At 68.2% G+C, this 47,103-nt stretch carries 35 protein-coding genes; 11 read left to right on the forward strand and 24 right to left on the reverse strand.

Features of this window, described 5'->3' with window-relative positions; translation table 11 throughout:
- Positions 1–86: 86 nt before the first annotated feature.
- The 3 genes from kynU (at position 87) to FHS97_RS16640 (ending at position 4,833) form a co-directional block, all read left to right on the forward strand.
- Complete coding sequence (kynU, locus tag FHS97_RS16630; RefSeq protein WP_343053482.1) at positions 87–1,331, forward strand: kynureninase; 1,245 nt, start codon at positions 87–89, stop codon at positions 1,329–1,331.
- On the forward strand, positions 1,328–2,143 hold the full coding sequence (gene kynA, locus FHS97_RS16635) for a tryptophan 2,3-dioxygenase (protein ID WP_184040736.1): 816 nt from the start codon (positions 1,328–1,330) through the stop codon (positions 2,141–2,143). Before kynU ends, kynA begins: the two co-directional genes overlap by 4 nt.
- Before the next feature lie 62 nt (positions 2,144–2,205).
- Complete coding sequence (locus tag FHS97_RS16640) at positions 2,206–4,833, forward strand: M1 family metallopeptidase (RefSeq protein ID WP_184040739.1); 2,628 nt, start codon at positions 2,206–2,208, stop codon at positions 4,831–4,833.
- A 223-nt stretch (positions 4,834–5,056) separates the two neighbouring features.
- On the opposite strand, the gene FHS97_RS16645 is transcribed toward FHS97_RS16640, so the two are convergent.
- From FHS97_RS16645 to FHS97_RS16660, 4 genes are all read right to left on the reverse strand, one after another.
- Positions 5,057–6,499: a sugar porter family MFS transporter gene (locus FHS97_RS16645; protein WP_425506320.1), complete on the reverse strand. Its 1,443-nt coding sequence runs from the start codon at positions 6,497–6,499 to the stop codon at positions 5,057–5,059.
- A gap of 58 nt (positions 6,500–6,557) precedes the next feature.
- Positions 6,558–7,310 carry a D-xylose 1-dehydrogenase gene (gene xylB / locus FHS97_RS16650; RefSeq protein ID WP_184040742.1) on the reverse strand — a complete coding sequence of 251 codons (753 nt, stop codon included), beginning with the start codon at positions 7,308–7,310 and terminating at the stop codon, positions 6,558–6,560.
- Entirely contained in the window at positions 7,307–8,440 is a 1,134-nt protein-coding gene (locus FHS97_RS16655; protein ID WP_184040745.1) for a fumarylacetoacetate hydrolase family protein, read from the reverse strand. Before FHS97_RS16655 ends, xylB begins: the two co-directional genes overlap by 4 nt.
- Before the next feature lie 168 nt (positions 8,441–8,608).
- Positions 8,609–10,729 (reverse strand): EAL domain-containing protein, encoded by a 2,121-nt coding sequence (locus FHS97_RS16660; protein ID WP_184040748.1) that lies wholly within the window; start codon positions 10,727–10,729, stop codon positions 8,609–8,611.
- 223 nt (positions 10,730–10,952) lie between these two features.
- On the opposite strand from FHS97_RS16660, the gene FHS97_RS16665 reads away from it, so the two are divergent.
- Together FHS97_RS16665 and FHS97_RS16670 are read left to right on the forward strand one after the other, a co-directional pair.
- Positions 10,953–11,429 (forward strand): GAF domain-containing protein, encoded by a 477-nt coding sequence (locus FHS97_RS16665; RefSeq protein ID WP_246346737.1) that lies wholly within the window; start codon positions 10,953–10,955, stop codon positions 11,427–11,429.
- Positions 11,430–11,549: 120 nt separating this feature from the next.
- Positions 11,550–11,900 (forward strand): response regulator transcription factor, encoded by a 351-nt coding sequence (locus tag FHS97_RS16670; protein WP_184040754.1) that lies wholly within the window; start codon positions 11,550–11,552, stop codon positions 11,898–11,900.
- 2 nt (positions 11,901–11,902) lie between these two features.
- On the opposite strand, the gene FHS97_RS16675 is transcribed toward FHS97_RS16670, so the two are convergent.
- A complete protein-coding gene (locus FHS97_RS16675; RefSeq protein WP_246346738.1) occupies positions 11,903–12,712 on the reverse strand; it encodes a D-alanyl-D-alanine carboxypeptidase family protein in 810 nt (269 codons plus the stop codon).
- A gap of 96 nt (positions 12,713–12,808) precedes the next feature.
- Here FHS97_RS16675 and FHS97_RS16680 point away from each other — a divergent pair, with 96 nt between their 5' ends.
- Positions 12,809–13,366, forward strand: a complete 558-nt coding sequence (locus FHS97_RS16680) for a DNA-3-methyladenine glycosylase (RefSeq protein WP_184040760.1) — start codon at positions 12,809–12,811, stop codon at positions 13,364–13,366.
- Between the two features lie 99 nt (positions 13,367–13,465).
- Here the strand turns inward: FHS97_RS16680 and FHS97_RS16685 are convergent, their stop codons facing one another.
- From FHS97_RS16685 to FHS97_RS16705, 5 genes are all read right to left on the reverse strand, one after another.
- The gene (locus FHS97_RS16685; RefSeq protein WP_184040763.1) at positions 13,466–14,242 is read right to left on the reverse strand and encodes a 3-keto-disaccharide hydrolase; all 777 of its coding nucleotides are present in this window, start codon (positions 14,240–14,242) and stop codon (positions 13,466–13,468) included.
- Positions 14,239–15,609, reverse strand: coding sequence for a Gfo/Idh/MocA family protein (locus FHS97_RS16690; protein ID WP_184040765.1), 1,371 nt, complete (start codon positions 15,607–15,609; stop codon positions 14,239–14,241). The genes FHS97_RS16685 and FHS97_RS16690 overlap by 4 nt, the downstream gene beginning before the upstream one ends.
- Positions 15,610–15,701: 92 nt before the next feature.
- Complete coding sequence (locus FHS97_RS16695) at positions 15,702–17,471, reverse strand: DUF885 domain-containing protein (RefSeq protein ID WP_184040768.1); 1,770 nt, start codon at positions 17,469–17,471, stop codon at positions 15,702–15,704.
- Entirely contained in the window at positions 17,468–18,493 is a 1,026-nt protein-coding gene (locus FHS97_RS16700) for an Ldh family oxidoreductase (protein WP_184040770.1), read from the reverse strand. Before FHS97_RS16700 ends, FHS97_RS16695 begins: the two co-directional genes overlap by 4 nt.
- Entirely contained in the window at positions 18,490–20,856 is a 2,367-nt protein-coding gene (locus tag FHS97_RS16705) for a glycoside hydrolase family 127 protein (RefSeq protein WP_221233371.1), read from the reverse strand. The genes FHS97_RS16700 and FHS97_RS16705 overlap by 4 nt, the downstream gene beginning before the upstream one ends.
- A 79-nt stretch (positions 20,857–20,935) precedes the next feature.
- Between FHS97_RS16705 and FHS97_RS16710 the strand changes: the two genes are divergently transcribed.
- A complete protein-coding gene (locus FHS97_RS16710) occupies positions 20,936–23,605 on the forward strand; it encodes a DUF5695 domain-containing protein (RefSeq protein ID WP_184040774.1) in 2,670 nt (889 codons plus the stop codon).
- Positions 23,606–23,806: 201 nt separating this feature from the next.
- On the opposite strand, the gene FHS97_RS16715 is transcribed toward FHS97_RS16710, so the two are convergent.
- The 13 genes from FHS97_RS16715 to fabG all read right to left on the reverse strand — a co-directional run bounded on the left by FHS97_RS16715 (position 23,807) and on the right by fabG (position 42,977).
- Positions 23,807–26,056, reverse strand: coding sequence for a S9 family peptidase (locus FHS97_RS16715; protein WP_184040776.1), 2,250 nt, complete (start codon positions 26,054–26,056; stop codon positions 23,807–23,809).
- The gene (locus FHS97_RS16720; protein WP_184040778.1) at positions 26,053–29,160 is read right to left on the reverse strand and encodes a glycoside hydrolase family 2 TIM barrel-domain containing protein; all 3,108 of its coding nucleotides are present in this window, start codon (positions 29,158–29,160) and stop codon (positions 26,053–26,055) included. The genes FHS97_RS16715 and FHS97_RS16720 overlap by 4 nt, the downstream gene beginning before the upstream one ends.
- Before the next feature lie 65 nt (positions 29,161–29,225).
- On the reverse strand, positions 29,226–32,159 hold the full coding sequence (locus tag FHS97_RS16725; protein WP_184040780.1) for a TonB-dependent receptor domain-containing protein: 2,934 nt from the start codon (positions 32,157–32,159) through the stop codon (positions 29,226–29,228).
- 175 nt (positions 32,160–32,334) lie between these two features.
- Complete coding sequence (locus FHS97_RS16730) at positions 32,335–33,006, reverse strand: GntR family transcriptional regulator (RefSeq protein ID WP_184040782.1); 672 nt, start codon at positions 33,004–33,006, stop codon at positions 32,335–32,337.
- Positions 33,007–33,151: 145 nt separating this feature from the next.
- A complete protein-coding gene (locus tag FHS97_RS16735) occupies positions 33,152–34,384 on the reverse strand; it encodes an NAD(P)/FAD-dependent oxidoreductase (protein ID WP_184040784.1) in 1,233 nt (410 codons plus the stop codon).
- Complete coding sequence (locus FHS97_RS16740; RefSeq protein ID WP_184040787.1) at positions 34,381–35,796, reverse strand: amino acid permease; 1,416 nt, start codon at positions 35,794–35,796, stop codon at positions 34,381–34,383. The genes FHS97_RS16735 and FHS97_RS16740 overlap by 4 nt, the downstream gene beginning before the upstream one ends.
- 118 nt (positions 35,797–35,914) lie before the next feature.
- Positions 35,915–36,910: a 4-hydroxyproline epimerase gene (locus tag FHS97_RS16745; protein ID WP_184040790.1), complete on the reverse strand. Its 996-nt coding sequence runs from the start codon at positions 36,908–36,910 to the stop codon at positions 35,915–35,917.
- Entirely contained in the window at positions 36,910–37,815 is a 906-nt protein-coding gene (locus FHS97_RS16750) for a dihydrodipicolinate synthase family protein (protein ID WP_184040822.1), read from the reverse strand. The genes FHS97_RS16745 and FHS97_RS16750 overlap by 1 nt, the downstream gene beginning before the upstream one ends.
- 72 nt (positions 37,816–37,887) lie before the next feature.
- A complete protein-coding gene (locus FHS97_RS16755; RefSeq protein ID WP_184040793.1) occupies positions 37,888–39,213 on the reverse strand; it encodes a chloride channel protein in 1,326 nt (441 codons plus the stop codon).
- A gap of 273 nt (positions 39,214–39,486) precedes the next feature.
- Positions 39,487–40,455: an endolytic transglycosylase MltG gene (mltG, locus tag FHS97_RS16760; protein ID WP_184040796.1), complete on the reverse strand. Its 969-nt coding sequence runs from the start codon at positions 40,453–40,455 to the stop codon at positions 39,487–39,489.
- A 10-nt stretch (positions 40,456–40,465) separates the two neighbouring features.
- On the reverse strand, positions 40,466–41,722 hold the full coding sequence (gene fabF, locus FHS97_RS16765) for a beta-ketoacyl-ACP synthase II (protein WP_184040798.1): 1,257 nt from the start codon (positions 41,720–41,722) through the stop codon (positions 40,466–40,468).
- Positions 41,723–41,887: 165 nt separating this feature from the next.
- Complete coding sequence (locus FHS97_RS16770; RefSeq protein WP_028056834.1) at positions 41,888–42,124, reverse strand: acyl carrier protein; 237 nt, start codon at positions 42,122–42,124, stop codon at positions 41,888–41,890.
- Positions 42,125–42,233: 109 nt separating this feature from the next.
- The gene (gene fabG, locus FHS97_RS16775; RefSeq protein WP_184040801.1) at positions 42,234–42,977 is read right to left on the reverse strand and encodes a 3-oxoacyl-[acyl-carrier-protein] reductase; all 744 of its coding nucleotides are present in this window, start codon (positions 42,975–42,977) and stop codon (positions 42,234–42,236) included.
- A gap of 160 nt (positions 42,978–43,137) precedes the next feature.
- On the opposite strand from fabG, the gene FHS97_RS16780 reads away from it, so the two are divergent.
- Positions 43,138–44,205: an acyltransferase family protein gene (locus FHS97_RS16780; RefSeq protein ID WP_184040804.1), complete on the forward strand. Its 1,068-nt coding sequence runs from the start codon at positions 43,138–43,140 to the stop codon at positions 44,203–44,205.
- 144 nt (positions 44,206–44,349) lie between these two features.
- On the opposite strand, the gene fabD is transcribed toward FHS97_RS16780, so the two are convergent.
- Positions 44,350–45,309 carry an ACP S-malonyltransferase gene (gene fabD, locus FHS97_RS16785; protein WP_184040807.1) on the reverse strand — a complete coding sequence of 320 codons (960 nt, stop codon included), beginning with the start codon at positions 45,307–45,309 and terminating at the stop codon, positions 44,350–44,352.
- A 311-nt stretch (positions 45,310–45,620) separates the two neighbouring features.
- Between fabD and rpsF the strand changes: the two genes are divergently transcribed.
- Genes rpsF through rplI form a run of 3 tightly spaced genes read left to right on the forward strand, consistent with a single transcriptional unit; the run spans position 45,621 to position 46,888 of the window.
- Positions 45,621–46,058: a 30S ribosomal protein S6 gene (rpsF, locus tag FHS97_RS16790; RefSeq protein ID WP_184040810.1), complete on the forward strand. Its 438-nt coding sequence runs from the start codon at positions 45,621–45,623 to the stop codon at positions 46,056–46,058.
- A complete protein-coding gene (gene rpsR, locus FHS97_RS16795; protein WP_007403456.1) occupies positions 46,058–46,282 on the forward strand; it encodes a 30S ribosomal protein S18 in 225 nt (74 codons plus the stop codon). Before rpsF ends, rpsR begins: the two co-directional genes overlap by 1 nt.
- Positions 46,283–46,294: 12 nt before the next feature.
- Positions 46,295–46,888 (forward strand): 50S ribosomal protein L9, encoded by a 594-nt coding sequence (gene rplI / locus FHS97_RS16800; protein WP_184040813.1) that lies wholly within the window; start codon positions 46,295–46,297, stop codon positions 46,886–46,888.
- The last annotated feature ends 215 nt before the right edge of the window (positions 46,889–47,103 follow it).

Consider the following 47,103-nt stretch of genomic DNA (forward strand, 5'->3'; position numbering starts at 1 on the left):
AGAAAATGCCTCGGCTTCCAAACCCCCGCTGAGGCCTTCTTCCCGTTGCACTTCGAATGTGAATCCACACCCGGATCAAGTCCGGGATGACGGAACTGGGGCTTCCGTATCGCCTGCAACGATCCTACCCTGCCAACATGACCGATTTCGCCGCGACCCGTGCGCTCTTCCATTTGCCCGAAGGTGTCATCTACCTCGACGGCAACTCGCTCGGCCCGCTGCCCGTCGCCGCCGAGGCCCGCGCCGCGCAGGTCCTCCGCAAAGAATGGGGCGACCGCCTGATCCGCGCGTGGAACGACGCCGACTGGACCACCCTGCCCGCGCGCGTCGGCGACCGGATCGCGCGGCTGATCGGCGCGCCCGCCGGCAGCGTCACCACCGGCGACACGTTGTCGATCAAGGTCTTTCAGGCGCTCGCCGCTGCGCTCGCGCTCCGCCCGGAACGACGCATCGTACTGTCCGACACCGGCAATTTCCCGACCGACCTCTATATCGCCGACGCGCTGACGCAGGCATTGAACCGCAACCTCGAGGTCAAGGTCGTCGCCCCCGAGCAGGTCGCCAACGCGATCGACGACAGCGTCGCAGTGGTGATGCTCACGCAGGTCGACTACCGCACCGGCCGCCTCCACGACATGGCCGCGCTCACCGCCCGCGCGCACGCCGCCGGCGCGCTGACCGTCTGGGACCTCGCGCATTCCGCGGGCGCGCTACCGATCGACGTCACCGCCGCGCGCGCCGATTTCGCGGTCGGCTGCACCTATAAGTATCTTAACGGCGGTCCGGGCGCGCCGGCCTTCATCCATGTCGCCCCCGAGCATGCCGATGTCGCGCAGCCGATCCTCGCCGGCTGGTTCGGGCATGACGCGCCGTTTGCGTTCGAGCGCGGCTATCGCCCCGCGCCCGGTGTCGAGCGGATGCGCGTCGGCACCCCGCCGATCGTCGCGCTGTCGATCCTCGACGCCGCGCTCGACGCGTGGGACCATGTCGACATGGCCGACCTGCGCGCCGCCTCGATACGCCTGTCGGAACGCTTCATCCGCGAGGTCGAGGCGCACTGCCCGCAGGTCACGCTCGCCTCGCCGCGCGATCCGCACGCGCGCGGCAGTCAGGTCAGCTTCACGCACCCGCACGCTTATGCGGTGATGCAGGCGCTGATCGCGCGCGGCGTGATCGGCGACGTCCGTGCCCCCGACGTGCTGCGCTTCGGCTTTACGCCCTTGTACCTGACCGAGGACGAGGTCGCGCAGGCCGCGGCGATCCTCGCCGACATCCTCGCCACCGGCGAATGGGACCAACCGCACTTCCACCAGCGCGCGAACGTGACATGACCGACACCCATCACGACGCCGAACTCAACTTCGCCGACCGCATGGGATACGGCGATTACCTCGCGCTCGATCGCGTGCTCGACGCCCAGCACCCACGCAGCGACGCGCACGACGAACTCCTGTTCATCATCCAGCACCAGACCAGCGAATTGTGGATGAAGCTGGCGGTCCACGAACTGGAAAGCGCGCGCGACGCGATCCTGTCCGGCGCGCTGCCGCAGGCGTTCAAGCTGCTGGCGCGCGTGTCGCGGATCCTCGAACAGCTCAACGGCGCATGGGACGTGCTGCGCACGATGACGCCCAGCGATTACACCACCTTCCGCGACGCGCTCGGCCAGTCGTCGGGCTTCCAGTCGTGGCAATATCGCGCGATCGAATATCTGTGCGGCAACCGCACCGCCGCCACGCTCGGCCCGCACCGCCACCGCCCGGCGACGCTCGCGCGGCTGGAGGCGATCCTCGCCGCGCCGAGCATCTACGACGCCGCGCTGACCCGTCTCCACGCCGCCGGCCTCCTCGCCGACCCGCTGCGCGACTGGCGCACGCCGCACGCGCCCGATGACGCGATCACCGCCGCCTGGGCGACCGTCTACCGCGACCCGCAGGCGCACTGGCCGCTCTACGAGCTTGCGGAAAAGCTGGTCGATCTCGAGGATTACTTCCGCCGCTGGCGCTTCAACCACGTCACCACCGTCGAGCGCGTGATCGGGCTCAAGCGCGGCACCGGCGGCACCGCGGGTGTCTCCTATCTCCGCCGGATGCTGGAGGTCGAACTCTTCCCCGAATTGTGGGCGGTCCGCACGCACCTGTAGCATCCCGCTACCCTCCGGTCGTCGCGGCTGTTACGATCGCGCCCGAGAAGGGGATTGATCCGATGAAGACCTTGCTGCTCGCCTCCGCGGCGCTGCTGTTCACCGTGCCCGCCGCCGCCCAGACGCCGGAGGTGCCGCTCGGCCGCCTGACCGACGCCGCGCGCCCGACCGCCTATCGCCTCGCGCTGACCATCGACCCGACGCAGCCGCGCTTCACCGGGCATACCGAGATCGACACGCAGGTCGCGCGCGCCACCCGCTCGCTGTACCTGCACGGCAACGACCTCAACGTCGCCCGTGTCATCGCCACCGCCGGCCAGCGCACGCTGACCGCGCGCTACACGCAGGTCGATGCCTCGGGCGTCGCGCGGCTCGACTTCGACGGCGCGCTGCCCGCCGGCCGCGTCACGCTCACCTTCGACTATGACGCCCCGTTCATGACCGGCAGCGAGGGGCTGTACCGCGCCAAGGTCGGCGACGACTGGTACGCCTGGACGCAGTTCGAACCGATCGACGCGCGCCGCATGTTCCCGTCGTTCGACGAGCCGGGCTTCAAGACTCCGTTCACGCTGACGATCACCGCGCCGACCGCGCAGAAAGTCTTCGCCAACACCCCCGAGATCGCGCACGGCACTGCCGGCGGCGGGCTGACCGTCCACAAATTCGCCGCGTCGAAGCCGCTGCCGACCTATCTGGTCGCGCTCGCGGTCGGCGCGTTCGACGTCGTCCCCGGCAACGCCCCCGCCAATGCCGTACGCAAGACCGCGCTCCCCTATAGCGCGATCGCCACCAAGGGGCAGGCCGCGCGGCTGCAACTCGCCGCCAGCGAGGGCCCGAAGATCCTCGCGCTCCACGAGGATTATTTCGGCATCCCCTATCCGTTCGAGAAGCTCGACCAGATCGCCTCGCCGGTGATGAGCGGCGCGATGGAGAATGCCGGGCTCGTCACCTACAATGACACGTTGCTGCTGTTGTCACCCGACGCGCCCGCGCGGCAGCGCAGCGACTTCGGCATGGTGGTCGCGCACGAGCTGGCGCACCAATGGTTCGGCGATCTCGTCACGCCGACCTGGTGGACCGACATCTGGCTCAACGAGAGCTTCGCCGAATGGGCCGGCAACCGCGTGGGTGAGTTGTGGCAACCGGGCCTGGGCACCGAGGTCGGTCAGCTCGCCGAGGCGCTCGCCGCGATGGATACCGACAGCCAGTCGGTCGGCCGCCCGATCCGCCAGGAGATCAAGCGCAGCGACGAGGTCTCCAGCGCCTTCGACTCGATCACTTACCAGAAGGGCGGGCAGGTGCTGACGATGGTCGAGCGCTATCTCGGCCCCGACCGCTTCCGCCGCGGCGTGCAATATCACCTCAACCGCTTCCGCTACGGCAATGCCGACGCCAACGACTTCTTCGCCTCGATGGCCAAGGGCTCGGGCGACGCCGGGATCGTGCCCGTCTTCCGCAGCTTCGTCGAACAGACCGGCGTGCCCGTCATCAGCATCCGTCAGGACGGCACCGGCTGGCGCGTCACGCAGGCACGCTACCGCCCGATCGGCGTCGCCGCGGTCGCGCCGCAGACGTGGAACGTGCCGATCTGCGCGCGGCAGGGCGAGGTGCGCAGTTGCACCCTCCTGACCGGCGCGACCGGCACGCTCGCGCTCAAGGGTAGCGGGCTGGCGGTCCCCAATGCCGATGGCGCCGGCTATTGGCGCTACAGCCTCGACGATGCCGGATGGCAGACGCTGATGGCCGGCGCCGCCGCGCTCCCGGCGCGTGAGGCAATGGCGGCGGCCGACAGCCTGTGGTCGGACTTCACCGCCGGCAACGCCAGCTTCGCGCGCGTGGTGTCGAGCGCGCGGATCCTCGCCGACCATCGCGAACGCTCCGCGACCCTGCTGCTGCCCTCGGCGATCGACGGCGTCGAACGCTTCGGGCTCACCCCCGCCGCCGACGCCGGGCTGCGCCGCCTCGCTGCCGATCTCTCGCTGCCACGGCTGCGCAGCCTCGGCGCGCTCAAGCTCACCACCGGTGCTTATGCCGGCGAGGAGACCGGGCAAAGCCAGTTGCGCCAGTCGCTCGTTTCCTATGCCGCCTTCGTCGCCAAGGATGCGGAGGTGCGCCGCCAACTCACCACCGCCGCACAGGCATCGTTGGCCGGCAACGCACAGGCGCTCGACCCCAGCTACCGCGCGGTCGCGTTCGTCGCGGCGGTGCAGGATCTCGGCGTGCCGTTCATGGACCAGCTCCGCACCGCGCTGCTCGCCAGCACCGATCCGCTGTTCCGCCAGCAGGCGGTGCGCGCGCTCGGCGCGGCCGATACCCCGGCAGCGGTGACGCGCGCGCTCGCATTGACCGAGGATCAGGCGCTGCAATCGAGCGAGCGGGTGTCGATGCTGCGCACCTTGCCCACCCGCCCGATCGGGCGCGACGCGGTGTTCGCACGGCTACAGCAGAATTTCGAAGCGATCGCCGGGACCATCCCGGCCTTCAGCCGCCCGCGGCTGCCATTGTCCTTTGCGGGCTATTGCAGCGCCGACAAGGCCGCGGCGGTCGAGGCGCTGTTCCGCCCCAAGCTGGCGATCCTCGGCGGCGGCGCACTGGAACTCGGCCAGACGCTCGACGCGATCAACCAGTGCGTCGCGCTCAAGGCCGCCAAGGGCGCCGAGATCGAGGCGGTGCTGACCAAGGCGCAGTGACCTACCGCGCGTCGCCCCGGACTTGATCCGGGGCCCCGCTTCTTCTTGGCAGCGGCGAGTGTTACCCTTCTTCCGTCATTGCGAGCGTAGCGAAGCAGTCCAGGGCGTCCTGGTCCGGCTCTGGATTGCTTCGCTGCGCTCGCGATGACGGCGTGCCCTCCACCAAAAAAAAGAGGGCGGCCACCGCAGCGACCGCCCCCTTCTCACCGCAGGAAGCGCAACCTCACCCCTGCATGTCTTCCAGTTCGCGCCCGCGCGTCTCGTGCACCATCTTGCGCACGAAGAAGAACGAGATCGCCGCGAACACCGCATAGCCGGTGTAGGTCACCGCCAGCCCCGGCGACACCGCCAGCGCCGGGAAGCTCACCGAGATCGCCGCATTGGCGATCCACTGTGCGAAGCCCGCGACCGCCAGCCCCGATCCGCGGATCTGGTTCGGGAACATCTCGCCCAGCATCACCCACATCACCGGGCCCCAGCTGGCGTTGAAGAAGATCACGTACAGGTTCGCCGCGACCAGCGCGATCACGCCGTTGTTGCCCGGCAGGCTCACCGCACCCGCGGCATCGGTCACCGCTGTCGAGAACGCCCAGGCGACCACCGCCAGCGTCACCGCCATGCCCGCCGATCCGATCAGCAGCAGCGGCTTGCGCCCGATCCGGTCGACGGTGAAGATCGTGAACACGCACGCCGCGATCGACAGCACACCCGACAGGATGTTGGTCTGCAACGCATAATCCTCGGAGAAGCCGACCGCCTCCCACAAGGTCGCGCCATAATAGAAGACGACGTTGATCCCGACGAGCTGTTGGAACACCGCCAGCCCGATCCCGGCCCAGACGATTGGGCGGATCTTGCCGCTGGTGCGATCCTTCAGGTCCGACAGCTTCGGACGGTGATGATCGGCGGCGAGGCTGCCGCGGATCTCGCCGACCTTGCGATCGGCCTCGGCGGTGCCGAACAGCCGCGTCAGCACCTTGTGCGCCTCGTCGTCACGCCCGCGCGCGACCAGATAGCGCGGGCTTTCCGGGATCACGAGCAGCGCGAGCAGATAGACCAGCGCCGGGATCGCCTGGAGCCAGAACATCCACCGCCACGCGGTGAAGCCGAACCAGAAGCTCGCGGTCGAGCCGCCGGCATAGCGCGCCAGCGCGAAATTCGCGACGAACGCGCCGGTCAGCCCGGTGATGATCATCACCTGCTGCAGGCTGGACAGACGTCCGCGGATCGCCGCCGGGGTCACCTCGGAGATATACACCGGCGAGATGACGCTCGCCGCGCCGACGCCCAGCCCGCCGACGATGCGCGCGAGGATGAAGATGAACGACGACGAGGCCGCCCCCGCGACCAGCGCGCTGACGAGGAACAGGAACGCCGAGCCCATCATCACGCCGCGCCGCCCGATCCGGTCGGCGAGCCGCCCGGCCCCGAACGCACCGATCGACGAGCCGATCAGGATCGCGCCGACGTTGACGCCGATCCCCAGCTTGCCGAGGTCGAAGGCGCTTTCCAGCCCCTTCTGCGTCCCGTTGATGACGCCCGAATCATAGCCGAACATGAAGCCGCCGATCGTCGCCACCGCGACGATCGCGGCGATGAAGCCCATGTTCACCTGCCCCATCGCGGCGTCGCGATCCGCCGGTCCGCCCGGCTCCATCATCACCATCGCCATCCCAGTCCCGCTCCCATCCGTGTTTTGTTTCTTGTCCGTGCCGCCGGTCGGTTCAGCGCCAGCCCGCATCGACGAAATATTCGTGGCCCGTGCACATCCGCGCGTCGTCGGAGGCGAGGAACAGCGCCAGCGCCGCGACATCGGCGGGCTGGATGCGCCCGTCGAGGCATTGCGCCGCGACGATCTCCGCCTCGCCTTCGGGCGTGTACCATTTCTCCTGCCGCGGGGTCTGGACGTTGCCGGGCACGATCGTGGTGACGCGGATATTGTCGCGGCCCAGATCGCGCGCCATGCTGCGCGTCATCCCCTCGATCGCGGCCTTGGCGGTCTGGTAGAGTACCAGCTCGGGCAGCCCGAGGTGCCAGCTGATCGACCCGAAATTGACGATCGCGCCGCCCCCCGCCGCCTTCAGGTGCGGCACCGCCGCCTGCGCGGCGAAGAACAGATGGCGCAGGTTGACCGCCATCCGGTCGTCCCAATAGGCCGGCGTCACCTCGGCGATCGTGTGGCGATCGTCGTTGGCGGCATTGTTGACGAGCACGTCGAGCCCGCCGAGCTTCTCGACCAGTGCCCCGATCGTGTCCGGCAAGGCCGCGACATCGGTCAGGTCGCAACGCCGGAAATGCGTCTGCTCGCCCAGCTTTTCGGCAAGCGCCCGCCCGGCCTCTTCCGCGACATCGACGAACGCGACGTGCGAGCCCTGCGCGGCGAACGCCTCGACCAGCCCCGCCCCGATCCCGGTCGCGCCGCCGGTGATCAGGACCCGCTTGCCCGCCAGCGACGGATAGCTTGCGCCAGCGCTCACTTGCCCGCCTCTAGCAGGCCGCGTTGCGCGAGGTTGCGGAACAGCGCGCCGATCCCGTCGGTCCACGGCGCGGCGTCCTTCGACGTCACGACGCGATTGGTGAGCCGGCCGAGCTTCGCGCTTTCGATCGTGACAACGTCGCCGACCTTGTGCGTGAAGCCGCGCCCCGGCTCGTCGCGATCCTGCACCGGCGCGAACAACGTGCCCAGGAACAGCACGAAGCCGTCCGGATACTGGTGTTCCGAAAGAGTCTGGCGCACCAGATCGAGCGGATCGCGGCTAATCTCGGCCATGTTGCTGACCCCGTCGAGATCGTAGCCGTCCTCGCCGTGAATGTTCAGCCGCACTTCGGCGTGCCGCACGTCGTCGATGGTGTAATTTTCGTCGAACAACCGCACCAGCGGCCCGAGCGAGCAGGATGCGTTGTTATCCTTGGCCTTTCCGAGCAGCAGCGCCGAGCGCCCCTCGAAATCGCGCAGGTTCACGTCGTTGCCCAGCGTCGCGCCGACCGCCTCGCCGCGGCTGTTGACCAGCAGCGCGACCTCGGGCTCGGGATTGTTCCAGCTCGAATCGGACCGGATCCCGATCTCCGCCCCCGCCCCGACCGTCGCCAGCACCGGTGCCTTGGTGAAGACCTCGGCATCGGGTCCGATCGCAACCTCAAGATATTGCGACCAAAGTCCGTCCTCGATCAGCGCACGCTTCAGCTCGGCGGCTTCCGGCGTGCCGGGCACGACCGAGCGGATCGACCCGCCCATCCGCGTTTCCAGCCGTCCTCGGATCGCCGCCGCCGCCGACCAGTCGCCGCGCGCGCGCTCCTCGATGACCCGCTCGAGCGCCGATACCGCGAACGTCACGCCGCACGCCTTGACGCATTGCAGGTCGATCGGGCTGAGCAGTTCGAGCCCGGCCTCGTCGAGCGCGCCGAGCGACCGTCCGCCCGCTCCCGACAGATCGCCGGCCTCGACCAGCATCGACACCGTCGGCGCGACCGTCGACATATCAAATGCCTCACCGCCAATGACGAGCAGCGGGATCGGACCGGCCGGCGTCGCGGCACGCCCCACAAACCGTCCCGAACGCCAGTCCTGCGGCAAGCCCGACGCGATCGCGTCGTGAAGCTGCGCCATCATCCCCTCCACCTTCTTGACCTGATAGCGCTAACAACACCGCTGCCGAGCAAGTGTCAAGCGACGGCCGCCAGAACGCGACGCGCGGATGATCGGTAGCGTCCCGCCGAAGCTCGGGTCAACCGGCACGATCGCGCCGCGCGGGCCTGCCGGCAACCGCGAGGCTGGTCAGGAACGCGCGACCCACTGCGGCGCGACCGGACGCGCGCTCAGCGTGGCGGCCGGATCGGCGCAGTGGATCGCCTCGCGCGACGGGCGGCCGATCAGAAAGCCCTGCACCTGCGGGATGTCCCATTCCCGCAACCGCGCCAGCTGCGCGACCTCCTCGACGCCCTCGGCGACGATCGGGATGCCGAGGCTCGCGCCCAGCGCCGCGATGCTGCGCACGATCGAGCCGGATGGCGCATGGTCGAGCATCGTCGCGACGAAGCTGCGGTCGACCTTCAGCTTGTCGAAGCGAAACTCGCGCAGGTTGCCGAGCGAGGAATAGCCGGTGCCGAAATCGTCCATGACGATCGCCGCGCCGTGATGCTGCAAGGTGCGCAGCACCGTCAGCACCGGCTGCCGCCGCTTGTCGAGCAGGGTCGCGCTCTCGGTGACCTCGAATTCCAGTCGCGTCGGCGCGACGCGGTGCCGCCGCGCCAGCGCCAGCAATTCATGCGCCAGCGTCGGCTGGCGGAACTGGATCGCCGACAGGTTCAGCGCCAGCGTCATGTGATCGGGCCAGCGGCTCGCCGCGGCCAGCGCCTGGTCCGCCATCCACAGCCCGATCGAATCGATGCGCCCGCTCGCCTCGGCCAGCGGGATGAAGCGATCGGGACGAATATCACCCAGCTCGGGATGCGCCCAGCGCAACAGCGCCTCCTGCCCGATCACCTCCAGCGTGTCGGCATCGGCGATCGGCTGGAAAGCGAGGTACAATTCGCCGCGCTCCGCCGCGCCCTCCAGATCGCGCGACAGCCGCCAGCGCAGCCGCACCTCCTCCTTGAACTGGTCGTCGAAGAACCGCGCGGTGTGCCGCCCTTCCGCCTTGGCGCGGTACATCGCCATGTCGGCGAGATTGTATAGCTCCTCGCCGGCCTGCTCGACGCCCGACAGCGCGACGCCGATGCTCATCTGCACCGGCACCGTGTCGCCGGCGGTCGCCTCGCACGCGCGCAGGATGCGCTGTACGAGCATCTCGGCGGTGGCGGGCTGATCGGCGCTCACCTGCACGATCGCGAACTCGTCGCCGCCCAGACGCGCGACCATGTCGCTGGCGCGGACGCACGCGCTCAGCAATTGCGCCGCGGCGCGCAGCGCCTCGTCGCCGCCGGCATGGCCGAACCGGTCGTTGATCGACTTGAACTCGTCGAGGTCGATCGCGAATACCGCCACGCGTTCGCCGGTACGCGGCGCGCGCAGCAGCTCCTGCGCCAGCCGCTCCTCGAACAACAGCCGGTTGGGCAGGCCGGTGAGCATGTCATGGTGCGCAAGGAACTCGACGCGGCGTTCGGCACGCCGCCGCTCCTCGACCGCGCCGCGATATTCGGCGATTCCGCGTGCGAGATCGCCCACCTCGTCGCGCCGCGCAGCGCCCGGCACGTCGAGCGCGGTCTCGTCACCGCCGCTCAGTTGCCGCACGCGCTCGGCGATGGCGACGATCGGGCGAATCACCCGCCGCCGCAGCCACGCCATGCACCCCAGCAACATGAGCAGCACGACCCCCGCGCCGGCCAGCCGGAAGTGGAGGTTGCTGACCAGCGCGTGCGCATTGCGCGTCAGCCCGGCGTCGACCCGCTCGACCAGCGCGCCGCGCAGCCCCGATCGCGACCGTTCGAGCGTCCGCAACTCCGCGAGGAACGCAGGCATCCGGCGGGCGATCCGGTCGGGCGTGCGATGGGCGTCGTGCAGCAGGTCGAGGCTGACCGAGGCGAAGCGCGCCTCCGCCGCCCGGCTCGTCGCGACCGGCGCGCGAAGATCGTCGGGGACCGGCAGGCGCGGCAGCACATGCGCACTGCCGCGATGGAAATCGCCCAGCGCCGCGCCGACCGCCGCCCAGCGCGCGGGCGAGATCTCGCGCCGCTGCTCTGCCAGCCGCGTCACCTCACCGACGCGCAGCCGCAGGCGACGCTGCAACTGATCCTGTCGCTCCTCCGCCCGCAACAACACGGTCAGCTGCCGCAACGTCGCATTCTCGGCGATGATCGTACGACCAAGCATCAGCCCGCCGACGAGCGACGCCAGCAGCAGGACGAGGACGGCGCCGAACGCAACGGCGACTCGGGTCGATATGGATGTCGGTAGCACACAACCTCCGGGGCTGCCTGACGTACACGAGAGAGTCTTACTGCTTTATGAGCGATATCAATCCGCGACCCGGTAACCTGGATTAGCGCGAAACGCTGTCTTAACGTTCAATGTACGGGTAATTGGCAGCCACCGGGGCCGCCATTGCTTGACTCACGCGCCACCGATCAGGGAAAACGATGTGGAAACAACGGGATGCTTGTGAATGTTCATGGCAGGCTCAATGATCGGCACCGATGAGACCGCGCGGCAGGCTGCGGTGGACCGGCTCGATCTGCCGTCCAAACGTTGGGACGAGCGCTTGCAGCGGATCGCCGAACGCGCAGCCGACATCGCCGGCACTCCGATTGGCGCGATCTCGGTCGTCGACCGCGCCCGGCAATGGATGATCGCCAAGCGCGGTGCGGTCGCGGACGAGGTGCCGCGCGCGCTGTCGTTCTGCGCGCTGGCGATACACCGCCCGGGCGAGGCGATGATCGTGCCCGACGCCGCGCAGGACCCGCGCTTCGCGACCAATCCGTTCGTCACCGGCTCGCCCGCCGTCCGCTTCTATGTCGGCATCCCGCTGGTCGATCGCGCCGGCTATCCGCTCGGCGCCCTGTGCGTGATCGATCACGCGCCGCGCAACCAGATGCCCGATCTTTACGAGCTCGGCGCGCTGGCGCGCGAGGCGGAACGGATCGTCGAGCGGCCGAATTGACGCCGCCGCGCTTTCCGGCTTGCGATGTCGGGCGGGGGCGGGCAGCTAAGCGCCCGTAATGGCGCGCGCCGCATTGGCGCGTGACGGTCGGGGGAATGGGTGCAGCAACGAAAACGCATCATGCTGGTCGAGGATACGGCCAGCCACCGCAAACTCTATTCCTCATGGTTACGGATCGGCGGCTATGATCCGCACGTCCTCGACGATGAACGCACCGTACAGAAGGCCGCCGAGGAAGTACGCCCCGCCGCGATCATCGTCGACATCCGCCTGCCCAACGTCAGCGGGCTAGACGTGATCGAAGCGCTCAAGACCGACACGCGCACCCGCGCGATCCCGGTAATGGCGCTGACCGTGCTCGACAGCGCCAGCGATCGCCGCGCCTGCCTCGACGCCGGCGCCGATGTCTTCGTGACCAAGCCCGATCGGATCGCGACCTTCCTCGACCGGATCGCCGCGCTGCTCGACTGAGCTCATCGCCGCGGCCGGCGCAGCCGCGGCTCGGTGAAGCCGGCCTCCATCAGGTTGGCGACCAGCAGGTCGCGCTCGGCGCTGGTCGGCGCGCCCATCACCACCACGATCATCCGCTTGCTCCCGCGCCGCGCCGAGGCTGCGAGATTGAACCCGGCCTCCACGGTGTAGCCGGTCTTGAGCCCGTCCAGCCCCTCGACCTTGCCGAGCAACTTGTTGTGGTTGGGGCGCACGCGCCGCTCCCAGGTGATCGAGCGCGTCTTGAACAGCCCGTAATGCTTCGCTTCGGCGCGGATCAGGTGCCGCGCCAGCGTCGCCATGTCGCGCGCGGTGCTGCGCCCGGCGCTCGGCGAAAGCCCGGTGGCATTGCCGAACCGGGTGCGCGTCATGCCGATCTCGGCCGCGCGCGCGTTCATCCGCGTCACGAACGCGCGCTCGCTCCCGGCCAGCCGTTCGCCGACGGCGACGGCGATGTCGTTGGCGGAGATCACCGCCACCGCGCGCAGCGCCGCATCGACGCGGATCGTCCGCCCGGGTCGCAGCCCCAGCTTGGACGGCTGCTGCCGCGCGGCCGCCGCGCTCATCGTCACCAGCGTGCCCGGCTTCAGCGTACCGGCGTCGAGCGCCTCGAACGCGAGCAGCAGCGTCATCATCTTGGCGAGCGACGCGGGCGGCCGCTCGCGATCGGCATTGTCCTCTTCCAGCACCTGCCCAGTGCCCGCATCGATGACGATCTCGGAGACCGGAGCGCGGGGGGCGGCGGCCATCGGTGTGGCGGCGAACAGCGCCAGCCCCGATATCGCGATACGCAACACATTCGACATGGCCCTGACACCTAACCGCTCGGCGCGCCCACGACAACGCCGCGCGGCGGTTCACACGCCGTCGCGAGCCACCATATCGACCAAATGAACCGCGCCTTCTTCGCCCGCGACGTCGTGACCGTGGCACGCGCGCTGATCGGCGTGACGATGACGGTCGACGGGGTCGGCGGCACGATCGTCGAGACCGAAGCCTATGACGCCAATGATCCCGCCTCGCACAGCTTTTCCGGCCCCGGCGTGCGCAACGCGGCGATGTTCGGTCCCGCCGCCGCTGCCTATGTCTATCGCATCTACGGGCTGCACCATTGCCTCAACGTCACCTGCGGAAACGGAGCGGCGGTGCTGATCCGCGCGCTGGTGCCGACCGATGGCGTCGAGATGATGCGGATGCGCCGCACGACGACACAGGCCGAGGCGCTGCTCTGCGCCGGTCCCGGGCGGCTGTGCAAGGCGCTCGGCGTCGATCTGTCGCTGAACAACGCTCCGCTGGACCGCGCGCCGTTCGCATGGCGTGATCGCACTGCCGAACCACCGATCGCCACCGGCCCGAGGATCGGCATCACGCGTGCGAGCGAGGTGCCATGGCGCTTCGTCCTCGCCGGCTCGCCTTCCCTCAGCCGCCCGGCACCCAAGGTGCGATGACCACGCACCGTCATCCCGGACTTGATCCGGAATTTCGCTTCTTTCCCCTGTCGACGGGAGGGAGCGTCGCCTCGGATCGGGTCCGGGACGACGGCTTGCTCAATCCTTCAGACCGCGGATCCAGATATTGCGATAGCTGATCGGCTGGCTTGGATCGCCGTGATCCTGCAGCTTGATCGGCGCGCGCCCGTGCGCGACGTACTTCGGCTTCCCGATATACACCGTCCCGCCGCGCACTTCGGTATGGTTCTGCGTCAGCACGCCGTTGATATAGGCGGTGACAAAGGCCGGACGCGTCACCGCGCCATCGGCACCGAACTGCGGCGCGGACCAGGTGACGTCGACCGTCTGCCACTCGCCGGGCTTGCGCGCCGGATTGGCGAGCGGCGGTGTCTGCTTGTAGATCGCGCCCAGCTGCCCGTTGACGTAGGTCGGGTTATTGTAGCTGTCCATGATCTGCATCTCATACCCGTCGTCGCCCTTGCCGGTCGACGCCAGGAACAGCCCGCTGTTGCCGCGCGCCTGCCCCTCGCCCGTAATGTTCGCCGGGATGCGATATTCGAGGTGCAACTGGTAGCTGCCGAAGGACTGCTTGGTCTGGATGTTGCCGGTGCCCTTCTTGACCGTGAACACGCCGTCCGCGACCTTCCAGCCCGCCGCGCCGCCGGTGTTGACCGCCGACCATTGGTCGAGGTTCTTGCCGTCGAACAGCACCACTGCGTCGGCCGGTGCGTTCCAGCCGGCGAACGTACCGGGCGTTACCACCGGCACCGCGGGCGACCATTGCTCGGTCGCCTTCGGATCGCCCTGCGGCGTCTGCGCGACTCCGGCGGAAGCCGCGAGCAACAGCCCGCCGCCCAGCACGATACCCTTCATAGCTCCCATCCCTTTCGATACTCCCGATCCAGATAGCGGTTCGCATCCGCGACGTTGGTAACGCGGGATGCAGCGCCGTCATAGTCGATTGGCTGCCCGGCCTTAAGCGCGACGACGCCCAGCAGCATCGTCTCGGTCAGCGGCACCGCGGTGGCGAACGGGCTGGAGATCGCCTCCTGCCCGCGGATCGCGCGAATCCAGTTCATCTCATGGCCGCCCATGCCGCCCTGGATGCGCGGCAAGGTCTGCGCCACCGCCTGCGCGCGCTCGGCGACGCCGTCGCCGATCAGCGTCGGCTTCTCGCCATAGGTCTCGTGCATCAACATGCCCTGATCGCCGATGTAGAGCACGCCCCCGCCGGGATCCATTCGCGCGCCCGCCGGCATCCCAAGCGGCGTCGGCGGCATCAGCCCGCCATCGTACCAGGTCATGCGGATCGGACCGCCCTTGGCATTGCCGAAGTCGAAATAGGTGACGGTCGCCAGCGGATAGCTGCCGTCGCCGGGGTTCTTGGGGCTGCCCCACACGCTGTGCCGCGTCTCGACGCGGGTCGGCAGCCCGAGTTCAAGCGCCCAGACCGGAAAGTCGACCAGATGCGCGCCCATGTCGCCCAGCGCACCGGTGCCGAACGGCGCCCAGCCGCGCCAGTTGAAATGCGCGTACATCGGGTTGTAGCCCCAGTCGACCGGCGCCGGGCCGCGCCACGCCTCCCAGTCGAGCGAGGCCGGCGCGGCCACCGCATCGGGTCGCGCGACGCCCTGCGACCAGATTGGGCGGTTGGTCCACACCTGCACCTCGCGCACGCGCCCGATCGCGCCCCCGCGCAGGATCTCGACCGCGCGCCGCCCATCGTCGCCCGAATGGCCTTGATTGCCCATCTGCGTGACCAGTTTGGCATTGTCGCGCGCCAGCCCGGCGAGCACGCGCCCTTCGCGCACCGTATAGGTCAGCGGCTTCTGCACATAGACGTGCAGCCCGCGCTGCATCGCCCATTTCGCCGCCACCGCATGATGATGATCGGGCGCGGCGATCACCACCGCGTCGAGGTCCGTGCGGGTGTCGAGCATCCGCCGATAATCGCTATATTTCTCGGCCTTGTCGTAGGCGGCCTTGAGCGCGGCGCGCTTCGGGTCGGACACAGACTTGGCGACATGCGCCAGATCGACGTCGCACATCGCGACGATGTTCTGCGAGGTCAGGTTCGCCATGTTCGACGCCCCCATCCCGCCGGCGCCGATCACCGCCAGGTTGACGCGGTCGTTCGCGCCGCGCCGACGGGTGCGCGCGGCGGCGGGCACGGGCGTCGCGCCCAGCCCCGCCGCCATCGCTGCCGCCCCGCCCAGCCAGCTTCGCCGGTCGATCGTCATTCGTGCCTCTCCCGCTATGTTGCCGGCACGATGATCGGAAAGGACAGCAAGCACAACCCATTGTGAAATTGTTTTGTTTTAAAAGCCTGCGTTTACGGCAGCGGGTATGGCCCCTTGCCCCCATCCCTGATGAACCGGTCGACGCGCTGGTCGATCATCGGCAGCGGCACCGACCCGAGGCTGAGCATCGCATCGTGGAAGGCACGGATGTCGAACTTCTCGCCCAGCGCCTTCTGCGCCTTCGCCTTGGCATCGAGGAAGGCCAGCTCGCCCATATAATAGCTCAACGCCTGCCCCGGCCACGCGATATAGCGATCGACCTCGGTGGTGATCTCATGGTTCGACAAAGCGGTATTGTCGCGCAGGTAGTTCTGCGCCTGTTCGCGCGTCCAGCCCTTGGCATGGATGCCGGTGTCGACCACCAGCCGCGCCGCACGCCACATCTGGTAGGAGAGCATCCCGAACGTCTCATAGGGTGTCTCGTACATCCCCATGTCCTCGCCCAGCGCCTCGCAATATAGCGCCCAGCCCTCACCGAACGCCGAGATATATTCGTCGCGGCGATAGGCCGGCAGGTCGGTCAACTCCATCGCGAACGGCATCTGGAAGGCATGGCCCGGCGCGCTTTCGTGCAGCGTCAGCGCCGGCAGCGAGTACAGCCCGCGCGACGGCAGGTCATAGGTGTTGACCAGATAGATGCCCGGCCCGCCGCGCCCGCTGGTGTAGAACGGCGCGATATCGGGCGCGACCGGCTTGATTGCGAAGCGCATCCGCGGCAGCCGCCCGAAATAGGTGCCCGCCTTGCCGTCGAACGTCTTGGCGATCCACGCCGCGCGGTTGAGCAGATCCTGCGGCGTCTTGGCATAGAATTGCGGATCGGTGCGCAGGTAATCGAGGAACGCGGGCAGGTCCTTTTGCCACTTCACCTCACGCATCACGCCCTGCATCCGCGCGCGGATCTTGGCGACCTCCGCCAGCCCGATCGCGTGGATCTGCTCGGGGGTCAAATCGCGGGTCACGAACTCGCGGATCTTCGACTGATAATAGGCCCGCCCGTCCGGCAGGTCATAGGCTGCCAGCGATACCCGCGCGTTCGGGATATATTCGTCGCGCAGGAACGCCTGCAGCTTCTGGTGCGCGGGCACGACCGCCGTCGCGATCACGCGCTTCGCCTCCGCACGCAGCGCCGCCTGCTTTGCGGCGGGGATCGATGCGGGCAGCGTCTTGAACGGTGCGTAGAACGGCGAATCCTCGCCCGCGCCCGCCGCGACGATCTCGGCCACGCCCTTGTCGCGACCGTCGAGCGTCACCTTGGGCGGCGTGAAACCGCGCTTCAGCCCGGCGCGCATATTGACGATCTGCTGGTCGTAATAACGCGGCAGGCTGCCGAGCTGCGACAGATAGCGGCGCAGCGCCGGCTCATCGCGATAGCTCTCGCGCGCCATGCCGCCGATGCTCATCCAGAAACTGGTGTCGGCATTGAGCGGCTTCTCGAATTCGCGATATTGCTGCTCGGCAAGCAACGCGCTGATCTGCCCGCGATAGACGGTGTAATCGTCGCGCGCCTTCGGCGACAGCGTCGCCGGATTGATCCGGTCGAGCGCCGCCATCGTTTCGGTCCAGCGCTTCGTCATCGCCGCCTGCGCCGCCGGCCCGACATCGGGCAGTGTCGCATTCTGGCTCGCCGGGGCATCCTCGTCGGGGCCGTTGAGCGTCTTGCGCCACGCATATTCGCTTTCCGACAACTTGCGGAACGACGCGTCGCCCGCGCGCGCCGCGCTCGTATTCGCGGCGGGCGGGGTGGCGGCCTGCACCGCGGTGGGCGCCGCCAGCAACAGCGTCAGCGCAAGCGTGATCGTCATGCCTTCTCCTTCGTCACTTCATCGATATCATCAAGCAGCTTGCGCGAGACGAGCACCCCGTCGCGCGTGCTGACCGGGCGCAGTGCATGCCGCCGGGCGCCCGGCACGCGCGCGCCCTGCCCCTCGATCGCCGCGAACACCGTCTCGGCGCGCGCGAGATGTTCGGCCGCCGCCGCCCCGAGGAACCCGGCCGCATCGAGCGCGATAATCAACTCGCCCCCGAGCGGCGATCCCTTGCGCCCGGCATCCCAGGCAATCGACTCCGCGCTGGTCAGGTCGCCGATCAGCGGTCCGGCGAGCAGCTCGACCATCAGCGCCAGCGCCGACCCCTTGTGTCCGCCGAACGTCCGCATCGCGCCCGCCAGCACCGCGGCGGCGTCGTTGGTGTCGCTGCCGTCGGGGGCATGGCCCCAATCGGCCGGCACCGGTTTGCCCGCGCGACGATGCAATTCGATCTCGCCACGCGCCACCGCGCTGGTCGCGAAGTCGAACACGAACGGCGGCTTGTCTTTGCGCGGCCAACCGAACGCGATCGGGTTGGTCCCGAACACCGGCTGCGTGCCCCCGGCCGGTGCGACCCACGCGTGGTTGGGCGTCACCGCCAGCGCGACCAGCCCGTCCTCGACCAACGCCTCGACCTCGGGCCACAGCGCCGCGAAATGCACGACATCGTTGATCGCCAGTGCCGCGATGCCATTGGCGCGCGCCGCCGCAACCAGTGCCGCCCGCCCGGTCTCGAACGCCAGTTGCGCGAAGCCGCCCTTGCCGTCGACCCGCACCACCCCGCTCGCGCGCTGTTCCAGTACCGGCGCCGCGTCGGGCACCACCACCCCGGTCGCCACCGAATGCGCCGCGACCAGCAGGCGATAAAGGCCATGCGCCCCGCATCCGTCGCGCTCGCCCGCGACGATCGTCTCGGCGACCGCCGCGACATGCGCCGGTGCAAGCCCGACGCGCGTCAGCGTGGCGCGCGCATAATCGCGCACCGCGTCCAGCGTCATTCGGACCTGTACGTCGCTCATGCACGCGGCTCCTGCCTGGCGGTGAACAGCCGCACGCCGAACACCGGCCCGGCGCTGTTCTTGTCATGCGGCACGAAGCGCACCTTCACCTTCGCCTTCCCCTTGGTCAGCGCCTCGGGCACCGGATAGTCGACGTCGAAGAACGACCCCGGCTTGTCCGCGTCGAGCGTCTGCGTGGCGATGCGCTGGTTGTCGACCAGAATGTCGAAGGTCCGCTTGCGCTCGTCGCCCCAATAGGACGCCTGCAGCAGCAGCGGTCCCGGTTTCACCGTCATCGTGAACTCGAAGAAGCCGCCGGTCCGCGCGTCCCGCCCGTTGCGGCCACGATAGGCGAGCGGATAGGAAATCTCGGAGGTCAGATTGTGGTCGCGCTCCGGCTGCATCTCGCCGAGGTGCATCACGTCGACCGAGCGCGCCGCGAGATCCTTCTGCCGCGCCTGTTCGGCGAGGAACGCAGCTTCCTCCACCTTCCACTGCGCATCGGTGAAGCGCTTGAAATACACTGCGCTCCGCCGGTCGTACTGGCGATAGAAGGGCACGAACGTGAGATCGGCAGGGCGGATCAGCCCGGCCGTCGCATATTGCGCGCTCTCCTCGTCGACCGGGCGGAACGCGGCGAGCAGATCCTGCCCGACCATCGCCGGCTCGGGATGATCCCATTCGCCATCCGCGCGCCCGAGGTCGGCGGCGAGCACCAGCGGCCCGCGCAGCACCGCGATCGTCTGCTCGTCGCCCGGTGTCGGCTCCAGGCGCAGGTCGAGCGGCAGCCGGATCGTTACGCTGTCGCCCGCTTTCCAGCGCCGCGTCACGATCGCATAGCCCCCGGCCTGCGTTGCGTCGGCGGGCTTGCCGTTGACCAGCACCTCATGCCGCTTCGCCCAGCCCGGCACGCGCAGCGCGACCGGGAAGCGCCCCGCCTTGCCCAGCTTCGTGAAGGTGAGCGTCGCCGAACCGTCGAACGGATAGACGGTGTCGAGCCCCAGCACCGCGTCGCGTTCCTTCCACGTCGCGTCGGCGGGGATGTAGAGGTTGACGATCAGCGTGTCGTCGCCGGTCCAGAAGATGCTCTCGCCATGCTTGGAATGGCTCTCCATGCCGGTGCCGACGCAGCACCAGAATTCCTCACCCTCGCGCTCGGAATAGGCGCGCTTCGCCCCCGACATCAGCGGCATCATATAGGTGAAGCCGCCGTTCACCGGCTCCTGATGCGCCATGATATGGTTGAGGTGCGCGCGCTCGTAGAAATCGAACAGCGCGCCATCGGGCTGCCACGCGAACAGATGCCGTGTCAGCTTGAGCATATTGTAGGTGTTGCAGCTTTCGCACGTCTGGTCGGTGATGTGCTGAGCAATCGTATCGGCACCGCTGAAATATTCACGGTCGGCATTGCCGCCGATGACGTAGCTGTGGTGCCGCGTCACCTGCTCCCAGAAAAAGCGCGCCGCGGTCGCCTGTTCGGCCTTGCCGGTGATCTCGTGCAGCCGCGCCAGCCCGATCAGCTTGGGCACCTGCGTATTGGCGTGGAAATTGGCGAGCTGGTCGCGCTTCTGCGTCAGCGGATCGAGGTTGCGCTTGTCGTAGATGCGCTCGGCGAGCCGCAGCCAGCGCGCGTCGCCGGTGCGCGCGTGCAGTTCGGCGAAGCTCTCGTTCAGCCCGCCATATTCGCACGCCAGCATCACCTGCACCTGCTCGTCGTTCAGGCTGGCGAAGACGCGCTCGATATAGCCGCCGAGCCCGACCGCAATCGCCATCGCCTGCTCGTTCGGGCCGATGTGATCGACGATGTCGAACAGCCCGGTGTAAAGCTTGTGCCAATTGTAATAGGGCACCCAGCAACCGTTGAGATCGAACCCGGCCGAGCGGATGTCGCCGCGCATGATCTCGGGGAAGATCTCCTTGCCGTTGACGACCGTGCCGTCCTTGCGCTTCCGCGAGAAGCCGGCGACATAGCCATCGCCGTGCGCCGCCTGACAGCGCGCCAGTTCGCCGACGATATAGTGTGCGCGCTCGACGCAGTCGGCGCAGCCGGTCTGCGCGTGCATCAGCGCCAGCGCGGACAGATAATGGCCGAGCGTATGCCCGGCGATCGTGTCGCTCTCCCAGCCGCCATAAACCTCGGCCTTGGGCGACAATCCCGCGAACTCATGGTAATTGTGCAGCAGCCGATCGGGTGATAGCCGTAGCAGATAGGCGCGGTTCACCTCCACCGCGCGCGCATAGTCCGACGGTCGCAGGCGGACCGCCGACAGCGGAAACGCCTTGGCCGTCGCGGGAAGTCCCGCGCCCGCCTGCGCCGCCGCCGGAACGGCGAGCATCGGCAGCGTCGCCGACGACATCAGAAACCCGCGACGACCAACAAGCATTTCCATCTCCCCGGAATATGGTATACGATACGGCACGTTGGTGCGAAGTCAATCGAACCGCGAAGAAAAAGGGTGAGCGATGCGACGGTTGGCTTTCTATCTCGCGGGGGCGGCGCTGGCGAGTGGCGCGCTGCTCAATGCGGCGCCGGCGCGAAAGTCCGGTGACATGGGTGGAGCGCTGACGTTCACGCTCGATCCCGTCAGTCAGACGCTGCGCACCCTGTCGCCACGCGCCGAGCCGGCGTTCGACTTCGTTCCGAGCGGCAGGGCGACGGCGCGCAAGGGCGACGGCTTCAACCAGATCGGCGATCTCCACCTTCGCGTGCGCAGCGCTGGCGGCGAATGGCGCGACTTCTCCTCCGCGCAGCATCGCGTACCGGTTCGCGCGCTTGCCGCCACCGGCAACGTCATCGCGCGCGCCGACATCACCGCGACAATGGGCGGCGGCTTCCCGCTCACCGTCGAACGGACGTGGCTGCGCGACAAGGGCGCGCCGGTGCTCCGCTTCACGCTCGCCAACCGCGGCACCACCCCGGTTCAGATCGGCGCGCTCGGAATGCCGATGGTGTTCGACAACATCATCACCGACCGCTCGCTCGAACAGGCGCATGCGCAGGCAAGCTTCGTCGATCCCTATATCGGCAGCGACGCCGGCTATCTTCAGGTGACGCGCCTCAACGGCAAGGGGCCGGCGCTGCTGGTGCTGCCCGACGGGCGTACCCCGCTCGAACAATATCGCATCCTCGACGATGCGCGCCGCACGTCCGCGCCGCCGGTCTTCACCGATCGCACCCCGCGCCAGCAGACGTTCGAGGGCTTTTACGACTGGATGGTCTCGAGCAGCGCGATGGCCGACAAGGGCCAGCCGTGGAACCCCGCCACCGGCTTCACGCTCGCGCCCGGTGAGAAGCGCACGTTCGGCGTGCGGCTGGTCGCCGCGCCATCGATCCGCGCGATTGAGGCGACCTTGCAGGCCGAACGCCGCCCGGTCGCGGTCGGCATCCCCGGCTATGTCGTCCCCAACGACAGCCCCGCCGACCTGTTCGTCCGCGCGTCGCAGCCGGTGCGCGACGTCAAGGTCACGCCAGCCGATGCCCTCACGCTGACCAAGGTGGCGGGGCCGCAAGGCTGGAACCGCTGGCGCGTCACCGGCACCGGCTGGGGCCGCGCACGCGTCGCGATCACCTATGCCGACGGCAGCGTGCAGAGCGTCCATTATTACGTCACCAAGCCGCTGGCGCAGGTCGCCGCCGATCTCGGCCGGTTCAGCACCACCAGGCAATGGTTCGACGACGCCGGCGACCCGTTCAAGCGCGCGCCCTCGATCCTCACCTACGACCGCGAGGCGAACCACATCGTCACGCAGGACCAACGCGTGTGGATCGCGGGGATGAGCGACGAGGGCGGCGGCGGCGCCTGGGTCGCGGCGACGATGAAGCAGCTCGACAATCCCGATGCCGGTGAAGTCGCCAAGCTGGAGCGGATGGTCGACGAGACCGTGCTCCCCAAGTTGCAGTCCGCGGACGGCGGCGTGAAGAAGAGCCTGTTCTACTACGATCCCAAGACGTTCGGCTCTTACTATGACAAGGGCATCGACTGGTCGACCTGGGCGTCGTGGGACAAGAACCAGGCCGACGATCTCGGCCGCTCGTACAATTACCCGCACGTCGCGATCGGCCATTGGGTGCTGTACCGGCTCGCGCGGCATCACACCGGATTGGTGACGCGCCACGACTGGCGCTTCTATCTCGACCATGCGTACCGCACGACCGTCGCGATGATGCGCGACGCGCCGCATTATGCGCAGTTCGGGCAGATGGAAGGCGAGATCTTCCTCGAGATCCTCGCCGACCTGAAGCGCGAGGGGCTCACCGCGCAGGCGGATGAGGTCGAGGGGCTGATGAAGGCGCGCGCCGATCACTGGCGCACGCTCGCTTTCCCGTTCGGCAGCGAGATGGCATGGGATTCGACCGGCCAGCCGGAGGTCTATGCGTGGATGCGCTATTTCAACCACCCCAAGGAAGCGGCGGTCACGCGCGAGGTGATCCTCGGCTACGATCCTACGATCCCGCACTGGGGCTATAACGGCAATGCGCGCCGCTATTGGGACTTCCTGTACGGCGGCAAGGTGAAGCGGATCGAGCGGCAGATCCACCATTACGGCTCGGCGCTCAACGCGGTGCCGCTGTTCGACGCCTATCGCCGCGATCCGGCCGACCTCCACCTGCTGCGCGTCGCGTACGGCGGGTTGATGGGCGGGATCACCAACATCGACCGCGAGGGCTTCGCGTCGGCGGCGTTCCACTCCGAACCCGACATGATGCGCTGGGACGCCTACACCGGCGATTACGGCATGGGCTTTTTCGGCCATGCCTATGCCGCCGCGACCTATCTGGTGAAGGACGCGACGTTCGGCTGGCTCGGCTTCGGCGGCACGGTGCGCGAGGACGGTGCGGCGGTCGAGATCGTCCCCCACGACGGCGCGCGCACGCGATTGTTCGTTGCGCCCGCCGGGCAATGGATCACGCTGGCGGCAGGCACGATCGCGAAGGCGCACTGGGTGCCGGCGACGCATCGCATCGAACTGACGCTCGACCCGGCGACCCCGACTACGCCGGTCGCGCAATTGTCGGTCGAGGCACCGGCAGGCGGCGCGGCCTATGCGATCGGCAAGGGCACGGCCGAGCGCGGCTTCACCACGATCGCGCTGTCTCCGAGCGCAACCACCGTGACCCTCACGCCCCGCTAACCTTCAGCGTCGCCCCGGGCTGGACCCGGGGCCCCGCTTCTTTTTCTCGACCGACCAAGTAAAGCGGGATCCCGGATCAAGTCCGGGATGACGATGATGGAAGGCGCGCCGCCAACTGTCGTCATTGCGAGCGCAGCGAAGCAATCCAGAGCCGGATCAGGACGCCCTGGATTGCTTCGCCACGCTCGCAATGACGGACAATCACCGCGCCCCACCCAGCGCGCGCAGGAAGAAGTCATACTCCCGCCGCTGCCCGTAAGCGACCGGCCCGGTCGACCGCCCCACGGTATGTTCGCCGTTCGGCACCACCAGCAGTTCGAAGTCCTTGTCGGCGCGCACCAGCGCATCGACCACCTGCATCGTCGAGGCCGGATCGACGTTCGAGTCCTGCTCGCCGACCACCAGCAGCAACTTGCCCTGCAACTTGTCGGCGTGCACCACCCCCGACGCCGCCAGATAGCTCGCGTCGACCGGCCAGCCGAGCCATTGTTCATTCCAGTCGATCTTGTCCATGCGGTTATCGAAACATCCCGCGAACGCCACCCCGGCCTTGTAGAATTCCGGGTGGAACAAGAGCGCGTTGAGCGTGCTCTGCCCACCCGCCGACCCGCCATAGATGCCGACCCGCGACAGATCGACCGACGCGTCCTTCGCCGCCAGCGCCTTCATCCATGCGATGCGATCGGGAAAGCCGCTGTCGGCGAGGTTCTTCCACGCGACGTCATGGAACGCCTTCGAGCGGTTCGCCGTCCCCATCCCGTCGATCATCACGACGATGAAGCCGAGATCGGCGATCTGCTGCATCCCCATCGCCTTGTCGCCGCCGGAGAAAGCGCCGAACGGCCAATAGCCCTTTGGCACGAAGCTGTCGTGCGGCCCGGCGTAAATGTTCTCGATCACCGCATAATGTTTGGCCGGATCATAATCGCGCGGGCGCACCACCAGCCCGTAAATGTCGGTCGCACCGTCACGCCCCTTCGCCACGAACGGCTCGGGCGGTCGATAGCCGGCGGCAGCCAGCGCGCGCACGTCGCCGCGCTCCAGCGTCGCCAGCACCGTGCCCGTCACCGCGTCGCGCACGTCCGCGACCTCGGGCACATCGGTGCGCGAATGCACGTCGACGAACGTCCGCCCGTCCGGCGCGAAGCTCGCCTCGTGCGTCTCGTTGCCATCGGTCAGCCGGGTGAGGTTGCGGCCGTCGAAGTCAACGCGGAACCAGTGTTTGTGATACGGGTCCTCGCCCGGCGTCACCCCGCTCGCCGAGAACCAGATCCGCCGCTGCTCGTCGTCAACGTGCGCGATGTCGCGCACCACCCATTTACCGCGCGTGATCTGCCGCTTCACCCGCCCGGTCGCGGCGTCGATCAGGTACAGATGGCGCCACCCATCGCGCTCAGACGCCCAGATCAGCTCGCGGCCCTGATCGCCGACATCATGCGCATAGCGCCGCTCGTTGAAGATGAAGGTCTTGGCATCCTCGCGCACCGCTTCATGCGCCGCGCCGGTCTCGGCATCGACCGCGATGACGCCCGCGTGCTGGAAACCGCGCTGCATATAATCAAACGCAAAGCTGCGTCCGTCCTTGCGCCAGCTGATCGCGCCCAACTGCCACGGGTTCGGAAACAGCGCGTTCGACACATCGACACGCCGCCCGGTCTCCGCCTCGAAGAGCACCGGCCGCTCCTGATCGATCGCATCGCCGGGTTTGGGATAGAGCTGCTCGGCGAGCACCGGCTGCACCTCTCCCTTCGGCGACGACACCACGCGCGTCACGATCCGGCGGTAACCGGGCCGCACGCGATAGAGCGCCACCCACTTGCCGTCCGGCGACCAGCTGATCGTCTCGGGATCGTAGAAGTCGCCGGGGCTGCCGTCCTGGCTCCGCCATGCCTCCGCGCCGCCGCCCGCCGCCCGCAGCACGAGATTGTCGTCGATCACCAGCGCCTCGCGTGCGCCATCGGGCGAGCGGTGCGGCACATTACGCGCGGGCACTTTCAGGTCACGCACCACCCCGAACCCACGCGGCCGCGGCCCCTCGCCGCTGGCCGGCGCGCAGACATAGTCGGTCAGCGTGCACCGCCACGGCGCATAATCGATCGCAAAGTCGATCGCGCGCCGCTCGCCCGCGAACGCGAAATGCTCGAACGGCAGCCGCCGCGGATCGACCGTCTTCCTCAGCGCCTTGCCGAGCCCCTTCGCCACCGCCGCCGCGTCGAACGCGACCGTCTTGGCGCGTGTCGCGGCATCGACATCGACGAACGCGAACCCGCCCGCGACGGTCTTGCGATAATGGAAGTGCCGCCCGTCCGCATCCCATTCCGCCGGGAAGGCGATGTCGCGCGTGAGCCATTGCCACTGGTCGCGCAACGCGATCGACCGGGCGACCCGCGGATCGGTCTGCGCCAGCGCCGGGGTGGCGAGCAGCGCGAGCGTCAGCAACGCGCGCCTCATTGCGCCGCCCCCAGCGTGTAGGTCCATTCGAGCGGCGCGAGCGGCACGCGATATTTCATGTGCGGCCGCCCATCGAGGCTCCACCCGGTATCACCCCCCACCCCGCTCTGCGCGGCATCGATCAACAACGTGCCATCGCCATGCGCGCGAATTTCGCTGCTATGCGCCTTGGCGGGCAGCTTCTCCATCAGATCGGCATAGGGGAACGGCAGCGCGTTGATCGCCAGCGGCCGGTCGCCGCTGACCCGCACGCCCGCGCCATTCGCACCGGTCACGTCGAACCAGCGCACATCCTGCTTCGTCCCCGATTCCTGCGGTCGCGCGTAATCGTGGTACTGATCGGCCAACGCGCCGCGCCATTCGCCGACCAACGCCGCGGTCTTGCGATCGGCATAATTCTCCCACGGCCCGCGCCCGTACCAGTGCAGCCGGTCGAGCGTCGGCGTCATGTGGAACTGCACCCCCACACGCGGCGGGTCGGGCAGGTCGTCGCGGATCGGCACGAAGCGCACCGTCGCGCGCGCCTGTCCCTTCGTGTCCATCGTCCAGCGCGTCGTGACCTTCACCGATCCGACGCCCATGTCGTGCGTCACGACGATCGCGCCGCCATCGACCGCCAGCGCGTCGAGCCGCCGGTTGTTGCTGAACTGCTCCCACATCTTGTGCGTCTTGGTCACGCCGATGCCGACGTCGTTATCCGTAGGTGCGCGCCAGAAATCGGGCGCGCCGCCGGTCAATAACGTCGCCCCGCCGCGCGCATAGCGCTTCACCAGCCCGGTCGCCTTGTCGATCTCCAGCACCGCATCGCCCGCCGCCAGCCGCCACGCGTCGCCGCCATCGACCGGCGCGACGCTCCCGACCGGCGCGGCGAGCACACGCGGCGCCGACAGCGCGAATTGCTCATAGCCGACGACATGCCCCGCCTCGACCAGCGGGATCGCCCCCCTGGTCGCGCGCGCGCGCAGCACCAGCATCCGCTCCGCCCCGCCATCGCGTGCCGTCGGCAGCGCCAGCGACAGCGGCGCACGCGCGCCCGGCGCGACCTGCGGCATCGGCACCGAACCACGCGCCACCTCACGCCCGTCCTCCAGCACCGCATAGTCGAGCGTGAACCGCGACAAATCGATATGGTCGTGGCGGTTCACCACGACATAGCCCGCGCCGTCACGCTCGAACTGGATCGGCGCATAGACCTTCGCCAGCTCATAATATTCCGGGTCGGGCGTCCGGTCGGACTGGATCACGCCGTCGCCGACCGGGCTCTCGTCGCCATCCGGCACGAAGTCACGCCCCTGCGCCCAATAGTCGCGGCCCTGCGCATCCTTCTGGATGATCGTCTGATCCACCCAGTCCCACACGAACCCGCCCTGCAATTTCTTGTGCGCGTGGATGACGTCCCAATAATCCTGGAAGTTTCCGAGACTGTTGCCCATCGCATGCGCATATTCGCACAGGATCAGCGGCTGGGTGAACTCGGGCCGCTCGGCATAATCGACCAGTTTCTCGACGTCGTCGTACATCGGCGCGAAAATATCGACATAGGCATTGGTCGGGTGCCGCCACCCGCTCATGCTATAGCCGAGAAAATTGATCAGCCGCGTGTTGTCGCGCGCCCTCACCCATTTCGCCGCGGCCTCGAAGCTGCTGCCGATCCCGGTCTCGTTGCCCAGCGACCAGAAGATGATCGACGGATGGTTCTTGTCGCGCTCGACCATCCGCTCGACGCGATCGAGATGCGCGGCCTTCCACTCGGGCTTGTAGCCGAGCAGCGTGTGTTCGGGATCGCCGTTCTGCTGCGCCTCGGCCAGATAGCCGTGGCTCTCGATATTGGCCTCGTCCATCACATACAGGCCGATCTCGTCGGCCAGATCGTAGATGCGTGGGTCGTTGGGATAGTGTGACAGCCGCAGCGCGTTGACGTTCGCCGCCTTCATCAATTCCAGATCGCGGCGCAGCGTCGCGTCCGACACGACGTGGAAGGTATGCGGATCATGCTCGTGGCGGTTGACCCCGCGGATCGTGATCCGGCGTCCGTTGACGCGCACCTCGCCATCCTCGATCGCGACGGTGCGGAAACCGATCTTCCGCGCGGTCGCCTCGACCACCTTGCCCTTCGCATCGAGCAATTCGACCAGCAGGGTATAGAGTTCCGGTGTCTCGGCGCTCCACGCGCGCACCGCCGGAATGCTCCCCTCCAGCCGCGCGTTGCGCTCTGCGTCCGGCGCGCCCTCGCGCTTGAACAGCACGCGCCCGCGATCCAGCACGGTCGCGCGCACCCGCACCGCCGCCGCCCCGCCGCCGACCGCGACGTTCAGCGCGAGCGTGCCGTCGCGATAGTCATTGGCCAGCCCCGCGCGTACGTCGAGGTCGCGCAGGTGCGTCGCGGGGGCGGCATAGAGCGTCACGCTGCGCTCGATGCCGTTGACCCGCCAGAAATCCTGATCTTCGAGATAGCTGCCGTCGGCGTAGCGATAGAGTTCGATCGCGACGGTGTTGCGTCCCGGGTGCATCGCCTTGGTAACGTCGAATTCGGCGGGCAGCTTGGAATCCTCCGAATAGCCGACCCGCTCACCGTTCACGAACAGATAGTAAGCCGCGCCCGCCGCGCCGACCGTCAACAACAGCCGCCGCCCCGCGAACTGCGCCGGCACCACCACCTCGCGCCGGTAAGAGCCGACCTCGTTCAGCTTGTGATCGATCCACGGCTGGTTGCGCGGGAACGGATAGCCCGCGCCGATAAACACCGGCGTCCCCTGTCCCTCGGCCTGCAGGATGCCGGGCACCGCCACCTTGCCCCATTTGCTGACGTCATAATCGGGCTTCTCAAACCCAATCGGTCGCGCCTCCGGGGTCGGCGAGTGATGGAACGACCATTGCCCGTCGAGCGACAGATGATAGCGCGAGCGCGCCGGATCGTCGCGCAACGCCGCCGCCTTGCTCTCGAACCCGGCAAAGGTCGCGTGCATCGGCTCGGCGCCGGTGCGGATCACCTCGGGCCGCTCCCACTCGGCAGGCGCCGGCGTCGGCGGCGATGCGCCCTGGGCAGTCGCCTGCGCGACCGCCAGCGTTGACACCAGCACGGCAAGTGCGACCCGACCCGTCATCGTCTTTTCTCCCACGACGACGGCCGACGCGAGCGCGCGCCGGCCGTTCCTTCCCCTCGCCTTCCTCAGAACTCGGCGGACAGGCCGACGAAGAAGCTGCGCCCGGCGACGTCGTACACGCCGGGATAGGTGTTGCCATTGCCGAATAGCGCCAGAACGCCCTGCGCGATCGCAGGTGGGTCACGATCCAGCAGGTTGTTGACGCCGGCGCGCAGCGTCAGCGCCTTGGTCACGCTCGCGGTCGCGGCGAGATCGAAGTAATTGGCGACCGGCAGGCGGGAGTTGATGACATAGGTGGCGCTGCCCGGGAATTGCGCCTTGTCGTTGAACGACACCTTCGTCGGACCGATGTAGCGCCAGTTGAGCGAGATCGAGCCCTTGTCGTCCGGCGACGTCCAGGTGAAGCGCGCCTGATGCCGCCACTCGGGGCTCGGCTGACCGCAGGTGCCACCGAACAGCCCCTTGCAATCGTAGGAGGCCAGCCCCGGCAGCGGCTCGGTGCTCAGATCGCGCAGCCACGTGCCGACCAAGCTGCTGCTCAGCGCGCCGATTGCGGTGCGGAACGTGTAATCGGCGGTGAAGTCGATGCCGCTGGTCGCCAGCGACCCGGTGTTCTGCGTCGTCGACAGGACATAGCCCGCCGTGTTTGCATCACCCGAGAACAACACGCCGTTGCGCGGGTTACGGTTGAACAGCGAGCAGAAGAACGGATTGCCGGTGCCGATGCACTGATCGATCGTCAACTGCATCGGGATCGCGTTGATGTAGTTCTTCACCTTGATGTTGTAATAATCGACCGAGAGCGTCAGCCCCTTTATGAAAGTCGGGGTCAGCACCGCGCCGGCGGTATAGGTATCCGCCTGCTCGGGCTTCAGCGCCGGATTGCCGCCGAAGAAGCCGGTGCACTGCTCGCTCGGGCATTCCGGGATGCGGCCATATTGCGCCGCCGTCACGCCGGTGAGCGCGCATTGCGCGGCAGTCGCGGTCGGCGTCTTGCCGGCGCACGGATCCTGGGTGCCGACGTTGCCCGGATATTGCGCCGAATACAGTTCGGAGATGTTGGGCGCACGGATCGCGCGATTGTAGCCGCCGCGAAGCCGCAGGTCGCGCGTCGGCGCCCAGGCGATCTCGCCCTTGTAGGTCGAGATCCCCTTGCCGGTGGTGCTGTACTTGGAGAAGCGATAGCCGCCGGTCAGCGACAGTTCCTCGAAGAACGGGCGGTTCTCGACCAGCGGCACGCGAATTTCGGTGAAGCCTTCGGTGACGTCGAACGCGCCCGCAATTTCCTTGGTGCCCTTGGCCAGCGCCAGCGCATCGGCCCTGAACTCGAGGCTTTCGCGGCGATGCTCGACGCCGACCACCACGCCGACGCCGGTATCGGCCCACGGCAGCTTCGCGCCATATTCACCGCCGTCGAAGGTGACCGTGCCCGACAGCACCGTCTCCTTGTCCAGTCCCTCGGTGCTGGTCGGCGCATAGATATACCCGAGCGCCGCCGCGGTCGGTCCGCCGTACTGGAAGACGTTGAGCGGAACGCAGCTCGGATCCGACTTGTCGATCACCGACTGGCAGGTCGGAACGCCGTTGACCAGGCCGACCTTCAGCGCCCGGTTGGCGCGCGCCGGATCGATGTCGTTCTGATAGGTCTCGTTGAAGATCACCGTCGAGAACAAGGCGTTCGCATCATAGCGAATGCCCTTGGCGATCTCGCCGCGCACACCGCCGGTCACGCGATAGTCGGTGTGGCGCAGATCGTCGCGCCGCGGCTGCGCGGGTGCGGCCACCGGGCGATAGCCGATGTACGTGTCCTGCACCGTGCTCGTCCCCGCGTTTGCGCCGCAGAGCAGGCTGGCCTGTTGCGCGCTCATCAGCGGATTGTCGCAATTCACCGAATAGCCATAGCCATAGAACAGCGCCGATGGCGCGACCTGCGAATTGGTGCGGTCGTCCATGAACATGAAGCTGCCGTACAGCTCGACGGCGGAGGTCACTTCGTATTTCGCGAACGCGCCGGCGGTGAACCGGGTGTCGTTGCGCTGGAAATAGTTCAGCGGCGCGTAATTGTAGCGGAAGCTGTTGTCATACGGCACCCACGTCTTCTGGCCGTCCTTGGTGTTGTTGAAGTCGCCGGCGCCGTCGCGCTGCGGCGTGAAGCGGCCGTATTCGTTGTTCGACGAGCCACCGCACACCAGCGCCGTGCGCGTGTCGTTCGGGTCGAGCGCGCAGGCGGAGACGTCGCGGCTGGACTGGAGGATCGGCTTGACGTCGCGATAGCCGAAATAGGCGGTCACGTTGCCGCGATTGTCGGCGAAATTCGCGCCCATCGCGATGTTCGCGTCGAAGCGCTGCCCGTCGACCGGCGTGTCGAGCGCGCGGCTGAAGCCCGCACCCGCGACGCGGTCACGGTTGGTGGCATTGTCGTTATGGTGCGCCGAAAAACCGTATTGGACATTGCCCAGCACGCCGTTCAGATCGTCGCGCAGCACGAAGTTGATGACGCCCGACACCGCGTCCGATCCGTACACCGCCGATGCGCCGCCGGTGACGACGTCGATGCGCTTGACCATGAACGCCGGGATGAAGTTGAGATCGGTCGCCTGGATCGGCAACAGACGCTGCCCGTTGACGAGCGTCAGGTTCCGGTTGGCGCCGAGATTGCGCAGATTGACCGTGGCGGTACCGTTTGATCCGTTGGAAACGTTCTCGTTCGCGTCCGGCGTGATCTGCGGCAGGCGGTTGAGCACGCTCTCGACGTTGGTCGCACCCTGCAGCCGGATCTCGCCCGCGTCGACCGTGGTGATCGGGCTGTTGCTCATCACGCCGGGCTGCGCGAGTCGCGTGCCGGTCACGACCACGCCCTCGCCTTCGACATCACCCTGCGGATCGGCCGCGGCCGACGCCTGACCACCGGCTGCCACCTGCGCCGCCGCCGGCAACGCCCCGCCGAACACCAGTGCGCCCATCGCGGCGGACGCCAGCCACCTCTTCGCTCCAACCATGTCTACCCCCTTCTTCTCGCTTGTTTGATACCGCGATCATACAGGGGCAGGTGCGTACATCAAATATATTATACGAAACTATGCAGCAAAACTGACTCTTTTTCATGTCGTTACGGAGCCGTATTGCTCTTTGAACGGGCAGCGTGCCTAAAGGTCAATCACCAGCCGGCGCACATCAGCCGAGATCGGTGATAACGGCACCAGTGCGAAACTCACGCCGCAGGTCGAGCACCGTCTGCTCGATGTGCGCATACATGCGCTCGCGCACCACCGCGGTGTCGCGCGACAGCCAGCTTTCCAGCAATTGCGCATGTTCGTCGTTGGCGCGCTGGTCGCGACCAAGCGGTTCGAGATGCTTGCGCACGTAACGCTCGCCCAGCACGTGCAGCCGCTCCAGCATCGTCGTCGTGATCGGCTGGCGTGACGGGCGCAGCAGCGCGAGGTGGAAGGCGCGGTTGAACGCGCCGACGCCGTCGCCATGCGCGTTGGTCGCCTCGTCGAGCTGCGCCAGCGTCTGCATCGCCACCGCGCGTTCCTGCTCGCTGGCGTTGGCCGCGGCCTGCGCCGCCAGCTCGGGTTCCAGCTTGAGGCGCAGCGCGTAGACTTCCTCGGCCTCCGCGATCGTCAGCTCGCGAACGAAATAGCCGCGATTGGCGCGCGAGCGGACCAGACCTTCCTGCTCCAGCCGCGTCAGCGCCTCGCGCAACGGGATCTTGCTGACCCCCAGTTCGGCGGCGAGCGCATCCTGCCGGATCGCGCGATCAACCTCGACCTGGCCCGCGAGAATGCGGTCGCGGACAAGGTCGACGAGTTGCTCGGAAAGATTGCGGACGATGATGCCGGTCATGAAAAGCCCCAACCGGCAGAGATATACCGGTAAATCACTTAACCAGCGCGTCACGCCGCGCGCAATGGCTCCGGCCGGCCTGCCCCGCATTGCAACACAAAATCATGGTTGATGGCGGGGTGGCGCGACAGGCGCCGGCCCATCGCTATCCGAACCGCGCGAGATCGAAGGGCGCGAGATCATAGGCCGGCGTTTCGTCGTGCAGCAACGCCGCCAGCGCCTCGCCGCTCGTCGCCGACAGCGTCAGCCCGAGGTGCTGGTGCCCGAAGGCATAGGCGACCGCACCACGCCGGCCGATCGCGGGCAGATAGTCGGGCAGCGTCGGGCGCGCGCCCATCCACGGCGTGACCGGCTCGTGCAACGGCAGGCCCAGCGCCGCGACATGCGCGCGCAGCCGCGCCCATTTGCGCGGGTCGGCGGGGGTCTCGACCGCGGCGAATTCGACGATGCTAGCCGCGCGCAACCGCCCGGCGAAGCGCGTCACGATCATCGCGCGGTCCTCAAACACCACCGGCGGCTGATCGGCGGGCCAGTCGCCCGGATCGCCCTCGATATGATAGCCGCGCTCGGCGATCAGCGGCGCGCGCAAGCCCAGCGGCGCGACCAGCGGCGCGGAGGCGGCACCGGCGGCGATCACGACCACGTCTGCCGCCCGGCTGCTTCCTTCGTCCAGCGTCACCGTCGCTTGCGCCGCCTCGACGGCGATCGCGCGCACCCGCCCGACGACCCGCTCGCCGCCGCCGGCGGCAAAGCATCCGGTCAGCGCCGCGCCGAGCGCCGCGGTGTCGGTGATCTGGCCGCTGCCCGCGAAGCGTATCGCTCCCGCGATTGGCACCTCGGTCAGCGCACGCAGCTCCGCCAGTTCCTCGCCGGTGGCGTTGCGCACCGTCGCAGTGCCGGTGTCCGCCGCCAGCCATGCCGCGCGCCCGCGCGCCGCGCTGGCCGGCGTCTCCCATACGACATAATGACCGTCGACGCGCAGCAGTTCGGAAGCGCCCGCCGCCGCCAGCACCTGCTGCCACGCCGGAATCGCGGTGGCGAGCATCGCCGACAAGGCCGTTTTGCCGCGCGCGAACCGCGCGGGCGTACTGGCGCGCAGCAGCCGCAGCGTGAACGGCAGCCAGCGTCCCACCGCCCGCGCCGGCAGCGCCAGCGCCCCGCCGCGCGAGAACAGCCGCCGGGGCACGCTCGCGATCGTCGCCAGCGAGGCCAGCGGCTCGACCTGCTCGACCGCGATATGCCCGGCATTGCCCCATGACGCGCCACGCCACGGCGCGTCGGGGGCGACGATCGTCACCTGCGTCCCGCGCTTCTGCAAGGCGAGCGCGACGTTGAGCGCCACCACGCCATCGCCGACGACGATCGCCGAGCGGATCATGCCGCGGCCCGCACCAGGCTGCGCGCGCGGCCGTAGCCGAGATAGAAGACCACGCCGAGCACGTTCCATAGCGCGAACCGCACCAGCGTGTGCGTCGGCAGGCTGACCAGCAGATAGATGCAGCCGAGGATCGCCAGCGTCCCGACCAGCATCGGCGCCGGGCAGCGGAACACGCGCTTCAGCTCGGGCGCACGCTTGCGCAGCACCATCATGCACGCCGCCACCGCGATGAACGCCAGCAGCGTGCCCGCGTTCGCCAGCTCGGCGATCTCGTCGAGCCGGAAGAACCCCGCCACGGCGGCGACGAACACGCCGGTCACCATCGTCACCAGCGCGGGCGAACCGGTGCGTGCCGATACGCGGCTCAGCGCGCGGGGCAACAGCCCGTCGCGCGACATGACGAAGAAGATCCGGCTCTGCCCGTACATCATCACGAGGATCACCGAGGGCAGCGCGATCAGCGCCGCCAGCCCGATCGCCCAGGCCGCGAACGGATGCTGGAGCGTGCGCAGCACATAAGCGAGCGGCTCGGCCGACTTGCCCAAGTCGATATAGCTCACCGCGCCGATCGCCGCGACCGCGACGCCCATGTAGATCAGCGTACACGCCGCCATCGAGCCGATGATCCCGATCGTCAGGTCGCGCCCCGGATTGCGCGCCTCCTCGGCCGAGGTCGCGACCGCGTCGAAGCCGTAGAAAGCGAAGAAGACGATCGCCGCCGCCGCCATGACCCCGCGCGTCGCGCCATTCTCGACATGACTGCCGAAGCCATAAGGCATGAACGGCTCGAAATTGCTTCCCGAAAAGGCCGGCAGCGCGACCGCGACGAACACCGCCAGCGCGACCATCTTGATCGCGACCAGCACGATGTTGAACGTCGCGCTCTCCCTGGTGCCCGCGACCAGCATCCCCGCGATCCCGAGCGCGACCAGCACCGCCGGCAAATTGACGATCCCCCCGCCATGCGGTCCCGACAGCAATGCGGCGGGCAGATGCACGCCCGCGCTCTGCAACCAGCCGACCAGATAGGCGGACCAGCCGACCGCCACCGTCGAGCAGGCCAGCGAATATTCGAGGATCAGGCTCCACCCGACGATCCACGCGATGCTCTCGCCGATCACGGAATAGGTATAGGTATAGGCGCTGCCCGCGGTCGGGATCAGCGTCGCCATTTCGGCATAGGCGAGCGCGGCGCACGCACAGACCGCACCGGCGATCGCGAACGACAGGATCACCGCCGGCCCGGCGCGATCCGCGCCCACGCCGGTCAGCGTGTAGATGCCGGTGCCGACGATCGCGCCGATCCCCAGCGCGATCAGATGCGGCCAGCTCAATGTCTTGCGCAGCTTGCGCTCCGGATCGGCTTCCCGCGCGTCGAGCGGCTTCAGCGGCCCCAACAATCCTCGTGCCAAATGCCTCTCCCTTTTTGTCGTTTACTCCGCCGTCATTGCGAGCGCAGCGAAGCAATCCAGAGCGTCACGCGCCGGGCCCTCGATTGCTTCGCTGCGCTCGCAATGACGGACAGGCCGGTCACACCACCGTAAACCCGCTCCAGAACGGATCCTCGCGATCGATCCAGATCGTGTTGAACCCGGTCGCGATCGCCGAGCCCTCGATCGACGGCACGATCGCCGGCTGCTCGCCGATCCTCGTCTCCGCCTCGACGCGTCCGATGAAGCGGCTGCCGATATAGCTTTCGTGCACGAAGCGGTCGCCGACCTCCAGCCGCCCGGTCGCCGCGAGATGCGCAAGCCGCGCCGAGGTGCCGGTGCCGCACGGGCTGCGATCGATCGCGCGCTCGCCGTAGAACACCGCATTCCGCCCGTCCGCGCCCTCGCCCTTCGGCTGGTCGGCCCACAGCACATGACTGACCCCGCGGATCGTCGGCTCAAGCGGATGGACCGGCTCATAAACGGCACGCACCAGTTCGCGGATCGTCCGGCTCAGCTCGACGATCCGCGCCGCGCCGAGATCGTCGAGCCCGGTATATGCACCCTGCGGCTCGATGATCGCGTAGTAATTGCCGCCATATGCGACGTCGATCGACAGCGGCCCGAACCCCGGCACGTCGATCCGCAGCCCCTGCGTTGCCAGATAGGCGGGCACGTTGCGGATCTTCACCGAGCGGACGCGATTGCCCTCGGCCACATACTCGATGTCGATCACCCCGGCGGGCACCTCGACGCGCAGCCGGCCCGGCTCGCGCGGGGTGATCAGGCCGTTCTCCAGCCCGAAGGTAATCATCCCGATCGTCCCGTGCCCGCACATCGGCAGGCACCCGGAGGTTTCGATGAACAGGATCGCCGCATCCGCATCGCCGCACGGCGGGTACAGGAATCCGCCCGACATCATGTCGTGCCCGCGCGGCTCGAAGCACAATCCGGTGCGGATCCAGTCGAACCGCGCCAGAAAGTCCTGCCGCCGCTCCGCCATGCTGGCACCCCGCAGCAGCGGGGCGCCCCCGGCCACCAGGCGGACGGGATTGCCCGCCGTGTGGCCGTCGATGCAGAAGAAGGTGTGGCGCATCAGGCCGCGACCGCTTCCTTCAGGACCGGCCGCGTCGCCGCGCACTTCTCGACCATCGCGATCACCTCGGCGCGGCGGGCGCCTTCCAGCGGCAGACGCGGCAGACGCACGCGCTCCGACCCGCGGCCCATGATCTCTTCGGCCAGCTTGATCGACTGGACCAGATCATGCTCGGCATCGAGGTGGAGCAGCGGCATGAACCAGCGATAGATGCGCCGCGCCTCTTCCCAGTCGCCGCGATCGACCGCCGCGATCAGCGCCACCGATTCCTGCGGGAAGGCGCTGGTCAGCCCCGAGACCCAGCCGCTCGCGCCGAGCAACATGCCCTCCAGCGCGACGTCGTCGAGCCCGGCCATCACGATATAACGGTCGCCGAAACGATTGATGACGTCGGTGAAGCGGCGCGGATCGGGCGCGCTTTCCTTGACCGCGACGATGTTCTTGACCGGCTCGAGCAGCTCGAGCGTGTTGAAGTCGACCGACACGCGATACGCGGGCGGGTTGTTGTAGAGCATGATCGGCAGCCCGGTCGCCTCGGCGACGGTGCGGAAATGCGTCGCCAGCTCGTTGGGCGTCGGCACATAGACCATCGCGGGCAGCAGCATCAGCGCGTCGACGCCGATGTCCTCGACCTCCTTCGCGAACGCCGCGGCGCGCCGCGTCGTGAATTCGGACACGCCGCACACCAGGGGCACGCGCCCGCCGACCGCCTCGACGCCCGCACGCAGCACCGCATGCTTCTCGTCGACGTCCAGCGAATTGTTCTCGCCGCAGGTGCCGAGCAGGATCAGCCCGTCGACGCCATCCTCGACCAGCGCCACCAACCCGCGCTGCGTCGCGTCGATGTCCACCGAACCGTCAGCCGCGAACTGCGTCGTTGCCGCAGGGTAGACGCCCGTCCACATGCTCGAACCAGAAACCACATCATCCTCCTGAATAACAAGGTTCGTATACGATATAAGGTCGAGTTCACCAAGCTATTTATCGAGGGGGAGCGCAAAGGTGCGCGCAAGACCATGGTACAGTTTCTCACGGCATATGAACTGGCTGGCGCCATCGGCGACGAAGGCGGTGGCGAACATCGGCAGCATCAGCCCGCGGCTGCCGGTCGTCTCGGCCAGGATGATCACCGCCGTCAATGGCGCGCGGACCACCCCGGTGAAATAGCCGACCATGCCGAGGATCACGACCGCCGACGCCGGCGAATCGGCGAAGATCGGCCGCAACAGATTGCCGATCCCCGCCCCGACCGCCAGCGATGGCGCGAAGATCCCGCCGGGCAGCCCGGCGACCGCGGTCGCCAGCGTCGCCACCAGCTTGGCCGGCCCGAACCACAGCGGCGCATCGACCCCGCCGATCATCGCGCGCGCCGCGCTATAGCCGGTGCCCCAGGTCAGCCCGGTGCCGCATCCCAACACCGCGACCACCAAGCCGCAGCAGACCGCGAACCAGATCGGGCGGCGCTTGCTCCACGCCGCCAGCGGATGCACCCCGTTGGCGAGCGCCAGCATCGCCCGCGCGAACGCGCCCCCGGCCAAGCCGCCGACCAGCCCGGCGACGCCCGCGACGATCAGCGCCGAGCCGATCGGCATGTGCGCGCGGACCATGCCGAAATAGAGGTAGTCGCCCTGCACCGACTGCGCGACCATGCCCGCGATCACGATCGCGCCGACCACCAGCAACGTGACCTTCTGCTCATATGCCGACGCGAGTTCCTCGATCGCGAACAGCAGCCCGGCCAGCGGTGTGTTGAACGCCGCCGCGACCCCGGCCGCGCCGCCCGCGATCAGCGCCCCGGCGCGCAGCGGCACGCGCAAGATGCGATGCGTCAGCCCCATCACCGCCGCGGCGATCTGCACCGTCGGCCCCTCGCGCCCGACCGACGCCCCCGCCAGCACCGCGACCAGCGTCAGCGCCGCCTTGCCGATCACCGTCGGCACCGACACCAGCGAGCGCGTCGCCCGCTCGGGATCGGCCTGCGCCGCCATCACCTGCGGTATTCCCGAGCCGCGCGCGAGCGGCACGAAGCGCCGGGTGAGCCAGACCAGCGCGCCGAAGGTCAGCGGGGTCGTGACCAGCGGCACCCAGCGGTTTCGTCGCGCCAGCCCGGCGAACAACTCGCCGCACGCATCCGCCGCCAGCGCGAAGACGGTCGCGGCCAGCCCGATCGCCACCGCCCCGGCGAGGAGTGCCAGTCGCGCGCGCAGCCGGCGCGCGCGCGGCCGCTGCGAGCGGAGCAACGCCCGCATCCGCGCCCGCGTCCAGCCGAACGGCCCGTAGCGCAATGAAGATTGCTCGGTCATACCGACGCCTTACACGCGCGCGGCGCGGAAAGGCCAGCATAGAGCCGCAGCGTTCGTGCTCGCCGCGAAGTGCGTGAAGCGGCCCACTCACCGCCTACGGCGAAGCGTCAACGGTGAACAGACACCCCGAGCCGACACCCCGCGCTTGACCCCGCGCTCCGCTTCTTCTGCTTCGTCATTGCGAGCGAAGCGGAGCAATCTAGGGCATCCTGATCCGGCGCTGGATTGCTCCGCTTCGCTCGCGATCACGGCTCACCAAATCACCCGGGTCGCCTACATCTCCCCGCGCGCGTGGCGGATCGCATACCATTTCTTCACATTGGCATTATGCTCGGCCAGCGTGTCGGCGAAGACATGGCCGCCGCTGCCGTCCGCGACGAAATACAGCGCCTCCGTCTGCGCCGGATCGAGCACCGCATCGATCGACAGCCGCCCCGGATTGGCGATCGGCCCGACCGGCAGTCCCGGCGAGGCATAGGTATTGTACCCGTTCTTCGCGCGCAGCTCCGACTGGCGGATCCGCCGCCCGAGCGGCCGCCCTTTGGTGATCGGGTAGATGACGGTCGGATCGGCCTGCAACGGCATCCCGAGCCGCAGCCGGTTGCCATAGACCGCGGCGACCGTCCGCCGCTCCTCGGGCTTGGCGGTTTCCTTCTCCACGATCGAGGCAAGGATGATCGCCTGCGCGGGCGTCGTGACCACCGCGCCCGGCTTGCGCGTCTTCCACGCCGCGGCGAGATATTTCGTCATCGCCGCCTGCATCCGCGCCAGCACGGCCGCGCGCGACTCCCCACGCTCGAATGCATAACCGTCCGGCAGCACCGACCCCTCGGCGGGCACCTTGACGTCGCCGGTCAGCGTCTCGGCCTTCAGCAGTGCGTCGCGCACCATCACCGACGGCAGCCCTTCGGGCACCACCACCAGCCGCTGCACCGCCTTGCCGCCTTGCAAAATCGCGAGCACCTGCGCCGCGCTGGCGTGCTCGGGGAAGGCATATTCGCCGGCCTTGATCGGCGCGCCCGACCCGAAGATCCGCGCCTGCACGCGGAAGCGCCGCGCCGAGCCGATCACCCCGGCCTTCTCCAGCGTCCGCGCCGCCGCGGCGAGGCTCGATCCCTCGGCGATCTCGACATTGGCGGCGCGCGGCAACGGCCCCGCGCCCTTCCAGCCGTATCCGACCCAGAAGCCGGCCGCGATCAGCAGCAGGCCGGCGACAAAAGCGAAGCAGCCGAGCCTGCGCATGGGTCGAGCCTCAGAGCGCCTTCATCACCAGCGAAGCGTTGGTGCCGCCGAAGCCGAACGAATTGTTCAGCACCGCGCGCACCGGCCGCTTCCTGGCATGATGCGGGACGAGATCGACGCCCTCGGTGCCCTCGTCGGGATTGTCGAGGTTGAGCGTCGGCGGCACGATCTGGTCGCGCAGCGCGAGGATGCAGAAGATGCTCTCCACCGCGCCCGCGCCGCCCAGCAGATGCCCGATCGCCGACTTGGTGCTCGACATCGACGCGCCCGAAAGATCGTCGCCGAACACGCGCTTTGCCGCCGCCAGCTCGATCGTGTCGGCCATCGTCGAGGTGCCGTGCGCGTTGATATAGTCGATGTCGGCCGGGGTCATCCCCGCCTTGCGCAGCGCCATGCGCATCGCCAGCTCCGCGCCCTTGCCCTCCGGATGCGGCGCGGTGACGTGATAGGCGTCGCCCGACAGACCGTAACCGACTACCTCGGCATAGATCTTCGCGCCGCGCGCCTTGGCGTGCTCATATTCCTCGAGCACGATCACCCCCGCGCCCTCGCCCATCACGAAGCCGTCACGGTCCTTGTCATAGGGGCGGCTGGCCTGTTCGGGGCGGTCGTTCATGCTGCAGTTGAGCGCGCGCGCCTGCGCGAAGCCCGCCACGCCGAGCGGATTGACCGTGCTCTCCGCACCGCCCGCCAGCATGATGTCGGCGTCGTCGTCGCGGATCATCCGCGCCGCGTCGCCGATCGAATGCGCACCGGTCGAACAGGCGGTGACGACCGCATGATTCGGCCCCATCAAGCCGTACTTGATCGAAACCTGCCCCGAAATCAGGTTGATGAGCCGCCCGTGGACGAAATGCGGACTCACGCGGCCCGGACCGCGCTCGTGCAGGTTGATCGACTCGATCTCGATCCCCGGCAAGCCGCCGATCCCCGAGCCGATCGACACGCCCGCGCGCATCCGCATTTCCTCGTCCATCTCGGTCAGCCCGGCGTCTTCCAGCGCCTGCCCCGCGGCGTCGATGCCATAGACGATGAACGGGTCGACCTGCCGCTGGACCTTGTGGTCGACGCGCTTGTCGGGATCGAAGCCATATTCATGGTCCTTCGGCTTCACCTCGCACGCGATCAGGCATTTCTGCCCGGTGGTGTCGAAGCGCGTGATCGGACCCGCGCCCGATTTCCCGGCGATCAGGTTCGCCCAGGCGGTTTCCACATCCGCCCCGAGCGGGGTGACGAGACCAAGTCCGGTGACGACGACGCGACGCATAGGCTTCCCTTCTTCCCGCCCCTTGCGCCTCTCCCACGCATCCGGCGGTCTTCATAAACGAAACGGCTCCCCATCCTCTAGCGAAGGACGGGAAGCCGCTCAAATCTGTTCGACGACCGGGCGTCGGCAGGGGCGCATCGCCCCGCCACCCGGCGCATCAGGGCCTTAGCCCTTGTGCTCGTCGATATAGGTGATCGCGTCCTTGACGGTCGAGATCTTCTCGGCGGCGTCGTCCGGGATTTCCACCCCGAATTCCTCCTCGAACGCCATGACCAGCTCGACGATGTCGAGGCTGTCCGCGCCCAGATCGTCGATGAAGCTCGCGTCCTCGGTCACCTTGTCGGCTTCGACGCCGAGATGCTCGACGACGATCTTCTTCACGCGGTCGGCGGTCTCGCTCATAACTTTCCCTCTTTCGATTTGGGGGGGTGATTTAAATTTCCTGAACGCAGGTAGAGCCCGTTAACCCGCCTGACAAGTCCGCGTGTGCGGTGCCGGCCGAGCGGATGGCTCAAACCATCGCCATCCCGCCGTTGACGTGGATGGTCTGCCCGGTGACGTAGCCGGCCTCCCTAGACGCCAGATACACGACCGCGGCGGCGATGTCCTCGCCCGTCCCCAGATCGCCCGCCGGGATGCGCGCCGTCAACTGCGTTTTCTGCGCCTCGGGCAGCCCGTCGGTCATCGCCGAGCGGATGAAGCCGGGCGCGACGCAATTAACGGTGATGTTGCGGCTCGCCAGTTCCTGCGCCAGCGCCTTGGACATGCCGACCAGCCCGGCCTTCGACGCGGCATAATTCGCCTGCCCCGGATTGCCGGTCTGGCCGACGACCGACGTGATCGAGATGACGCGGCCGAAGCGTTGCTTCATCATCGGCTTGGCCGCGGCGCGGATCAACCGGAACGCCGCTTCGAGATTGACGCGGATCACCTGATCCCATTCGTCGTCCTTCATCCGCATCGCCAGATTGTCGCGCGTCACGCCGGCATTGTTGACGAGCACGTCGATCCGCCCGCCCAGTGCCGCCACCGCCTGCGGCACCAGCGCGTCGACCGCGGCGGCATCCGACAGGTCGCACGGGACGGCGACATGCCCCTCCCCGCCCAGCTCGCCGAGAAACGCCTCCAGCTTGGCGACGTTCGATCCCGACACCGCCAGCCGCGCGCCCTGCGCCGCGAGCCCCCTGGCGATCGCCGAGCCGATCCCCCCCGATGCGCCGGTGACCAATGCGGTCATGCCTGACAGGTCGAACATCTCTGATCCTTCACAATGACGCGCCCGCTTTATCGCCTCGCCGCCGCCCGACAAGTCCCGCAACGGGCAAGTGCGTGCGACGGCGCGCTGGAAGTCCGGCGATTATCTGCCTAATCCAGCGCGATCGTCCGCGGGGGACACTGACAGGGGAACACGGCGGGTGACGCTGAAACCAGCCGGCGACGCACTCGCCGACGACATGCCGCATGCCGACGACCGGCCGCACCGCCGCCATCGCGGGATCGACGGCTGGCGCGCGATCGCCGCCGGTTTCGTGGTCTTCTCGCACGCCGTCAACTTCCGCTTTCCCGACATGCCCGGCGCGGCCATGCATCTGGTGCAGCGCGTCTCGGGGCCGCTGGCGCAGATCGGGGTGCAGCTCTTCTTCGTCATTAGCGGGTTCATCATCACCTCGCTGATGCTGCGCGAACAGGCGAAGCGCGGCCGCGTCAGCATCGCCGCTTTCTACGCCCGGCGCTTCTGCCGCATCCTGCCGCCGCTGCTGGCCTATTTCGCGGTGGTCGGCCTTCTGTCCGCCGTCGGCGCGCTCACGTTACCCGCCGCCAGCTTCGCCAGCGCGGCGACCTTCACCTGCAACATCGGCTTCGTCGATTGCGACTGGTGGGTGGCGCATACCTGGTCGCTGGCGGTCGAGGAGCAATTCTATCTGGCCTGGCCGCTGCTGATCGCGCTCGCCGCGCCGCGCTGGCGCGTGCCGCTGCTGATCGCGGCACTGGTCGGCTGCACGATCGGCATCGCGCGGGCGCCTTATGTCTTTCACAGCAATTTCACGTCGTTTGGCTGCATCGCCGCCGGGGCGCTCTATGCGCTCAGCCCGGCGGTGCGGCACGCCTGCCAGCGCGCCACCTTCACGCCGCTGTGGCTGGCGGCGGTCGCGCTGCTGGTGCTCGGCCCGCTGACCCGGCTGGAGGCGGTGGCGACCGTCGCGCTGCCGTTCCTCGTCACCTATGTCATCTTCGCGGGCAATGCGCTGCGCTGGGTGCGCGTGATCCTGGAATGGCGCGTCCTGCAGATCGTCGGGGCGGGGTCGTACAGCCTCTATCTGTGGCAGCAGCTCTTCCTCGCGCCGGCCGCGCATTATCCGCGCGCGCCTTTCCCGCTCGTGCTGCTGCCGGTGGTCGTGCTGCTCTCGGTCTGGCTGGTCGAGCGCCCGTTCATCCGCCTCGGCCGCCGCCTGTCGCGGCGGTTCGAGGGCGCGCCCGCCTGACGCCTGATCCGGCAAAGCCGGATCAGCGGCGGCAGCGGCCCGCTTCCCACCCGACCTTCCATTCAGGACAAGCTTCGGGAGGTCGGTTGGGGGAGCGGGCCGGCCCCGCTTCCACGTAAATGGATCAAATTGTCGCGCCTGCCCTCACAGCCGCTTCAGCAGTGCCTCGACATCGTCCATCGACACCACGCTGACCGCCTCCGCATCCGGCGCGATGCGCTTGACCATCGGCGCCAGCACCTTCCCGCCGAACTCGACGAACTCGGTTACGCCGGCCTCGACCATCGCCAGCACCGACTCGCGCCACCGCACGCGCCCCGTCACCTGCTCGACCAGCAGGCGCCGGATCGCCCCCGGATCGGCGACGGCGACCGCATCGACGTTGGCGAACACCGGCACCAGCGGCGCGCGCAGATCGGCCGCGGCCAGCGCGTCTTCCATCACCCGCGCCGCATCTTCCATCAACGCGCAGTGGAACGGCGCCGACACCGGGAGCAACACCGCGCGCTTCGCGCCCATTTCCTTGGCCAGCGCGACCGCGCGCTCGACCGCGACGCGATGCCCGGAGATCACCACCTGCGACGGATCATTGTCGTTGGCGACGGTGCAGACCAACGTCTCGCCGGTTTCGGTCACGAGCAGGTCGACCGCCGCGCCGGCGATCGCCTGCGCCTTCTCGACGTCCGCCCCCAGCAGCGCCGCCATCGCGCCCTCGCCGACTGGCACCGCCGCCTGCATCGCACGCCCGCGCGTCTTGAGCAGCCGCGCGGTGGTACCGAGATCGAACGTCTCCGCCGCGCACAGGGCACTATATTCCCCCAGCGAATGCCCGGCCACGTAGTCGGCCTTCTCGGCCAGCCGGACGTTGCCCTCGCGCGTCAGCACGCGCAGCGTCGCGATCGCATTGGCCATGATCGCGGGTTGCGCATTCTCGGTCAGCGTCAGCTCGTCGGCCGGGCCTTCGGCCATCAGCCGACGCAGATTCTGCCCCAGCGCCTCGTCGACCTCGCCGAACACCTCGCGCGCGACCGCCGAAGCGTCGGCCAGCGCCGCGCCCATGCCGACCGCCTGGCTGCCCTGACCGGGAAAGATGAACGCGCGCATGAAGGCCTCCGTGAAAATTGCCCGCGCTGCTAGGCCGCGTGCGCGCTTCCGGTCAACTACTGGCGATTGGGCGCGCTTTCTGGCATAAGGATGCCACAAGGTCGAAATGTTTAATCCAACGCGCGATCGTCTCAACATTCGCAACATTCGCGCGTCAACATTCGGTTGCGCCGGACGCGATTTGGCGTCATAGCGCGGCGGCGTCGGGCGGAAGGGACTCACCCTTGCCGCCCTTTGCCATTGGAACGACAGCCGGAGGGGCGTTGCGCATGGGGCGCACGTCAGCGATCGGCCAACATGAAGGTACATGCATGGCTCTGTACGAGCATGTGTTCCTTGCGCGCCAGGATCTGGCACAGGCGCAGGTGGACACGCTGGCGGAAACCGCCACCAAGATCGTCGAGGAACGTGGCGGCAAGGTCGTCAAGGCCGAGACTTGGGGCCTGCGCTCGCTCGCCTATCGCATCGCGAAGAACCGCAAGGCGCACTACGTGATGCTCGAGATCGACGCACCGGGCGACACCGTCGCCGAGCTGGAGCGTCAGACCAGCATCAACGAGGACGTGATCCGCTACATGACCGTCCGCGTCGACGGCCATGAAGAGGGCCCGACCGTGATGATGCGCAAGCAGGAGCGCGACCGTGAGCGCCGCAGCGACCGCGAAGGCGGCCGTGGCGAGCGTGGTGACCGCGGCGGCGATCGTGGCGATCGTGGCCCCCGTCGTGACCGTGAAGAGGAGGCCGCATAATGGCGCGTCCGTTTTTCCGCCGCCGCAAGTCGTGCCCGTTCAGCGCCAAGGATGCGCCCCGGATCGACTATAAGGACGTCCGTCTGCTCCAGGGCTTCGTGTCCGAGCGTGGCAAGATCGTCCCGTCGCGCATCACCTCGGTGAGCGCCAAGAAGCAGCGCGAGCTGGCGCAGGCGATCAAGCGCGCCCGCCACCTGGGCCTGCTGCCCTACGTCGTGAAGTAAGGAGAAGAGCAGATGGATATCATCCTGCTTGAGCGCGTCGAGAAGCTCGGCGGCATCGGCGACGTGGTGAAGGTCAAGGACGGGTTCGCCCGTAACTACCTCCTCCCGAACAAGAAGGCGCTGCGCGCCAACGAAGCCAACCGCAAGGTGTTCGAGGCGAACCGCGCGCGTATCGAGAGCGAGAACGCCAACCGTCGCGGCGAGGCCGAGAAGGAAGCCGGCTCGTTCAAGGACGCGCAGATCACGCTGATCCGCCAGTCGTCGAACACCGGCCAGCTGTACGGTTCGGTCGCGGTGCGCGATCTGGTCGAGGCGCTGGTGGCCGATGGTCACAAGGTGACCAAGAGCCAGGTGGTGCTGGATCGTCCGATCAAGTCGATCGGCCTGTACGACGTCAAGGTGCAGCTGCACCCGGAAGTCGTCGTGAACGTCAAGGTCAACGTCGCGCGCTCGCCCGAAGAGGCCGAGATGCAGACGGCCGGCGTCGACGTCATGCAGCAGGTCTTCGAGGAAGGCCGCGATCAGGGCGGCTTCACCGAGGATTACGATCCGAATGCCGAGCCGGGCGCGACCGCCGAGGTTCAGTCGGACGACGCGCAGGGCTGATCGGCCCCACGCATCGCCTGCACGAAGAAAGGCCCGCCCGGATCGCTCCGGGCGGGCCTTTCCTTTTGCGGCACCGCCACTTCGGGGGGGGGGGGGGGGGGGGGGGGGGGGGGGGGGCGGGGGGGGGGCGGGGGGGGGGGGGGGGGGGGGGGGGGGGGGGCGGGGGGGGGGGGGGGGGGGGGGGGGGGGGCGGGGGCGGGGGGGGGGGCGCGGGG

It is taken from the genome of Sphingomonas endophytica (assembly GCF_014199415.1).
Classification (GTDB): domain Bacteria; phylum Pseudomonadota; class Alphaproteobacteria; order Sphingomonadales; family Sphingomonadaceae; genus Sphingomonas; species Sphingomonas endophytica.

Coding starts and splice junctions, on each gene's coding strand:
- kynU (WP_343053482.1), top strand. CDS start 87: ATGACGGAACTGGGGCTTCCGTATCGCCTGCAACGATCCTACCCTGCC.
- kynA (WP_184040736.1), top strand. CDS start 1,328: ATGACCGACACCCATCACGACGCCGAACTCAACTTCGCCGACCGCATG.
- FHS97_RS16640 (WP_184040739.1), top strand. CDS start 2,206: ATGAAGACCTTGCTGCTCGCCTCCGCGGCGCTGCTGTTCACCGTGCCC.
- FHS97_RS16645 (WP_425506320.1), bottom strand. CDS start 6,499: ATGGTGATGATGGAGCCGGGCGGACCGGCGGATCGCGACGCCGCGATG.
- FHS97_RS16655 (WP_184040745.1), bottom strand. CDS start 8,440: ATGGCGCAGCTTCACGACGCGATCGCGTCGGGCTTGCCGCAGGACTGG.
- FHS97_RS16665 (WP_246346737.1), top strand. CDS start 10,953: ATGATCGGCACCGATGAGACCGCGCGGCAGGCTGCGGTGGACCGGCTC.
- FHS97_RS16670 (WP_184040754.1), top strand. CDS start 11,550: ATGCTGGTCGAGGATACGGCCAGCCACCGCAAACTCTATTCCTCATGG.
- FHS97_RS16680 (WP_184040760.1), top strand. CDS start 12,809: ATGAACCGCGCCTTCTTCGCCCGCGACGTCGTGACCGTGGCACGCGCG.
- FHS97_RS16685 (WP_184040763.1), bottom strand. CDS start 14,242: ATGAAGGGTATCGTGCTGGGCGGCGGGCTGTTGCTCGCGGCTTCCGCC.
- FHS97_RS16690 (WP_184040765.1), bottom strand. CDS start 15,609: ATGACGATCGACCGGCGAAGCTGGCTGGGCGGGGCGGCAGCGATGGCG.
- FHS97_RS16695 (WP_184040768.1), bottom strand. CDS start 17,471: ATGACGATCACGCTTGCGCTGACGCTGTTGCTGGCGGCGCCCACCGCG.
- FHS97_RS16700 (WP_184040770.1), bottom strand. CDS start 18,493: ATGAGCGACGTACAGGTCCGAATGACGCTGGACGCGGTGCGCGATTAT.
- FHS97_RS16705 (WP_221233371.1), bottom strand. CDS start 20,856: ATGCTTGTTGGTCGTCGCGGGTTTCTGATGTCGTCGGCGACGCTGCCG.
- FHS97_RS16710 (WP_184040774.1), top strand. CDS start 20,936: ATGCGACGGTTGGCTTTCTATCTCGCGGGGGCGGCGCTGGCGAGTGGC.
- FHS97_RS16715 (WP_184040776.1), bottom strand. CDS start 26,056: ATGAGGCGCGCGTTGCTGACGCTCGCGCTGCTCGCCACCCCGGCGCTG.
- FHS97_RS16720 (WP_184040778.1), bottom strand. CDS start 29,160: ATGACGGGTCGGGTCGCACTTGCCGTGCTGGTGTCAACGCTGGCGGTC.
- FHS97_RS16725 (WP_184040780.1), bottom strand. CDS start 32,159: ATGGTTGGAGCGAAGAGGTGGCTGGCGTCCGCCGCGATGGGCGCACTG.
- FHS97_RS16730 (WP_184040782.1), bottom strand. CDS start 33,006: ATGACCGGCATCATCGTCCGCAATCTTTCCGAGCAACTCGTCGACCTT.
- FHS97_RS16735 (WP_184040784.1), bottom strand. CDS start 34,384: ATGATCCGCTCGGCGATCGTCGTCGGCGATGGCGTGGTGGCGCTCAAC.
- FHS97_RS16745 (WP_184040790.1), bottom strand. CDS start 36,910: ATGCGCCACACCTTCTTCTGCATCGACGGCCACACGGCGGGCAATCCC.
- FHS97_RS16750 (WP_184040822.1), bottom strand. CDS start 37,815: ATGTGGACGGGCGTCTACCCTGCGGCAACGACGCAGTTCGCGGCTGAC.
- FHS97_RS16755 (WP_184040793.1), bottom strand. CDS start 39,213: ATGACCGAGCAATCTTCATTGCGCTACGGGCCGTTCGGCTGGACGCGG.
- mltG (WP_184040796.1), bottom strand. CDS start 40,455: ATGCGCAGGCTCGGCTGCTTCGCTTTTGTCGCCGGCCTGCTGCTGATC.
- fabF (WP_184040798.1), bottom strand. CDS start 41,722: ATGCGTCGCGTCGTCGTCACCGGACTTGGTCTCGTCACCCCGCTCGGG.
- FHS97_RS16770 (WP_028056834.1), bottom strand. CDS start 42,124: ATGAGCGAGACCGCCGACCGCGTGAAGAAGATCGTCGTCGAGCATCTC.
- fabG (WP_184040801.1), bottom strand. CDS start 42,977: ATGTTCGACCTGTCAGGCATGACCGCATTGGTCACCGGCGCATCGGGG.
- fabD (WP_184040807.1), bottom strand. CDS start 45,309: ATGCGCGCGTTCATCTTTCCCGGTCAGGGCAGCCAGGCGGTCGGCATG.
- rpsF (WP_184040810.1), top strand. CDS start 45,621: ATGGCTCTGTACGAGCATGTGTTCCTTGCGCGCCAGGATCTGGCACAG.
- rpsR (WP_007403456.1), top strand. CDS start 46,058: ATGGCGCGTCCGTTTTTCCGCCGCCGCAAGTCGTGCCCGTTCAGCGCC.
- rplI (WP_184040813.1), top strand. CDS start 46,295: ATGGATATCATCCTGCTTGAGCGCGTCGAGAAGCTCGGCGGCATCGGC.